This is a genomic window from Variovorax sp. 10L421 (assembly GCF_056395365.1).
Genome location: NZ_JBFTJJ010000009.1, coordinates 56,493 through 112,426, shown reverse-complemented (window position 1 = coordinate 112,426; position 55,934 = coordinate 56,493). Strand labels below are relative to the sequence as shown.

Annotated in this window: 53 protein-coding genes, 2 tRNA genes and 1 pseudogene (1 of these 56 only partly in view); 24 read left to right on the top strand and 32 right to left on the bottom strand. The window is 64.2% G+C overall.

From position 1 onward, the window contains the following. The 7 genes from tolB to AC1DFC_RS14360 all read left to right on the top strand — a co-directional run. On the top strand, positions 1-290 hold the 3' end of the coding sequence (gene tolB / locus AC1DFC_RS14390) for a Tol-Pal system beta propeller repeat protein TolB (protein WP_007829189.1). 937 nt of this gene lie to the left of the window's left edge; only the last 290 of its 1,227 coding nucleotides appear in the window; its start codon lies off the left edge, out of view; its stop codon occupies positions 288-290. A 28-nt stretch (positions 291-318) separates the two neighbouring features. Beyond that, on the top strand, positions 319-837 hold the full coding sequence (gene pal / locus AC1DFC_RS14385; protein WP_007829187.1) for a peptidoglycan-associated lipoprotein Pal: 519 nt from the start codon (positions 319-321) through the stop codon (positions 835-837). Further along, positions 837-1,586, top strand: coding sequence for a tol-pal system protein YbgF (gene ybgF / locus AC1DFC_RS14380; protein WP_042672779.1), 750 nt, complete (start codon positions 837-839; stop codon positions 1,584-1,586). The genes pal and ybgF overlap by 1 nt, the downstream gene beginning before the upstream one ends. A 19-nt stretch (positions 1,587-1,605) precedes the next feature. Continuing rightward, positions 1,606-2,460: a tRNA threonylcarbamoyladenosine dehydratase gene (locus AC1DFC_RS14375; protein ID WP_007829184.1), complete on the top strand. Its 855-nt coding sequence runs from the start codon at positions 1,606-1,608 to the stop codon at positions 2,458-2,460. Between the two features lie 48 nt (positions 2,461-2,508). Next, positions 2,509-2,584: transfer RNA gene (locus AC1DFC_RS14370), tRNA-Lys, on the top strand. A gap of 168 nt (positions 2,585-2,752) precedes the next feature. Continuing rightward, a complete protein-coding gene (locus AC1DFC_RS14365) occupies positions 2,753-3,754 on the top strand; it encodes a site-specific integrase (RefSeq protein WP_007829183.1) in 1,002 nt (333 codons plus the stop codon). A 161-nt stretch (positions 3,755-3,915) separates the two neighbouring features. After that, complete coding sequence (locus AC1DFC_RS14360) at positions 3,916-4,335, top strand: alanine-zipper protein (RefSeq protein ID WP_007829182.1); 420 nt, start codon at positions 3,916-3,918, stop codon at positions 4,333-4,335. Positions 4,336-4,445: 110 nt separating this feature from the next. Here the strand turns inward: AC1DFC_RS14360 and AC1DFC_RS14355 are convergent, their stop codons facing one another. Both AC1DFC_RS14355 and AC1DFC_RS14350 read right to left on the bottom strand, forming a co-directional pair. Then, positions 4,446-5,096, bottom strand: coding sequence for a hypothetical protein (locus AC1DFC_RS14355; protein WP_007829181.1), 651 nt, complete (start codon positions 5,094-5,096; stop codon positions 4,446-4,448). A 165-nt stretch (positions 5,097-5,261) separates the two neighbouring features. Further along, a pseudogene (locus AC1DFC_RS14350) lies at positions 5,262-5,796 on the bottom strand (IS66 family transposase); the annotation flags it as partial. Between the two features lie 367 nt (positions 5,797-6,163). On the opposite strand from AC1DFC_RS14350, the gene AC1DFC_RS14345 reads away from it, so the two are divergent. The 5 genes from AC1DFC_RS14345 to AC1DFC_RS14325 all read left to right on the top strand — a co-directional run bounded on the left by AC1DFC_RS14345 (position 6,164) and on the right by AC1DFC_RS14325 (position 15,671). Next, complete coding sequence (locus tag AC1DFC_RS14345) at positions 6,164-6,832, top strand: hypothetical protein (protein ID WP_007829177.1); 669 nt, start codon at positions 6,164-6,166, stop codon at positions 6,830-6,832. Positions 6,833-6,875: 43 nt separating this feature from the next. After that, complete coding sequence (locus tag AC1DFC_RS14340; protein WP_478179459.1) at positions 6,876-10,526, top strand: beta strand repeat-containing protein; 3,651 nt, start codon at positions 6,876-6,878, stop codon at positions 10,524-10,526. A gap of 123 nt (positions 10,527-10,649) precedes the next feature. After that, positions 10,650-12,818 (top strand): type I secretion system permease/ATPase, encoded by a 2,169-nt coding sequence (locus AC1DFC_RS14335; protein WP_478179458.1) that lies wholly within the window; start codon positions 10,650-10,652, stop codon positions 12,816-12,818. After that, a complete protein-coding gene (locus tag AC1DFC_RS14330; protein ID WP_007832351.1) occupies positions 12,815-14,182 on the top strand; it encodes an HlyD family type I secretion periplasmic adaptor subunit in 1,368 nt (455 codons plus the stop codon). Before AC1DFC_RS14335 ends, AC1DFC_RS14330 begins: the two co-directional genes overlap by 4 nt. A gap of 37 nt (positions 14,183-14,219) precedes the next feature. Beyond that, on the top strand, positions 14,220-15,671 hold the full coding sequence (locus tag AC1DFC_RS14325) for a TolC family protein (RefSeq protein WP_162130817.1): 1,452 nt from the start codon (positions 14,220-14,222) through the stop codon (positions 15,669-15,671). Between the two features lie 126 nt (positions 15,672-15,797). Here the strand turns inward: AC1DFC_RS14325 and AC1DFC_RS14320 are convergent, their stop codons facing one another. The 7 genes from AC1DFC_RS14320 to AC1DFC_RS14290 form a co-directional block, all read right to left on the bottom strand. Beyond that, entirely contained in the window at positions 15,798-16,118 is a 321-nt protein-coding gene (locus tag AC1DFC_RS14320) for a hypothetical protein (protein WP_007832347.1), read from the bottom strand. After that, on the bottom strand, positions 16,115-16,771 hold the full coding sequence (locus AC1DFC_RS14315) for a ParB/RepB/Spo0J family partition protein (protein WP_478179457.1): 657 nt from the start codon (positions 16,769-16,771) through the stop codon (positions 16,115-16,117). Before AC1DFC_RS14315 ends, AC1DFC_RS14320 begins: the two co-directional genes overlap by 4 nt. Positions 16,772-16,795: 24 nt before the next feature. After that, on the bottom strand, positions 16,796-17,062 hold the full coding sequence (locus AC1DFC_RS14310) for a hypothetical protein (RefSeq protein ID WP_007832343.1): 267 nt from the start codon (positions 17,060-17,062) through the stop codon (positions 16,796-16,798). A gap of 25 nt (positions 17,063-17,087) precedes the next feature. Further along, positions 17,088-17,399, bottom strand: a complete 312-nt coding sequence (locus tag AC1DFC_RS14305; RefSeq protein ID WP_007832341.1) for a hypothetical protein — start codon at positions 17,397-17,399, stop codon at positions 17,088-17,090. Between the two features lie 820 nt (positions 17,400-18,219). After that, entirely contained in the window at positions 18,220-19,020 is an 801-nt protein-coding gene (locus AC1DFC_RS14300; RefSeq protein ID WP_007832338.1) for a hypothetical protein, read from the bottom strand. Then, positions 19,017-20,315, bottom strand: coding sequence for a hypothetical protein (locus AC1DFC_RS14295; protein WP_478179456.1), 1,299 nt, complete (start codon positions 20,313-20,315; stop codon positions 19,017-19,019). The genes AC1DFC_RS14300 and AC1DFC_RS14295 overlap by 4 nt, the downstream gene beginning before the upstream one ends. Beyond that, on the bottom strand, positions 20,312-20,716 hold the full coding sequence (locus AC1DFC_RS14290) for a hypothetical protein (RefSeq protein ID WP_042673204.1): 405 nt from the start codon (positions 20,714-20,716) through the stop codon (positions 20,312-20,314). Before AC1DFC_RS14290 ends, AC1DFC_RS14295 begins: the two co-directional genes overlap by 4 nt. Between AC1DFC_RS14290 and AC1DFC_RS14285 the strand changes: the two genes are divergently transcribed. Beyond that, positions 20,715-21,086 (top strand): hypothetical protein, encoded by a 372-nt coding sequence (locus tag AC1DFC_RS14285; protein ID WP_007832332.1) that lies wholly within the window; start codon positions 20,715-20,717, stop codon positions 21,084-21,086. The two genes, AC1DFC_RS14290 and AC1DFC_RS14285, sit on opposite strands and share 2 nt — an antisense overlap. 270 nt (positions 21,087-21,356) lie before the next feature. Beyond that, entirely contained in the window at positions 21,357-21,512 is a 156-nt protein-coding gene (locus AC1DFC_RS14280) for a hypothetical protein (RefSeq protein ID WP_478179455.1), read from the top strand. Between the two features lie 213 nt (positions 21,513-21,725). Here the strand turns inward: AC1DFC_RS14280 and AC1DFC_RS14275 are convergent, their stop codons facing one another. Together AC1DFC_RS14275 and AC1DFC_RS14270 are read right to left on the bottom strand one after the other, a co-directional pair. Continuing rightward, positions 21,726-22,127, bottom strand: a complete 402-nt coding sequence (locus tag AC1DFC_RS14275; RefSeq protein ID WP_042673203.1) for a plasmid mobilization protein — start codon at positions 22,125-22,127, stop codon at positions 21,726-21,728. Positions 22,128-22,402: 275 nt separating this feature from the next. After that, positions 22,403-24,124 (bottom strand): DNA-primase RepB domain-containing protein, encoded by a 1,722-nt coding sequence (locus AC1DFC_RS14270; protein WP_478179454.1) that lies wholly within the window; start codon positions 24,122-24,124, stop codon positions 22,403-22,405. Between the two features lie 653 nt (positions 24,125-24,777). Here AC1DFC_RS14270 and AC1DFC_RS14265 point away from each other — a divergent pair. The 3 genes from AC1DFC_RS14265 (at position 24,778) to AC1DFC_RS14255 (ending at position 27,239) form a co-directional block, all read left to right on the top strand. After that, positions 24,778-25,815 (top strand): hypothetical protein, encoded by a 1,038-nt coding sequence (locus tag AC1DFC_RS14265; protein ID WP_042673202.1) that lies wholly within the window; start codon positions 24,778-24,780, stop codon positions 25,813-25,815. 15 nt (positions 25,816-25,830) lie between these two features. Next, positions 25,831-26,577 (top strand): hypothetical protein, encoded by a 747-nt coding sequence (locus AC1DFC_RS14260; protein WP_007832325.1) that lies wholly within the window; start codon positions 25,831-25,833, stop codon positions 26,575-26,577. A 470-nt stretch (positions 26,578-27,047) separates the two neighbouring features. Then, a complete protein-coding gene (locus AC1DFC_RS14255; protein WP_162130816.1) occupies positions 27,048-27,239 on the top strand; it encodes a hypothetical protein in 192 nt (63 codons plus the stop codon). Between the two features lie 44 nt (positions 27,240-27,283). Here AC1DFC_RS14255 and AC1DFC_RS14250 read toward each other — a convergent pair whose 3' ends face one another. Beyond that, positions 27,284-28,000, bottom strand: coding sequence for a helix-turn-helix domain-containing protein (locus tag AC1DFC_RS14250; RefSeq protein ID WP_007832324.1), 717 nt, complete (start codon positions 27,998-28,000; stop codon positions 27,284-27,286). Between the two features lie 68 nt (positions 28,001-28,068). Here AC1DFC_RS14250 and AC1DFC_RS14245 point away from each other — a divergent pair, with 68 nt between their 5' ends. Both AC1DFC_RS14245 and AC1DFC_RS14240 read left to right on the top strand, forming a co-directional pair. Beyond that, positions 28,069-28,302: a helix-turn-helix domain-containing protein gene (locus tag AC1DFC_RS14245; protein WP_007832323.1), complete on the top strand. Its 234-nt coding sequence runs from the start codon at positions 28,069-28,071 to the stop codon at positions 28,300-28,302. A gap of 3 nt (positions 28,303-28,305) precedes the next feature. Continuing rightward, entirely contained in the window at positions 28,306-28,539 is a 234-nt protein-coding gene (locus AC1DFC_RS14240; protein ID WP_157632175.1) for a hypothetical protein, read from the top strand. Here AC1DFC_RS14240 and AC1DFC_RS14235 read toward each other — a convergent pair. The 10 genes from AC1DFC_RS14235 to AC1DFC_RS14190 all read right to left on the bottom strand — a co-directional run bounded on the left by AC1DFC_RS14235 (position 28,490) and on the right by AC1DFC_RS14190 (position 40,659). Further along, a complete protein-coding gene (locus AC1DFC_RS14235) occupies positions 28,490-28,993 on the bottom strand; it encodes a hypothetical protein (RefSeq protein ID WP_413331572.1) in 504 nt (167 codons plus the stop codon). The genes AC1DFC_RS14240 and AC1DFC_RS14235 overlap by 50 nt on opposite strands. Before the next feature lie 28 nt (positions 28,994-29,021). Then, positions 29,022-31,016: an ABC-F family ATP-binding cassette domain-containing protein gene (locus AC1DFC_RS14230; RefSeq protein WP_007832319.1), complete on the bottom strand. Its 1,995-nt coding sequence runs from the start codon at positions 31,014-31,016 to the stop codon at positions 29,022-29,024. 126 nt (positions 31,017-31,142) lie between these two features. Further along, the gene (gene prmB, locus AC1DFC_RS14225) at positions 31,143-32,030 is read right to left on the bottom strand and encodes a 50S ribosomal protein L3 N(5)-glutamine methyltransferase (protein WP_007832317.1); all 888 of its coding nucleotides are present in this window, start codon (positions 32,028-32,030) and stop codon (positions 31,143-31,145) included. After that, entirely contained in the window at positions 32,027-33,205 is a 1,179-nt protein-coding gene (dapE, locus tag AC1DFC_RS14220) for a succinyl-diaminopimelate desuccinylase (protein WP_007832315.1), read from the bottom strand. Before dapE ends, prmB begins: the two co-directional genes overlap by 4 nt. 16 nt (positions 33,206-33,221) lie before the next feature. Then, positions 33,222-34,370 (bottom strand): PilT/PilU family type 4a pilus ATPase, encoded by a 1,149-nt coding sequence (locus tag AC1DFC_RS14215; protein ID WP_007832312.1) that lies wholly within the window; start codon positions 34,368-34,370, stop codon positions 33,222-33,224. Between the two features lie 63 nt (positions 34,371-34,433). After that, positions 34,434-35,258, bottom strand: a complete 825-nt coding sequence (gene dapD, locus AC1DFC_RS14210) for a 2,3,4,5-tetrahydropyridine-2,6-dicarboxylate N-succinyltransferase (RefSeq protein WP_007832310.1) — start codon at positions 35,256-35,258, stop codon at positions 34,434-34,436. 40 nt (positions 35,259-35,298) lie between these two features. Beyond that, positions 35,299-36,528 (bottom strand): succinyldiaminopimelate transaminase, encoded by a 1,230-nt coding sequence (gene dapC, locus AC1DFC_RS14205; RefSeq protein WP_007832308.1) that lies wholly within the window; start codon positions 36,526-36,528, stop codon positions 35,299-35,301. 71 nt (positions 36,529-36,599) lie between these two features. Beyond that, on the bottom strand, positions 36,600-37,241 hold the full coding sequence (locus AC1DFC_RS14200) for a LysE family translocator (protein ID WP_007832306.1): 642 nt from the start codon (positions 37,239-37,241) through the stop codon (positions 36,600-36,602). 36 nt (positions 37,242-37,277) lie between these two features. Continuing rightward, entirely contained in the window at positions 37,278-38,624 is a 1,347-nt protein-coding gene (gene argA, locus AC1DFC_RS14195; RefSeq protein ID WP_007832305.1) for an amino-acid N-acetyltransferase, read from the bottom strand. A gap of 49 nt (positions 38,625-38,673) precedes the next feature. Beyond that, positions 38,674-40,659 (bottom strand): AAA family ATPase, encoded by a 1,986-nt coding sequence (locus tag AC1DFC_RS14190; protein ID WP_478179453.1) that lies wholly within the window; start codon positions 40,657-40,659, stop codon positions 38,674-38,676. A 444-nt stretch (positions 40,660-41,103) separates the two neighbouring features. Between AC1DFC_RS14190 and hrpA the strand changes: the two genes are divergently transcribed. Beyond that, positions 41,104-44,892, top strand: coding sequence for an ATP-dependent RNA helicase HrpA (hrpA, locus tag AC1DFC_RS14185; protein ID WP_478179489.1), 3,789 nt, complete (start codon positions 41,104-41,106; stop codon positions 44,890-44,892). Positions 44,893-44,961: 69 nt separating this feature from the next. Here the strand turns inward: hrpA and AC1DFC_RS14180 are convergent, their stop codons facing one another. The 6 genes from AC1DFC_RS14180 to lptF form a co-directional block, all read right to left on the bottom strand. Beyond that, positions 44,962-45,120 (bottom strand): DUF3309 family protein, encoded by a 159-nt coding sequence (locus AC1DFC_RS14180; RefSeq protein ID WP_413331578.1) that lies wholly within the window; start codon positions 45,118-45,120, stop codon positions 44,962-44,964. A gap of 132 nt (positions 45,121-45,252) precedes the next feature. Continuing rightward, a complete protein-coding gene (locus AC1DFC_RS14175) occupies positions 45,253-46,425 on the bottom strand; it encodes a pyridoxal phosphate-dependent aminotransferase (RefSeq protein ID WP_413331579.1) in 1,173 nt (390 codons plus the stop codon). Continuing rightward, complete coding sequence (locus tag AC1DFC_RS14170; protein WP_007832298.1) at positions 46,422-47,363, bottom strand: CysB family HTH-type transcriptional regulator; 942 nt, start codon at positions 47,361-47,363, stop codon at positions 46,422-46,424. The genes AC1DFC_RS14175 and AC1DFC_RS14170 overlap by 4 nt, the downstream gene beginning before the upstream one ends. Before the next feature lie 63 nt (positions 47,364-47,426). Further along, positions 47,427-47,789: a sirohydrochlorin chelatase gene (locus AC1DFC_RS14165; RefSeq protein ID WP_007832296.1), complete on the bottom strand. Its 363-nt coding sequence runs from the start codon at positions 47,787-47,789 to the stop codon at positions 47,427-47,429. Continuing rightward, entirely contained in the window at positions 47,786-48,895 is a 1,110-nt protein-coding gene (lptG, locus tag AC1DFC_RS14160; RefSeq protein ID WP_413331580.1) for an LPS export ABC transporter permease LptG, read from the bottom strand. The genes AC1DFC_RS14165 and lptG overlap by 4 nt, the downstream gene beginning before the upstream one ends. After that, entirely contained in the window at positions 48,892-50,013 is a 1,122-nt protein-coding gene (lptF, locus tag AC1DFC_RS14155) for an LPS export ABC transporter permease LptF (protein WP_007832293.1), read from the bottom strand. The genes lptG and lptF overlap by 4 nt, the downstream gene beginning before the upstream one ends. 21 nt (positions 50,014-50,034) lie before the next feature. On the opposite strand from lptF, the gene AC1DFC_RS14150 reads away from it, so the two are divergent. The 4 genes from AC1DFC_RS14150 (at position 50,035) to AC1DFC_RS14135 (ending at position 53,725) form a co-directional block, all read left to right on the top strand. Beyond that, on the top strand, positions 50,035-51,549 hold the full coding sequence (locus tag AC1DFC_RS14150; RefSeq protein ID WP_413331581.1) for a leucyl aminopeptidase: 1,515 nt from the start codon (positions 50,035-50,037) through the stop codon (positions 51,547-51,549). Further along, positions 51,546-51,986 carry a DNA polymerase III subunit chi gene (locus AC1DFC_RS14145; protein ID WP_007832289.1) on the top strand — a complete coding sequence of 147 codons (441 nt, stop codon included), beginning with the start codon at positions 51,546-51,548 and terminating at the stop codon, positions 51,984-51,986. Before AC1DFC_RS14150 ends, AC1DFC_RS14145 begins: the two co-directional genes overlap by 4 nt. Position 51,987: 1 nt before the next feature. Then, complete coding sequence (locus AC1DFC_RS14140; RefSeq protein ID WP_007832288.1) at positions 51,988-52,383, top strand: hypothetical protein; 396 nt, start codon at positions 51,988-51,990, stop codon at positions 52,381-52,383. Positions 52,384-52,519: 136 nt separating this feature from the next. Further along, positions 52,520-53,725 (top strand): branched-chain amino acid ABC transporter substrate-binding protein, encoded by a 1,206-nt coding sequence (locus tag AC1DFC_RS14135; RefSeq protein ID WP_007832287.1) that lies wholly within the window; start codon positions 52,520-52,522, stop codon positions 53,723-53,725. 89 nt (positions 53,726-53,814) lie between these two features. Here AC1DFC_RS14135 and AC1DFC_RS14130 read toward each other — a convergent pair whose 3' ends face one another. The 4 genes from AC1DFC_RS14130 to AC1DFC_RS14115 all read right to left on the bottom strand — a co-directional run bounded on the left by AC1DFC_RS14130 (position 53,815) and on the right by AC1DFC_RS14115 (position 55,903). Continuing rightward, positions 53,815-54,204 carry a response regulator gene (locus tag AC1DFC_RS14130; protein ID WP_007832286.1) on the bottom strand — a complete coding sequence of 130 codons (390 nt, stop codon included), beginning with the start codon at positions 54,202-54,204 and terminating at the stop codon, positions 53,815-53,817. Positions 54,205-54,303: 99 nt separating this feature from the next. Continuing rightward, complete coding sequence (locus tag AC1DFC_RS14125; protein ID WP_007832285.1) at positions 54,304-54,660, bottom strand: hypothetical protein; 357 nt, start codon at positions 54,658-54,660, stop codon at positions 54,304-54,306. Between the two features lie 197 nt (positions 54,661-54,857). After that, positions 54,858-54,948 (bottom strand) — tRNA-Ser (locus tag AC1DFC_RS14120). Between the two features lie 25 nt (positions 54,949-54,973). Next, positions 54,974-55,903: an SPFH domain-containing protein gene (locus tag AC1DFC_RS14115; protein WP_007832284.1), complete on the bottom strand. Its 930-nt coding sequence runs from the start codon at positions 55,901-55,903 to the stop codon at positions 54,974-54,976. Positions 55,904-55,934 lie beyond the last annotated feature (31 nt).

Genomic DNA, 55,934 nt, shown 5'->3' with positions numbered 1-55,934 from the left:
CGTCTGTCAGCGGCGATGGCCGGTGGTTGGCCTACATCTCTCGCGTGGGCGGTGCCTTCAAACTCCATGTGATGGAGTTGGCAACCGGCAACGTCAGCGCGATCACCGACACCTCCGCGGACGAAAGTCCAAGCTTTGCCCCGAACAGCAAGCTGATCGTCTACGCAACGCACCTGCAAGGCCGCGAAGCGCTCATGACGACCACGCTCGATGGAAAAATAAAGGCACGGCTTGCGGGACAGGCGGGAGACATCAGGGAACCGGACTGGGGTCCGTTTCAAAAGCAATGACCAAGGTTTATTTGAGGAGTTTGAAAAAATGTTGAAACGTACGATTTATTCGCTGGCCATCGTGGCTCTCATCGCCGGTTGCTCGTCGGGCACCAAGCTCACCGACACGCCCGTGACCGACGGGCGCGGCACCGCGGGCCAGCAGGGCGGCGGCGCCAGCACCGTGACGCCAGTCAATGCCGATCAGAACGCCGGCACCGCGCAGGGTCCGGTTGGCGTGGCGCGCATCGTCTATTTCGACTATGACAGCTACACCGTCAAGCCCGAATTCCAGTCGCTGATCGACGGCCACGCCAGGTTCCTCAAGGCCAATCCGCAGCGCCGCGTCTCGATCGAAGGCCACACCGACGAACGTGGCGGGCGTGAATACAACCTGGCGCTCGGCCAGAAGCGTGCCGAAGCCGTCCGCCGCGCGCTGACCCTGCTGGGCGTGAGCGATGGCCAGATCGAGGCCGTGAGCTTCGGCAAGGAAAAGCCTGCCGTCCCGGGCTCGGGTGAGGAAGTATGGGCACAGAACCGCCGCGCCGAACTCCGCTACACCCGGTGATGCCACGCGCTCTCATGCGAGGCGCGGCGCTGGCCGCCGCCCTGCTTTGCGTCTCGATGGGGTCGCAGGCCGCACTGTTCGAGGATGACGAGGCTCGCCGCGCCATCCTCGATCTGCGCCAGCGCGTCGAGGCCATGCGCCAGCAGACCGACCAGCGGCTGACCGACGAGAACGGCCAGTTGCGCCGCAGCCTGCTCGACCTGCAGAACCAGATCGAGCAGATGCGTGGCGACCTCGCCCGCATGACCGGCCAGAACGAGCAGCTCACGCGCACGCTGAGCGAGATGCAGTCGCGCCAGAGCACCATCGACGACAAGCTCAAGCAGAGCGAGCCCTCGAAGGTATCGGTGGACGGCCGCGAGTTCACCGCCGATCCCAAGGAAAAGGCCGACTTCGACGCCGCCCTCGGCGTGTTCCGCTCGGGCCAGTTCGCGCAGGCGCAGACCGCGTTCGCCGAATTCGTCAAGCGCTACCCGCAGAGCGGCTACAACGCTTCTGCGCTGTTCTGGCTCGGCAATGCGCAGTACGCCACGCGCAACTACAACGAGGCCATCGCGAACTTCCGCTCCATGCTCTCGCTCGCGCCCGACCATGCCAAGGCCCCCGAGGCCGTGCTGTCGATCGCGAACTGCCAGATCGAGCTGAAGGACACGCGCGCCGCGCGCCGCACGTTGGAAGACCTGACCAAGGCCTATCCGCAGTCCGAAGCCGCGCAGGCCGGCCGCGAGCGCCTCTCGCGCCTGCGTTGATGCCGGCGGAGCCTTGCGCTTGAGTGCCATCGTCATCGACGCTTTCACCACTCCTCCCACCGCCGCGGATGTCCTCACCGACACCGCGGTGCCCGATCTTGCGCGCCGCTTCGGCGGACTCGAGCGGCTGTACGGCGTTGCCGGTGCCGCGCGCATCCGCAACGCGCATGTGCTGGTCGTCGGCATCGGTGGCGTGGGTTCGTGGGCGGTCGAGGCACTGGCGCGCAGCGGGGTGGGGCGGCTGACGATGATCGACCTCGACCACGTGTCGGAGTCGAACATCAACCGCCAGATCCATGCGCTCGATGCCACCGTGGGACAGGCCAAGGTCGAAGCCATGCGCGACCGCATCGCGCAGATCAACCCCGGATGCAAGGTGCAGGCGATCGACGATTTCGTCGAGCCCGGCAACTGGACATCGCTGCTCGATGCGGCGCAGGCCGCGAACGGGCCGGCAACGGCCATCATCGATGCCTGCGACCAGGTGAAGGCCAAGGTGGCCATGGCGGCGTGGGCGCGTGCATCTTCTTCATCGCGCGCTGCGTTCGTCACGGTGGGCGCGGCGGGCGGCAAGCGGCAGGCGCACAAGGTCGACATCGACGACCTGTCGCTTGTCACGCACGACCCCTTGCTGGCGCAATTGCGCCAGCGCCTGCGCAAGGAACACGGCGCGCCGCGCGAAGGCCGCAAGATCGGCATTGCCTGCGTCTTCAGCCGCGAAAGCGTGGCGCCGCCCGACGCGTCATGCGCCATCGAAGGCGACGGCTCGCTCAACTGCCATGGCTACGGATCGGTGGTCAGCGTCACCGCGACCTTCGGTCAATGTGCAGCGGGCTGGGTTCTCGACCAAATCGCCTCGAACGTCACGCTATAATCTTAGGCTTTGCCGGATTCGATACCGGCTAGAAGAAAAAATGGTTCCGGGACGTTAGCTCAGTTGGTAGAGCAGCGGACTTTTAATCCGTTGGTCACTGGTTCGAATCCAGTACGTCCTACCACCAACACTGAATCGGTCGAAACCCAGCATCTATGCGGGTTCCGGCCGTTTTTTTTGTCTTTTCGGATGGCGCGGGCACAACAGGAATCGGCGCCGAATTTGTCATTTCAGTGCAATTTCAGTGCACTGGACATTGTGGGCTTCATCGATCGACCAGAGGACCCACCACTTGGCAAGCATCCAAAAGACCCGCGAGGGCAACTACAAGATCCAGATCCGGCGCAAAGGCTGGCCAGCCTGGTTCGGCACGGCCGACACGTCAGCGGAAGCGCACCGCATCGCACGGGCGATCGAGGCGGACATGGACCGCGGGACTTACCGCGACAACCGGGAGGCCGAGAGCACTACGCTGGCGGAGGCATTCGATCGCTATGGGCGTGACTTCAGCAGCCGTAAAGCGCATCCTGAACGGGACCTGCAGCGCATTGAACGCTGGAAGCAGCATCCGCTTGCGCAACGGTTCATGGCAACGCTGCGGGGGGCCGACTTTGCGGCGTATAGGGACGAGCGGCGCCGGGCGGGCCGTGCCGAGAATACGATCAGACTCGAGCTCCAATTGGTAAGCCATCTGTTCGAAATGGCACGAAAGGAGTGGGGCTGGGAAGGGCAGCCGAATCCGCTGAAGAACATCCGAAAGCCCAGCGGCACAAAGGCGCGCGATCGGCGCCTGCACCCTGGCGAGCGGGAGCGCCTAGCAATGGCGCTTGCCGAGACCGGTAACCCATGGGCTGCTCCCGCCTTCGAACTGGCCGTAGAGACCACGCTGCGGCAGGCCATGCTTTTCGAACTGCGGTGGGAGTGGATCAGCTTGGCCGACCGAGTGCTCATGATTCCGCGCGCCTACCATCAGCGCGTAAACAAAGGGGTTCCGCACGAAATCCCGCTGTCGTCGAAGGCGATGACGGTCCTGCAAGCCATGCCGCGCAGCATCGACGGCAGAGTGTTCGGGTGCACGGCCAACGCGGTCTTGATGATCTGGAAACGAACCCTGAAGCGTCTCAAGATCAGTGGCTTGCGTTGGCACGACCTACGCCATGAGGGGGTGTCCAGATTGTTTGAGAAGGGCATGAGCGCCATTGAGGCCTCGAGCATCAGTGGTCATAAGTCGTTTGTGATGCTCAAGCGGTATACGCATCTTCGGGCGACTGATTTGCTCGCGAAGATTGGTTAGCGAGCCAATCAGGGCCGCGTGAATTTGTCATTTCAGTGCACAGAGGTGCCACCCGCACACTGGCTTCGACCACCCGCAGGCTTTGGCCGATTCATCTCCTCGGCACATCCAACCCTCCTTTCGGGCCTGCGAGCGGTCACCAACTCGAAAGGAACTTCCAGATGAAGATGAATCCATGGGCCGGCGCCGCGCTGGTTCTTACTCTTGCCTTCAGCGCGCATGCGCAGACCTACCAGGTGGCGAATTCGACCGGCGGTCAGCAGGTCGCAGGGGCCCCTATCGCGCAATCGATCGCCTACGTGACTTCGTTGGCGAACAACGCTCAGGGCACCGCGAACAACGCCCAGAGCACCGCCAATTGGTCCGGCCAGGTGGCCCAGGACGCACGCCAGGCAGCCAACAATGCGCAGGCTGTGGCCAGCAACGCTCAAGGTGTGGCGAACCGGGCCTTGAACGGTGTGAACGTCGACTACGAATACATCGTTATCACGGCCGCGAACTCTTGCGCAGCCACAGCAGGTGGGGTCAGTGCTTTCCCGATGTGTTTGGCGCTCGCATACGCCAACATGCCTCGCCCCTGAGCTCGGAGCCTCAACAAAGAAAAGCGCCTTCGGGCGCTTTTTCTTTGAGTACGAAAGATCGGCGGTCGGTGGCTGGTCCAGGGGCAACGCACCCGCGAGTCGATCTACGATCAGCTTCCCATCTTGAACGTGAACGTTTTCATGAAGGCGCCCGTCGCGTTCGACGTGATCGCCGGATTGGTGCCGCTGCTCACTGGATGCCCGTTATTGAAGTCGGCGATCGCGGTGTTCGTGCCAGCAATCGACACCGTGTACTCGGTGTTGGGTTCCGGCGGGACATCCGGGAGGATGATCGCCCGACTCGGGTCGAGGTGGCTGTTCGGATCGTTCGCGCACGTCATCGTCGGGCGCAGTGCGATCGCTGTGAGGTCGGATTTCTTCACCATCGTTGCAGAAGTGATTTCCACGAGCTGGCCAGGACGCACGGCGATGATGATCGGCTGGCCGATCGGGTTCGCCGCAAGGTCACGGCCGGGGATCGGATTCGGCGACTCGTTCTTCAACTCGAACGCTGTGCCCGTCGTGCCGTTGCAGGGGTAAGTCCGGATTTCCTCTGCGCCTGGGTGCTGTGCAAACGCGGTTTGCTGCAGACCGAAGTTGTATTGCGCGATCGTTCGTGGACCGCCCGAACCCGTGGTTCCAGCGTCGTCGCTGCTCTTCACAGAGATGCCGACGTCGAGTGCAGCGGTCAGCAGGTCGAGTGCGTGGTAGGGCGCGCTCAGGAGGCTGCGGATCGACTCAGCGCCGCGGCCCGTGCTCACGTTGGCGTTGCCGCCGGTGTTGTCCGAGTTGTCATCGAGCGCGATTCGCCATGGATATCCAGCCGCCGTCGCGCGATCACCCGGGCCGATGCCAGTGAAGAACGTAAGGTGCTCAATAAACCACGCCCTTGCGCGCGGCGCCGGAATCGATGCGCGCGCAGAGGTCTACGGTTCGACGAGCTCGATGTTCCAGGGCAGCAGCGCCTCGTAGTCGTCGGCAGTCTGCGCCAGCGGCAGCTTCTTGAACAGCGCGACGAGGTAGCGGTAGGGCTCGACGTTGTTGGCCTTGGCGGTCTCGATGAGCGAGTAAAGATTGGCACTGGCGTTCGCGCCGCCTACGGTGTCAGCGAACAACCATGACCGTCTTCCGACCACGAAGGGGCGAATCGCGTTCTCCACCGGGTTGGAGTCCCAGCGGCCAAGCGCCGTTGTCCAGGAACCGCACGAGCTTGGGCCACTGCCCGTGCAGGTAGTGCAGTGCCTCGCCCAGCAAGCTCGACGGCGCAACACTATGCAAGTGCGTCAGCAGCAGTCGCTCGATCTCGCGCACGACCGCGGCGCTGTAGCGCGAGCGCATCCGCAACCGACGCGCGGGCGTCCAATCCCTGGCCAAGGCCTCCGCACGGTACAGCTTGCCAATCAGCCGCACGAACCGGGTCGCGAGCTGATCCGGTGAGCGAGCCGCCTTCGGGATGGCTGCGTCGAGCGACATCCTCGATGTGCGTGAGAACGGGGTCGTGGGCACCGTCACCGGCAACGGCGACTACGTGGGCACGGCCAACGGCGCGACGGGCGATAGCATCCTCGATGCGGGTGTCAGCAAGAGTTCGTCCAAGCAAGTCAGGGTGCGGTCAGTTGAAATAGTAATAAGCGCAAAACCAAAATTCCAACGCTTTGGCTAATTTTCGGCTAACTTTTTCGCGGCGCTCATCAAATAGCATTCATTCCATATAGTTCGCTGAAGCGATGACTTCAATATGCCTAAAGTGATTTTTCCAAAAATCCAGCCAAGCCGCCCCGCATTTTGAAGTGCAATCGATAAAAGCACTAAACACGCTTGGAAAACCATGAATTACCTCCATGCCGACTGCAAATCAAGAGCGCGCAGGATTTTCTTCTTCCTTTTTCTTGTTGCGGCCTCGCAGTGGGCACTCGCAAAAGCACCTTCAGAAAATCTTGACGAGATTCTTCGGCAAGCGCGTCACGCCACTGAGGTCAGAATGTTTTTTTTGCCACTCAAACTCCGCGCTAATGCGGTGCAGGAAGCCGAATTGCTATCGTCTGGCTGTGAGCTCATTCTGATCGACAAGAGAGGTATCGCGAGATTAACTCAATTGATTGAGCTATCAAAGCCACATTCCCTGCCAAGCCCTATGGGCTGGGAGCCTTTGAACGGGATTTATTTTCTACTACCTACGGGGGAAAAAATAAAAATCCTCCTCGGTCAAAATTACGCTCCACCTCACGATTTTCGCTTTGGCACTATCGCGATCGAAGCCGTAAATGGCAAATCTTTACTGCCGGGGGTGATATCCCACCTCGATGGATCGTTCGAAATAGTTGAGTCTCAAGACAATTCAAAATCTTCTGCAATTCCTATCAGGGTGAATAAGGAACTTGTTGGATCAGTATACTCCCTCGCCGTTAAGCAACGCTCGAATCAAGGCAAATCGGGCGTGATGGAGAGGGGCAATTGTTCGAATTTCCCCAAAAAATCGGATTTCCCTCCAAATTAATCGGCTTCTTGAGTTTTCAGCCTTTATAGACCAAGGGATTTAAATGACCACATTCACCGCGGCTAATTTTGGTGTTTCCATTTCCTCGGGGGCAGCGCAAAGCGATGTCGATAGCCTGAACTCAGCCCTCTCCTACCTGCAGGGAAGTTCTGATGCCCAGACAATATTGCAAGGCATGGTAGATCGAGGCGTCTCCATTAGCATAAATCACAGCGGAGACGACGAGTATGTTCCAACGCTTGCGCAGCAGGCGCAAATTCCTGGTTTTAACAATTCGGGCGCACCAAATACCGTCTACTGGGATCCGGGAAAAGGATTTGTCGTTGTTGACTCCACGGGAGTTCCCTCTGGAGTAGATTCATCGGCGATGGCATTGATCCATGAGGGAGCACACACAACAGATCCCAATCTTGCTGCTGACTTTCAAACCCCTTCGTCGGGAAAATTTCCGAACCTGGCGGAGCAAGTAGCCGTTGCCGCAGAAAACAATGTTGAATCCCAACTGGGCGAATCTGTTCGCATCGACTACAACAATTCTCCGTTCTTACTCACCACAAACACCACGCTGCACACCGCAACCAACAATGATGGAAGCGTCAGTTGGCAAGAGCAAATCTCGAATGGACAGATCACGCTGACCGATCAAACACATACCCACATCGGTGCGGGCGGCAACGCCGCCCCGAATTTGGGCACGGTAAATAGTGACGGATCTATTACTGCAGATCATGTAAATATTGAAATTGGATCCGGGAGTATTTCTATAACGGGTGGTGGAAACAACATCGCACTGAGCAACGGCAGCAGCGCCAATCTGACATCTAGCGGAGAAAATACCGTAACTTGTGGAAATACAGTCGCCATTATTTCCGGCAACTCTATCGCAACATGCATCAATGGAAATTTGAATGAGTCAGGGCAAAATAACTCCGTCAACGCAACTGGAAGCAATATTTCAATCAACGAAACCAATGGAAATGTGACATTTTCCAATGGTGCCACCGGCGATGTGGAGGGCACCGGTAACACGATCGTCGCGGGCGAGAATGACGCACTGAATATTTCCGGTGACAACAACACCGTCTCAGGCGCAACTGGCAGCACGGTCAATCTGACAGGCCAGGGCGAAAGCGTCAGTATCACTAACGGCACCGTCAACCTCGGCGCCAATACCCGGGCCACCATCAGCGGCACGGGCGTCACGGTGGACGCCGTCGACGGCGACCTCGTGACCGAGAGCAACGCCACAATTTACGTCGCGGCCGGCAGCACGGTCACCATCACCGGTTCAGGCGACACCATCGTGGCCGCCGCCAATGCACAGGTCACAGTCGCGGGAGGCAGCGAATCCATCAGTGGGCAGGCCGGCGACACCTTCATCCTGAGTGGCACCGGGGCCAACGCGGACACCGTGACGGACTCCAACGCCACTGTTGTGTTGGGCAGCAACGCAGATGTCAATGTGATCGGCGGCGCCAACACCATCAACGAGAGTGCTGGCGACCAACTCAACGTTTCCGGAACCAACAACGATTTCGACGCCGTCAATGTCAACGGCGGTGCGATTTCAATGGCGACCAATACTCAGGTAAACCTCTTCGGCAATAACAACACAGTGCGAGAGGCGACGGGTGACAGCCTCGGTGCCTATGGCGGAGGCAACACCATCGACACCGTCGCTGGTGCGTTGACCGTCGTTGGCGGCACCAACGGGAACCTCGACCTCGTCAATGCCAATGGCGACGGCTTTGGCGGCACCACGGCGAATGGGCAAGGCACTGGCATCTACCTGAACGGCAACAGCCAAGCCAACGTTTCGGGCGGCAACGACGGAGTGAACCTGGGGGGCAGCGGCGACTACCTCGGTCTGCTCGGCGGCTCGGGCTACTCCGTCAACGGAACCGGCGACAGTATTGGCACCTGGGCCAACACCAGCTTCAACCTCTCGGGCAGCAACGACGGAGTGAACCTGTGGGGTGGCGGCGACTACCTCAGTGTTAACGGCAACGGCAACAACGTCTGGGCAAACAACAGCACGATCGACCTGCTCAATAGCAATGCGGAAATCCAGGTCAGCGGGGATTCCAATGTCTATGAATCCTCTTCAGGTGCTACCGGAGACACTTTCGTCGACTACGGCACCTACAACACCCTGACCGCGTCGAGTGACATCCTCGATGTGCGTGAGAACGGGGTCGTGGGCACCGTCACCGGCAACGGCGACTACGTGGGCACGGCCAACGGCGCGACGGGCGATAGCATCCTCGATGCGGGCAACTACATGACGTTGTGGTCCAGCGGCGACACGATCGACATGCGTGCCAACGGCACGGTCGCCACGGTCACCGGCAACAACGACAACATCGGCACGGCCGTCGGAGCCACAGGCAACGACATTCTGGACTCCGGCAATTACATGACGATGTGGACCAGCGGCGACACGATCGACATGCGTGCCAACGGCACGGTCGCCACGGTCACCGGCAACAACGACAACATCGGCACGGCCGTCGGAGCCACGGGCAACGACATCCTCGATTCCGGCAACTACATGACGATGTGGACCAGCGGCGACACGATCGACATGCGTGCCAACGGCACGGTCGCTACGGTCACCGGCAACAACGACAACATCGGCACGGCCGTCGGAGCCACAGGCAACGACATTCTCGATGCGGGCAACTACATGACGATGTGGACCAGCGGCGACACGATCGACATGCGCAACAACGGCACGGTCGCGTTGGTCACGGGCTCCAACGATACGGTCGGCACTGCCATAGGCGCAACCAACGACACGATCCACGATACCGGTGCCAATATGTACCTCACGGCTTCGGGCGACATCCTGGACGTGGATGCCAGGGGCCTCACGGCTTACGTAACCGGCAACAACGATCTGACCTTCGGGAACTACGACACCATGCTCGCGTACGGGGCCGGCGACTATTCGTTTGGCCAAGGCGACTCTCTCGGGGGAGACATGGTGTCGAATGACTCGACGTACTACGACGACGTTTGGTACGACGAGTTCGACCCATTGCTGCTGAACTTGACGGGTGGAGCCGTCCAAACCCAGTCACGTGCGACATCCACGGCAACCTTCGACGTGCTGAACAATGGTCAACCGGTTCGGACAGGCTGGGCGACAACAGGCGAAGGCATGCTGGTCTACAACCCCGCCACACCCGACGCACCGGTGACACAGGACAGTCAGTTGGTCGCGGGTTTCAGCGCGCTGAAGAAGCTCGACAGCAATAACGACGGCGTCATCGACAGTCGCGATCAAGCCTGGAAGGATCTGCGCGTCTGGGTTTCCGACGGAACCGCGAGTTTCACTAGCGGTCAGTTGCAATCGCTGGATCAACTTGGGATCTCCTCAATCAACCTCAATGCCACTTTGCTCAATCAGAACAGCAACGGCAACACACTGATTGACGCGAGCACGTTTACATGGACCGATGGCACTTCGGGCAATATTGATGGAGTGGATTTTGACTTCAGAAGTTTGATGCTACCGCCCGGAATTCCGATCGTCCCGGCGGACTCGGCCGCCCAGGTCGCGGCAATGACCTCGATCGATCAACTTGTCAACGCGATGGGAAGTTTCGCGCCGCCTCTGTCAGCGCAGACGAGTTCGATCGCGGCAAACAATCCGCAAGTCACCGCACCACTGCTGGCTGCCGCGCACTGATAGAGATCCCGCACGAGGTATCGAGGGCATCGCTCCCACGCCCCTGGCTGCAACGCAGTCGGGCGCACTTCTCAATTAAGAACACCTGCGCACCGCGCGACAGGCGATGAATTCAGGGATGGCATGGATACCGGACTCCTCTCGCTCATGATGATGGCGGGCTACCACGGCGTGGCCGTCGACGAGGCCCTGCTGCGCCACGAGTTCGGGCACGAACCGTTCACTGCGCAGACGATCCTCCTCGCGGCCCAGCGGCTCGGCCTGACCGCCAAGCTCGTTCATCAACCTCCTGAGCGGCTGGGCCGCGCGCCCCTGCCGGCAGTGGCATTGGACCGTGAGGGCCGATTCCTGATCGTCGGTCGATACGACGCGGGCGCCGCAGTGGAGGGACAGCAACCAGGAGGCATGGCGCGCATCCTGATCCAGCGTGCGGGAGAAGCACCGCAAGTGCTCCCCCTCGACACCTTCCTCGCCCAGTGGTCGGGCGATCTGATCTTCTTCACCTCGAAGGCCACCTACGCCGGCGACATCGCCAAGTTCGACTTCAGTTGGTTCATTCCCGCCCTCATCAAGTACCGAAAGCTTCTGGGCGAGGTCGTGCTGATCTCCCTGGTGCTGCAGATCATCGGGCTGGTCACCCCAATGTTCTTCCAGGTCGTCATGGACAAGGTGCTGGTCAACCACGCCATGAAAACCCTCAACGTCATCGCCATCGGCCTACTGTGCGCCACGTTGTTCGAAGCCCTGCTTACCGGCATCCGCACGTACGTCTTCGCCCACACGAGCAGCAAGATCGACGTCGAACTGGGTGCGCGACTCTTCCGGCACCTGCTGTCTCTGCCCATCAGTTATTTCCAAGCCCGGCGAGTCGGCGACTCGGTCGCGCGCATCCGCGAGCTGGAGAACATCCGCTCCTTCCTGACCGGCAACGCCATCACGTTGGTGATGGACTTGCTGTTCTCCTTCGTCTTTCTGGCCGTCATGCTCTGGTACAGCGTCTGGCTGACCTTGGTTGTGCTGGCCTCCATCCCGTTGTACGGGCTTCTGTCCATCGTCTTCACGCCCATCCTGCGCGCGCGCCTCAACGAGAAATTCAATCGCAGCGCAGAAAACCAGTCCTTCCTGGTCGAAACCATCAGTGGCATCGACACCGTCAAGGCCATGGCCGTTGAGCCGCGCTGGACCCAGAAATGGGACAAGCAGCTCGCCGCGTACGTATCCGCGGGCCTGTCCGCCACCAACGTGGGCATGGTCGCTGGTGGTGGTGTGACGCTGGTCAGCAAGCTGGTCACTGCCGCGATCATGTGGATCGGCGCCACGCTCGTGGTCGACAACAAGCTCACTGTGGGCCAGCTCGTCGCCTTCAACATGCTGGCTGGCCAAGTGGCCTCGCCCATCATCCGGCTCGCCCAACTCTGGAACGACTTCCAGCAGGTGGGCATCTCCATGCAGCGCCTGGGCGACATCCTCAATGCGCGCACCGAGGTCGCGGGCCAGAAGACCCGCATTCCCAGAATCTCCGGCGAGATCGAGTTCGACCAGGTGTCGTTTCGCTACCGGCCTGATGCTCCCGACGTACTGCGCGCGGTGAACCTCAAGGTGCACCCCGGCGAGGTGATCGGCATCGTCGGCCGCTCAGGCTCGGGCAAGAGCACCCTGACGAAGCTGGTGCAGCGCCTCTATGTCCCCGACCGAGGCCGGGTGATGGTCGACGGGCAGGATCTGGCGTTGATCGACACCACGTCGCTGCGACAGCAGATCGGCGTCGTGCTGCAAGAGAACACCCTGTTCAACCGCAGCATCCGCGACAACATCGCGCTGTCCAACCCCGCACTCCCGATCGAAGCCATCATGGCCGCGGCCAAGCTGGCCGGCGCGCACGAGTTCATCAGCGAGCTGCCCGAGGGCTATGACACGATGGTCGGTGAACATGGCACCGGCTTGTCGGGTGGGCAGCGTCAGCGGGTCGCCATCGCGCGTGCCCTGATCACCAATCCACGGGTTCTGATCTTCGACGAGGCCACCAGCGCGCTGGACTACGAATCGGAAAAGATCATTCAGGACAACATGCGCCTCATCTGTAAGGGCCGCACAGTGCTGATCATCGCGCACCGCCTGTCGGCCGTGCGCGAAGCGAACCGGATCATCGTGATGGAGCGTGGACAGATCGCGGAAGAGGGTTCACATGCCGAACTGCTGGGCAACCAGGCCGGCATCTACCGGCATCTCTACAACCTGCAGTCGGGCACGGTGGCCATGGCGGCGCCGCCAGCGTTGGCGGTCATGCAATGAGCCTTCCACACCTCAAACATCGCGCGCAGGCCTATGGCGGCTTACTGGCGCACTATCGCGCTGTCTTCGCTGCCCACTGGGCTCGCCGCAACGACCGCAGCCTGGGGCTATTCAATGAAGACGAGGCCGAATTCCTGCCGGCGGCGCTGGCGCTGCAGGAACGTCCCGTGTCCTCGACGGCGCGCTGGACCGCGCGGGTGCTGATGACCTTGGTTGCCGCCGTGCTCGCATGGTCCATCCTGGGGAAGATTGACATCGTGGTGAATGCGACAGGCAAGGTGATTGCGAGTGGACGCACCAAGAGCATTGCCTCGGTCGACGTCGCCAGCGTGCATGCGTTGCACGTGGTCGAAGGCCAATTCGTCAAGGCTGGCGAGCCTTTGCTCGAGCTGGACACCAGCGCAACGGACGCGGAGCGAGACAAGGCGTCCGGCGATGCCGTGGTGGCGACCCTGCAGGCCGCGCGCTCCAGGGCGCTGATTCGGGGTGTCGATACATTGAGCGTGCCGCAGTTGCCCGCGCTCGACCACGTGCCGCCCGAGCAGCGGCGCGCCGAACAAAGCCACCTCGAGGGCCAGTACAAAGACTTCCGCACCAAGTTGGACCGTATCGACGGCGACATCCATCGCTTCGGCCAGGCTTTGGCGCTGGCCGCCCAGCAAGCGAGTGACTACAAGGAACTGTCGCGCAACCACGATGTTTCGGAGCACGCCTACCTCGACAAGGAACGTGCCCGCGTCGAATTGCAAGGCCAGCTCGCGGATGCCCGCAACCAGCGCTCGGCGCTGATCGCGCAGACCAAGAAGGACGCGCTTGATGCATTGACCGAGGGCGGCCGCATCGAGAGCGGCGCGCGACAGGATGCGGTGCGCGCCGATTCGCACAGCAAATTGCTCAAGCTCACGGCGCCGGTCGACGGGACCGTGCAGCAGCTCACGGTGCACACCGTCGGTGGTGTCGTGCCGGCGGCGCAGCCGCTGATGCTGATCGTGCCGCAGCAGGATTCGGTGGAGGTCGAGGCCTTCCTCGAGAACAAGGACATCGGCTTCGTGCGCGAAGGCCAGGACGCTCAGGTCAAGGTGGATGCGTTCGACTACACCAAGTACGGCACCTTGTCGGGCAAGGTGACGCACGTCTCGCACGATGCCATCGAAGACGAGAAGCAGCAGGACGAGAAAAAGAGGCTGATCTATTCGGCCAAGGTGCTGCTCGGCGCATCGACGTTGGAGGTCGATGGCAAGCCGGCGACTCTGAGCCCGGGCATGTCGGTGAACGTCGAGGTCAAGACCGGCACGCGCCGCGTGATCGAGTATGTGCTCAGCCCGCTGCTGCAGGAAGTCCATGAAAGCCTGCGTGAGCGATAAGCGGTTGCGAGGGCTGCGACTCCAAGGGCCACCTCGGATGATGGCGGCGATGTTTGCAGCGGCAGCGTGCCTGGCCCATGCGGGCGCGGCCTGTGCGTTCGACCTGGACGACATCCTGCGCGCGGAGGCCCTGCGCGATCCGCTTCAGACGACACCTGCTGCGGTGCGGGACGGCGTTGTGCTTCCTGGCGACGAGGCTTCTGTCTCCTGCGGGGGGGCAGGTACAGGGGAGGCTGCCGCCGAGCTGTCTCTCGAGGCGGCCGTGGAACTGGCGCTGTGCAGCAATCCGCAGGTGCGCGCGGCCTGGGCGGCGATCAAGGTGCAAGCGGGGGCGGTCGGCGAAGCGAAGGCGGCCTACCTTCCGACGCTGACCGGCTCCCTGAGTCGACTGAACGACACGACCTGGTTTCCTGGCAGCACCACCGCCGCCGCGCACACGACGGGCAACACCGTCTATGCGGCGCTCACGTGGCGCCTGCTGGACTTTGGAGGGCGCGAGGCCAATCTGAGCGCGGCGAAGAGCCTGCTGGCGGCGGCGCTGGCCTCCCATGACGCCACGTTGCAGAAGACCCTGACAGCGGTGATCCAGGCGTACTTTGACGTGCAGACGACGCAGGCGGCCCTGGTCGCCAAGCAGGAGGCGGCCTCGATTGCATCGAGCACTCTGCAGACCGCCCGCCGTAAGGAGGCGCGTGGCGCCGGCTCGGCCGGAGAGACCCTGCAGGCGCAGACTACCGTGGCCCGCGCGACCCTGGAGGCGAGCCGGGCGGCCGGCGACCTGGGCAAAGCCAAGGCCGTCATGGTCTACGCCATCGGTGCTCCGTTCGGGAAGGCGTTCGCGTTGGCCCCTCTCGGGCCGCCGAAAGCCGGCGAACTGGCCCAGTCCCTCGCGGATTGGCTGGCGCAGGCGGAGAAAGGCCACCCTGCCATTGAGGCCGCACGCGCGCAGGTCACTGCGGCCCGAGCCCGTGCCGAAGCCACTCGTTCCGAGGGCCTGCCGTCGTTCGATCTCTCGGCGTCGTTCTATCAGAACGGGCGCCCTGGCCAGGGGCTGAGCACGACGCAGACGCGGGAACGATTGGTGGGGGTGACGCTGAATCTGCCGATCTTCGAGGGCTTCGCGCGCACCTACAAGATTCGAGGCGCGGATGCGCTGGTTGAACAGCGCGATGCGGAGTTGCATGACGTGGAGCATCGGGTGGCCATGGAGGTCGTACAGGCGTACTCGGACGCTGCTGCCGCGCTCAAGAACCTCGATGCCTCGGATGCCTTGCTGAAGGCTGCACAGTCTTCGCTGGCGAGTTCGCAACACAAATACGAGAAAGGTGCGGCGGATGTGCTGGAAATACTCAGCACGCAAAAAGCCTTGGCTGATGCGCAGGAAGAGCGTATCCGGTGCCTGTCGGAGTGGCGCTCGGCGAGCCTGCGCGTTGTTGCGGCGGCGGGGCGGCTTGGCACGATGCACTTGAAAAACACCAATGCAAATTGAGATTGCGGCCATGGTCCCTGCGAACCTCGCATCCTCAATCCCGATAGACGCCATGCGAAGAGTGCCAGCCGAAAAGAAAAAATCGGGAACTGAAGATCTGTTGTTGAAAGGTGTTGGGGCGCGAGTTCAGTCGAGATCTCGCAATCCCATCGAGTGCTGCCGAGGCGCAGCAGCAAACAAAGCCGCTGCACCGCCGAACAGAGCTATGCCGAGGCCTTGCGCCAGACGCGCTTGGCGCATCGCGCGGTCGTGCTCGGCTGCGGCTGTTTGTCCTGCCGACTGGGCGGCCCGCCGGCGCTGGCGCTGCATCGCATCGAACTGCTCCAGGCGCGACTCGATGCTGGCCAGGCGAATTGCGGCGAGCTCGACCTCGAGCTGCAGATCGATCGCCGCCAGCTCGCGTCTGAGACGGGCTGCAGCCTCCGCGTTGAGTGGTTTGACGTTCATGGCATCTTCCTTTTCGAGACGAGCATGGAGAACACAGCCGATGCAGCCGGCCGCTTGTGCATTGCACGAATGGTGCGAGCGCGCTCGATCACGCCGGCAGGATCCAGAGCCATGGCGTCGGCAAGGGCGGTCGACCATCGAAGCTGCAGATCGACCGGCGAGGAAAATGCATCGACTACCTCCAACGGCAGCTTTGCCAGGCCCACCGCCTTCGAGACTGCGGAACAGTCGATGCCTAGTTGCGCCGCCATTTGACGCATTGAGGGATACAGGCCTGCATCCAGCGCAGTCAGATAGCGCCTCCCCAACTCCCATGGAGAGAGGTCTTCGCGATAGCGGTTTTCCCGCTCCATTTCGGCGTGCAGTTGGGCGTCGGTCATGAATGGCTCGACCACCGCGTTCACTGGCAGACCCAGTTCCAGGCACGCGCGATGGCGCCGATGGCCGAACACGATCTCGTAGCGAACGCCCTCTTTCTCGAGGTTGAGCAGCGCCCGCACCTTAATGGCCTGATCATTGCCGCCGGCATGGGCGATGTCCGCCTTCAGGCTCTGAAACCCGGCCGTCTCGTACGCCCGTGGGTGACGCGTGGCAAAGCGCGACGCAGTAACGTCGGCTGGGTCGAGCCGTTGCGCTGTGAAAGTGCTTGTCATGGTGTTGGTCCCTGTTGGTTGAGATCAAAACGGCATACCGGCGTGGACCGAGATTTCGAGGCGAAGCCCGAACTTCCCGTAGATCAGTGCGGCCGCCCACGGTGTCGGCGCCGTGGCCCAGAGCTCGGCCATCTCGGAGCGGTTCGCAGTCGTGTCTGGCATCAGGTCGTCGTAGCGGGCATACCAAGCTGGGTGCTCCCTGCGGATCTCATCCCATTTCTGCTCAACCAGCGCCATACCGGCGGCCTCGTTGGCGGTGTCGATTTCTTGTTGGGTTTGCTGTTGACTCATTGCTCACTCCTCGTCGTCGTTGCGTTCAGATCTCGCCCGCGTCCCTCAACGCGCGGACCACGGCAGGCATGAGCGCAAGCCAGGCCGAGCCGGTGCGCTCGATGGCCTCCACCATCGAGTAGTCCATCGCCTTGAGCCAAGCCGGCTTGTTCAACACCAAAGCCACGGCCACCTTCTCTCCGGTCGACTGAACGTCCCAGGCATCGCGGCCGCGGCGAGCTGCGTCCCGCGCCTTGCCGAGCAGGTGACGAAACTCAGCGCCCTCTGGAGCCCGGTCGCCTGCGAACGCGCGGAGTGCGCCCTGCGTTTGATCCACTGAAACTGTTTGCTCTGTCATCTGGTTTCCTTTCTTGCCGCAATGCGGCGTTGGTCTTCAAAAAACACCGGAACCTTGAGCTGAGCCCCTTGGGAATCCGGTCCCGGCTGGGAAAACGATCCAGGCGGTCTCAATCACCGTCTACCTCTCGCCTTCGCCCGGAGTCCGTGGGGCCGGCGCGATTGATGCACGCAAGGGCCCGCCCGGAGGCCGCATGCGCAAGCGAGCGCAGCGAGTGCGAACGGGAGAGGACGGGAGCGAAGCGAACCCTTGCGGGTGGCAATCGAGCGCGCGCAGCGCGTGGCGCCGGCCACACTGACGAAGGAATAGCGAAGGCGCGACGTAGACGGTGAAGGCCGCGGAGAACATTTCCCAGACGGGACGCCGCGCGGCGAGCGCCTCCTGCCGCGCAGCGGCACAGGCCGGCCGGAGGCCGTCGAGCACAGCGAGCTGCTGCCGCAGGCAGCGTGCGTCAGCGATCGGAACCGAAGGCCAAGACGCGGAGCGGCTTGGGGGCGTAGCCCTGAGAGCGCGTTCGCCCGAAGGGCGAGACGCCAAGAGGAAACATCAGCAACAGCCGAGCCTTCTTCCAACCTTCGTCCATCGTTGGCCGAAACTTGTCCGAACCCTAGGCCAAGTCGCGACTTGTACGAAGCTTCTGCCAACCTTCGTACAACACTGCCGCGAAAGCCGCGCGCCGAGCGCGCGGCAACACTGCAGAGAAAAAAGATGACCGAACCTTCGTACAAGGTTCGGCCAAGTGAGGACTTGCACGAAGCTTGGCCGAAGGTTCGGCCGAGTCCGTCCGAATGCTCGGCGAACTTGACGGCTTGCGTCACGATCAAGCTCCGCCAAACGCGAGCTTCAGCAGCATGAACGCTTCGGCCAGAACAGCCGTGCCAGCGACACCCAGCCAAATCGAAACAGAGCGCAGCAAGCCGATCGTTCGCTGCAGTTCATCGCGAGTCGCCTTGGCAGAAGCGGCGGCGTCAGCGACGGTCTGAGCACGAGCAGCAGCTGCGGCCGGGGCTGCTTCAAGCTGGGCGATCCAGGCCGTGTAGCGGGCGCGGATCTCTACGGCCGCGTCTTCGGCAGCCATCGGCGTCGGCGCGAGCTCATGTGCCACGCGGATGGCCCACGAAACGGCTCGGCCAACGCCCGCATCCGGCTCGCGCTGCAGCTCAACGGGCGGGGCCTGAAGGTCATAAAGGCCCATCTCGGCCAGTGCGCCGCCGGCGGGTACGACATCGGCGTCGACCGACTCGCTGACCCGCAGCAGCAGCATCAAGTTCGTAGCAAAGAACGCCGCGTTGTGGTCGTGATCGGCGCCAACGAGTTGGTGCGTGACTTCATGCAAAAAAATAGCTACCAGCGCGCGCGGCGAACGATGGAGCATGCGATTACTGATACTGACGCGCTTGTCGGGCGCGTATTCCGGGGGGAGTGCCCAGCCGCCCCAGCACCCGGTCGGCCTGAGCTCGACCGGAAACGTGCCGCGGAAGCGGCACGCCGCGACCACGGGTGCGAGCAGCCTGGTCACCCAGCCGGCCAAGGCTGGGGGTGCGGGCTGCACCTGGAAGACTGGCACCGGCAGTGCCAGTGCCCCAACCTTCTCGAGATCCGTGGCCACGCGGTGGTTCACGATCGACCCGGACGGTCATGATCGGTGTCGTCGTCCAGGTCGTCGGCCGGCCAGAGCTGACGGGCCAGCGCGCGCTGCTGCTCGCCGAGCTCGGCCAGCTCTTCGTAGCGCTGGGCCTGCACGAGTTGCAAAGTCTTCTCGTGAGCCCGCAGCGCGGCGAGCCGCGCTGCGGGGGTCGGCAGCGCCTGCAACTCTTCTTCGCTGGGGCTGCGCAGATTCACGACGTGGGCGTGAAGACGACGGGTCCGCCTGTTGGTCTCGATCCATTGAGCACGTAGCGCCGCGGCCCGCGCCGGATCCAATTTATCGAGTGGCGATGGCGCCCGATCAGGTCCCGCTGCGGCCTCTTCGTCCGCTGCCTCTACGTCGGCCGCAGCTTGCCCAGCTAGTGCAGCCGCAGCATCGGCTGCGGCATCGGCCATCGTGCTCGCCTCCGCGATCGCCTGGACCTGGAGCTTCAATGGGTGGTCATCTGGAGCACGGCGCGCGGCCGCAGCCACGCTGCGGGACCAGGTGGTCGCGTCTTCGCGCGCGGCGTTCATGACCTCGAGCGCTCGTGGCCGGTCTTCCGGCACGACGGCGGCCACGGCAAAACTGTTGCTGCGGAGTTGCCGCAGATGGTCTTCTCCAGGCAGCTCCATACCCTCGCGCTTTGCGCGGGCGGCATCGCGTGCCCTGTCGAGGGCAAGGGCACGGTCCGCCGCGTCGAAACTCTTCGCTACAGCGTCTTCGGCGCGATTGACGTGATCCAGATCCAAACCTGCGGCACTGGCCGCAGCACGAAGCCTTGCAAGCTCAGCACGCGTCTCAGCGAGCTCTTCCTTGAGCAATTGAATGAGGGCATCCCTGCCGTCTTGGGGCGGCTCTCCTGGCTCGCCCGTCACCACGGTGCCGGAAGGGATAGAGGACGGTCCCCACAGGCCGCCGAGCAGGCGCATCAGGAGCGACCTGAACGCCTCCAAGATTCGGCTCAGCCAGCCGGGGCCGAATCCGATCGGAGCGAGTTCGCCAGCCTCACTTTTGACTGCTGTCGGCCGGGGGCGATCGAGATCGACGCCGGCGGCCGCGGCCGCCACGGCGGTCTTCTTCGGCACTGCATCGAACCGCAACGAGTCCTTCAGCGATGGACGCGTGGGTGCAGCAACCGCTGGAGAAGGTGTCGAGGTGGTGGCTGTAGATGGATCGGGGATGCTCATGGATTGCTCCTGGTGGTGGTTGAAAGAGATGGGGATCGCGGCGGCAACACGCGCTTCGGCGCGGGCGAGGAACTGATCGACGACAGACGGCGCGCTCATGGCCGCCGCCTTGCGCTTGCGGCCGGGCTCTGGCTTTGCCGGGCTTCGGGCTGCTGGAGCTGCGCTTGCGCGGCCTGCACGTTGGATATCTGCAGCTGTGCCCAAGCCCACGTCGCTGCGCCAATCAAGGCGCACGTCACTGCCGTCACCACGGTCGGCGTGAAGACGGCCCAAAGCAACGCCATGCGCAGACGCTGGCGGGCGTTCCGAAGCTCTGTCGTCGTTTGCCCCTGGCTCAACTCGATCTGCGCGCGCAGCGCCTGTTCGTGTAGCTGGAGATCCGTCGACATCCGCGCCGTCGCCTGATCGAGCAGCGTTCCGAGCGTCCGGCCCTTGGCGGCGAGTTGGCCGAGTTGCCGATCGAGTTGGACCAGCGCCTTCGCTCCGCGCTCGATCTCCATGTCCGTCGGCGTCGGACTCGATGTAGATGCGATCGAGCTCGGTGTCTGGGCCATAGCGTTTTCGATTCCGCGCGGCAGCGGCTTCGAGCTGTGTGACGAGCCGGCGACGCTCGGCTCGAGCCCGTTCGAGGTCGATGTCACCGCCTCTGCCGCTGGAGCCGATGACCAGGTCATGTCCAGGAACGCGAACGGATCGGGCTCGGTCAGCTTCGAGCCATTGAGCGGCATCGAACTGTTCATCGAGCAGGGCTCCCCGAAGGCGCAGCGGCCTGGCGCCAGGCTGCAACCGGAGACTGATGTAGTCGGCACCGGTTCTCGTAATGGAGCCGCCGCCGTGCTGCGCGGCCTTGGTCAGGGCAGCGAGAACTGATGCTCGGTCGGTCAGGGCACCGGCACGCACCCCGGCCTCCAACCAGGCTCCGACGCGCGCCCGCGTGGTCGGTGCATCGGTAGGCTGAGCAGCCAGGGACGCGCGTAATTCCGACGCCGCAATGAAGGCTTCGTGCCTGGCAGGTTGTACATCCTGCATCCGCCTTTCGTCGTCCGGTCTGCCCAAGCCGAGCTTCCAATTCCATGAATTGCGGAATGGATCCCAGGTTTTTTGCCAACCAGGAGGCGCAATATTCACAGATTTGCCGCTTTGCAAATCGACCATGGCATGGACGATGTGAATATCGACACCACCGTTTGGTCGCCGATGCTCGACGGCAGTCCAGCAATTTCGATGGGGACTGAGCCCGGCAAAGGCCACTCGCTCGAAGTCGTTCAGCAAGTCCTGCGTTTCCGCTTCGGTTAATTTTTCTTCCGGGCTGAATCCGAGAGAACCGGATTTGTAGCGCCATTTGAAATCGAGCGTGCCAGCCACCTTTGCGACGAGCTGAGGATCTCCTCGAAGAATGCGAATTCCCGCCCGTTGTACGCCCTTGGCGTCTTTCGGCGCCAAGATGTAGTCGATGGCATCTCGAGGATTTCCCTGGCCGTGCGCAGTAAAACTGACGTACATTCATAATTATCTCAGATGCGCATGCAGAATTTCCTGCATCGAGAGTTCGATTTGCTTAAGGGATTTGGCTGAGGTCAATACATCTACAGGAGTACCGGTGATGTATTGCGCGTTCAACCGATGCGCGATCTGATTGACCGAATTGCCAAGTTGACTCAACTGAAACAGAAGCGCGGGATCAACCTGCGTGTATCTGCGTTTTGACAAATCGGGCTGGCGGCGGCGCGGGGCGGGCCGGCCGGTGGCGCGAACGTCGGGACCTCCGCTGGTCAGGCACGCCCTGAGGAAGTCACTAAGAGATCCGCCGCTAGCCGCCGCAGCGCGGCGCACCGACGCGCCCTCAGTCACGGTCAGCCTGACCTTGACCTGGTCGTCGAGAGGCTCGTCGAAGGTGAGCGGCCGGCTCACGAATCAAGCTCCGAGGGAGCAGCGGGCGCGGCGCGGCAGCAGGGTTTCAGGGACGCAGTCCATGACCAGCCGCCGGACCCAAAACTGAAAGTTTTGGGGTCCGGCGTAGGCTGGTTTCGGTTCGAGCAGGGCATGACCGCGATGGTCTTCCTAAGCGCGAGGTGCACCGAAATGACAAATTCGGCTGGGGCAGTTGAGACAGCACTGGGGCCTACCCTGAGGCACACCGTCGCAGCGTGGCGCTGGTGTGCCCCGCAGCTTGGGGGCTCCTGATCTCAGTCTGACAAGAAGCCCTGCTGACGGAGCTTGTTTAGGGTTGTGCTTACATAGTGCGTACAGCGCACCTCGTCGCGCGGTTGCCGACCTGGCTGCCGCACCGAATGCTGAAGGAAGGCTTCGACCTCCGCAGCACCACGCCCGGACTTCAGCATGCCGATCGCGCGGCCCCAGTCGCGCCCTGAGGCTGTGCTGTCGGTGCCGGAGCTAGGGGTTAGCGCTCGCGGCTGTTGTGCCACCGGCACTTTCTTCTCCAATGCGGACGGGCGACTAAATTGGGGCTTTGCAAGTAAATTTCCGATTTCATGCTTCTTTCCATCGGACAAATAAACAAGCCGAGTCCAAAATCTTCCTCGGCCAGGCTTGAGATTTACAGAGCCAGGCCACCGATGAGCCTGATGCCCCGAAAGTGCACCAGAATCTGATTTACATCCGGTGATTTCATATAAGGCGCGGTGAGCCTGATGACGATCTTCATTCGTCATATCTCTATCGCCCGCATAAAGGTGCTGAAAATTTCCAAATGACGTTTCGAGAATTGCGCAAGCAAACCCGTCGAAAAGTGGCGTCGCTGAATTGATGTCATCAAGTAGAAGGATCCGTGAACCTTCGCGTGGTCCAGCAAAGAGTGATTCGCCGATAAACTCGTCCGCGCCTTTGGATGTTTTATTTTCTCGGGCGTACACCATTTTGAAAAAATCTTCCCAGCTCGTAAGTGAGAGGCCGCTGTATTGACCGATCGACTCGGCATTCTTGGAATACTTTCCAATGGGTAATTCGCCGCCGGAATAGCGGCCATCGTTCGAACACCGAATCGTCACCAATCGGGTCAGGTGGTCTCGATTGCCTCCGTTCTGTTTCATGATCCAAATGGCCAGGCGAGTCGAATTGGAGCACCGTTCGCGCATCGCTGTTTCTGATCGACTCATTCCCTGGGACTCGTTCAACTGGCGGCCGGCCATGGAAGAGTCGATCAGCGGGGATCTCATGGCCTCGGGAGCTGGTTTCTCGATGAACTGGGCACCACCCCCCCAGCCCGCTGTCGCGGGCGGGAGTGGAGGGGAGCGGCGCTCGCGCGCCGCAGAAACCGCGGAGGAGTGCACCCCTTGGCCGCCCAAGTCTCTCGCGTCGAGTCCGGCGGCCAGGGGGGTGTGAATACCGGTCTCCGCAAAATTTGCGTACTGGAGAGCGCAGTATTTGCGTGCTGGGACACTGGCAACCCGCATGGGCATTGGGTTTCCAGAGGGGGCGTCTTTTTTGGGCGTGATTGCCATACGCAAGTCTCTTGGCCTCGGAGGCCCTGGGATGAAAGTCATTGGGAGCTCGATTTCTGCCGGTAGCGGGTAGGCCAAGTGCCCCCGCTTGCCCGCCGCGCGCAGCGCTGCACGCCGCCTGTGCCAAGCCAGCGCGATTTCGATGAATGCAGGATTCAGGTGAGTCACGGCGACTTCCTCCTTGAGCCTGGCGCCGCGCGGCCGGCGCCGCTCACGCGCGATCAGGCCGACTTGCAGCAAGAGGGCCACCGCATCGTCCACGGCGCGGCGCGAGGCTTGCCTCGGCCCGTGGCTGCCTAGAAACTCAAGCTTCACCTTGATCCCTGCAGCTGGGTCGCTGGCCTTGGCCTTGCGGCATAGCTCGGCAAGCACCTGACCGGCTGTAGGCGTCAGCCGCTGGCCAACCCAGAGGATCTCGCTGCCGAGAAATTGAGTGAGCGCGTCCATGGGTCGAATAACCCGATGCTCGAGGGAGGCGAGCAAGCGCGAGATGCTTGCCGCATTTACGAGGCCCGAAGATAATTTAGGCAGCGTCCAAGCTACCTCTCCGAGCCCGGTTGCCTTCCCCAAGGCGTCCGGGCTTTTCCCTTTTCAGGCCTCGGACCCCTGCAACAGAGCGAGCGCGCGTTCAGGCAAAGGGCGCCGCTTTCTCCCGCGCCGCGGCGCCTGCTGCGGCTGAACGTGTGCGGTGGCAGTGGGTTCCGCGGCAGGAGCAACTGAGGCTGGCGATGCAGGGGCCGCTGTGGTGGACAACCCGGCTATCCACGCTTTGATGTCCTTGGCGAGCCACACAGACGGTCGACCGCCGACACCTGCAACCGCCGCCGCGGGAATCAGTCCTTGCCTCGCGGCATAGCGCACCCCGCCTCTTACTTGAGCCGGGGTGCGGCCGCGGAGCCAAGGCAGCAGCGCACCGACAGCCTCAGCGGTCAGAAACGTGTCGTCTGGCATGGCCGGATGCTGTGCGCGCTCGTTGTGGTCCGTCGCGTAAGAATTTGGCATATGTTGTTCGATGGCTGGTAATCTGTGATGAGCGAATTACCTGCCATCAACGCGGGTGCACCAAAATGACAAATTCAGCCCGTCACCGAAATGAACGATTGGCCTCGGACACGATCGAGGCCATGGAGTCGTTGCGCGCTCGGCTGGCTCTGGATCTCCCGCTCGGCACGAGTTACGCAATCGATCTGAGCGACGCCCACAAGAAAGCATGCCGGAGGGTCCTCGAGCTGGTCATGCTCGGTGCGCTTGATGCCGACGCCGCCGCGTCGGACCAAGGGCAGGGGCGCCGAGGCCGTGGCAAGCCGCCGACGGTCCCACACGATGCGAATCGGATGCTGGTGAGGATGATCGTCATGGCTGCCCGCGTGGACGAGCCCACTTTGAGCCCTTTGCAGATCGCGCAAGAGCTTGAGAAAGCAGCCGGCGGGCTACCCGATGGGATCGACGATGCCGCGCAACTCGGGGCCGTCCTTCAGGCGCATTGCACAGATCCAGGTCCCAAGCGCAAGCGCAAGCACCTCAGTGGTCTGAGTCGAGAGCGCGCCGGGTGGCTGGCTCAGGCAGCAGAGAGCATCGGCTGGCTCCCCGAGGGGCATTGGCGCGCGCCGTACCTACTTCGCCTGCTGCTGACCCTCGCCTCCCCAGAGCCCGAAGAAGATCGGGTGTGGTCCCACGAACTGCGAGAGCTAGAGGCCGCGCTGCTGGCACCCCCGCCGCCAGCGCTGACATCTTCCGAGCTGGCGCGCGCTTGGCGAGCAATGGTCAAGGGAGGTTCTGAATTTCGCAAATCCGCAGCGGCGCACGCCGCGCAGGTGGATGCGCTGCAAGGCCCAGTGAGTCTCGATGCATTGAATGAGCCGCCGGTGCCGGCAGCGGTGGAGGTCGCGCTCAGCGACCGCAAGGTCGGAGACGTGATCGAGGCGTCCCCATTGGTGGTGGTCTACACGATGCGCGAAGGTGAGGAAGGCCATGCCTGGGCGATTCAGCCCGCCGCAGACAGCATGTCCGCCGCGTTCGATCTGGCCGAGTACGCGGTCGCGGCCCACCGGCCACGCGCTGGCCGCCGCGGCCAGGCGCAGGGCAATGACGCCGGCGCCAGCGTCGATCTCGCCCAGGGGCTCGCTCGCTGGCGCTGACGAAAGGCTCTCCACATGACCGTGATCACCCAGCGCATCGACTCCATAACCCGCGCGATTACCCCCGCACCTGTTGCCGACAGGGAAGCCGGGCGGCGAGCCCTGGCGTCGGGCAAATCGCCTGAGCTGTGGCTAGCCCTCGTCCTCGTCTTGGCGGCAGCGACAGCCCCTACGCAGGCCCGAGCCGACGCGCTCGACGACTATAAATCGCTCAGCGAGATGTGCCGGCGCAGCGGCTCGACATCGGACGCGACATGCACGCAGCGGGATAAACTTGAGCTCAAACTACGCACCCAGGGCTATTATCAAAACGGCTACGACGGGTACATGTCGCCCGAGCGCATCGATGAGTTCGAGCGCATCGTGCGCTCGAACCGCGTGCAGGCCCGACCGACGCAGCTGGTCCCGCCGCCGATCAAACCCGCGCCGATGCCCGAGCACCCGCACACGTCGGCCTTGAGTGAGCGGTTGCTGGTGCACCTCGAATCCGCCCCGCCGGGCATGCGTGAGGACTTCCTATTCGAGAACCGCCCCGCGACGATGTGGCGTCTCACGTGCAAGCAGATTGCGCAGTTTCAATCAGGCATGGCGAACACCGACAAGGACCGCGCGTTCGTCGCTTGGCAAGCTACGGCGCCGGGGAATCTGCTCACCGTCTTGCGCGTTGACGGCTCGACTTCGCAGAGCTGCTACGAGCCGACTACGCGTGGGATTCGCATATTCGGCAAAGGCCAGCAGCCGTTTGACTCCAACTTGCGGTGAGCGCGGCCGGCGACTTCGCGGCCGGGCCAGTTACCGTCCGTTGCAGGGGGAATTTGCTGGGGAAACTCCCGGCGCCTAAAAAAATGAACCAGATAGGCACTGTTTTGGCGGAGAGTGTGACTGCTGTCGACCGGCGCCGTCCAAGCAGTAGGAGCGTCCGAGCGCGGGAGCGAAGCGAGACCGAGGTGGGCCGTGCTGAATTCGCGCGGGCATGGCGTTGAGGGGGCGGGGTGCAGATCTCCAGTGCAATTTCAGTGCACTCAAAAGTGAAGTCGGTTCAACTGCCGTGCGCAGCGGTCAACAGCAATCAACGGAGATTTGCCTTTTAGATCAAGGCCTTACATAATCAACAGCGATCGATGAAGGTTGCTCATTCGAGCGCTGATTTTGCTTGCCAACGCCTTTTAATCCGTTGGTCACTGGTTCGAATCCAGTACGTCCTACCAGAACCCTTCTCCTCTGAAAACACGTTGAAAAAGGCCGCCTTCCAGCGGCCTTTTTCATTTGCGGCGTTCAAAGTTGCCCGGCGAGGTAACGCGAAGCGCGCGCACCTGGAACAACAAAAAAACAGCCCGCACGAAGGCGGGCTGGAAGGTGACCTGCTGGAGGAGGGAGGATCAGAGAATGCAGGCCACAGGGAGAGCCATGACTATCGCCTGTGAACCTGCATGGAAGCTGACCTTGATGGAATCTCGTTTCAACGGCCTCAGTCTTCGTCTTCCCATTTGCCGATGACGGTGCCGAGCACTGTGAAGGCTTGGCGCACCGGCTCGTGCGTCGGGTTCAACGGCAGCAGCCAGCGGCGCCCGTCGTCTTCCTTGAACACCTTGAAGGTGATCTCGCCGCTGTCGTCGAGTTTCGCGATGATGCGTTCGCCGTCATCGGGTGTCTTCAGTTGTGTGTCGACAAACACGATCGACTCCGCCGGATAGCTCTTCAGATGGCCGCTGGGCGCGGTCATGCTGTCGCCGCGCACGCGCAGCGCATAGGTATGAAGGCTGTGATGGGCGATGCAGGGGATCCAGCGCTCGGCGCTGGGCTGCTGCGAAACTTCGAGGCTGTCCCAGTTGGCGGCATCCGCCCACGCGATGAGCGGCACGGTACCGGGAGTGCGGGGATTGAACGAGGGGATCGACGGCGGAGTGCGCGTCACGCGATAGGGGCCAGGCGGTTCGTTGGCCTTGTCGCGGGCCTGGCGGATCTGGTCTTCGTCCCATGGAGCCGGCCCGTCGCCGGTGTCCAGCCAGTTGGGGTCGACACGGTAGGCGCGCGCCAGCGCGAGCACGCTCATCGATCGGCTGGTGTCTCCCCGCTCGATCTTGGAAATGCTGGACTGCTTGACGCCGGAAGCTGCCTCTGCCTGCTTCTGCGTCATCTTGGCGAATTTGCGCGCGGCCAAGGCGCGTGTGGCAATGGTCTCCATCGAGCGGGATTTAAGCTCAGATGAATATTCTTCCTGGACTTTAGAATATGAGAAAAAGGGAGAAAACCATGAAGCCACGCGAATTGGTCCTGGCGCTGAGGGCCATGGGGCTCACGCAGAAGCAGATCGAGCAGAGAACAGGCATTCCGCAGCCGACGATCAGCAAGATCGGCCTGGGACGGGTGAGCGACGTGATGTCGCGCCACTACATTGCGCTGCTGGCTGCCTACGAGCAGCAGGTACGGGAAGAGGCGCTCAAATCCGCTGCGCGGGCCTTGCGCCAACCGTCGGCCGATGAGTAAACCGTGCTCAGACGCTTCCTGTCGGGCCTTTGGCTTGATCGCGTGCTGTGCGCGCTGCTGGCGCTGCTGTCCCTTGCGGGGCTGATCGTCGGGCTGATGGCGGCGCGCCCCGCCGTCGCGGGAGCCGGTTGCTTCGGGCTGGTGTGTGCAGGCTGGGCGGCGCAGGTGCTGTTCGACCGCGAGTCGCTCAGGCGTTCGCGTGCGGTTCGGGCGGCGCGAGAGCGAGGGTCGTGCTGACGCGCACACAGTCCTTGATGTGCTGCTCGCCGAGCGCGCGCAGTGCCGCATAGCCGAGCGCGGCCGACACGATCTGCCCGGCGATGGGCACGTACTTGGTTGCCTGCTTGGCGGTAAGGCGCACGCCCGCGTGCTTGGCCAGCCGGATCAGCAGGTCGCGCGTGACGAGCCGGCCGACCAGCAGGGCGCCGACGGTGGTCGCCGCCTTCTGGATGCGCTCGCGCTGGTGGGGCGCGAGCTTTTCGACCTGGGTGACCGAGAGGCCGAACTCGGCACTGATCTGCGGCACCAGCCGCGAGAGCAGGGCGGCGTCGGCCATCCAGTCGATGCCGGGCAGGGGCACGGCGCTGGCGGCGGCGGCCATCAGGGCCTTGCGGGTGATGAGCCGGCGGCTGCGGTGCACGGCGGCGACGAGTTTCTCGTCACCCCGGGCCAGGTCGATGGCGGACGGCATCCGGTGATTCCCCTTGCCTGGTTCCAGGTCAGGCCGCCAGGGCTTCGAGCTGGTCCGACAGGGCCAGCCAGCGCTCTTCGAGGCGACCGATTTCATGGTTGAGCGCCTTCAGCCGCTTGCCCGCTTCGGCAATCTCCGCAGGAGGCAGCGGCTGCGCCAGGCGCGCTTCGAGCGCGGTGCGTTCGGTGCCGGCGGCGGCCATGCGCTCGTCAATCTGCGCGATCTCGCGCTTGATCGGCTTGGCTTGGTCGCTGCGCTGCTGGCGCTCCTGGGCGTCCTGCTTGCGTTGCTGCGCAGCGGCGGGCGCCGCCACCGGTGCGGCTGCTGCGGCAGCAGCGGCGATGCTGACGGCCTCGCGCGTCGCCATCTTCGCTTCTTCGCGCAGGCGCTTGGCCTCGTCGAGCAGGTAGCGCTGGTAGTCGTCGAGGTCGCCGTCGAAGTCGCCGACCACGCCGCGGCCCACCAGCCAGAACTCGTCGCACACCGAACGCAGCAACGCACGGTCGTGGCTCACGAGCATCAGCGTGCCTTCGAACTCGTTGAGCGCCACGGCGAGGGCCTCGCGGGTGGCCAGGTCCAGGTGGTTGGTGGGCTCGTCGAGCAGCAGCAGGTTGGGGCGCTGCCACACCATCATCGCGAGCACGAGGCGGGCCTTTTCGCCGCCGCTCATGGTGCCCACGGGCTGCTTGACCATGTCGCCGCTGAAGTTGAAGCTGCCGAGGAAGCCGCGCAGGGCCTGTTCGCCGGTGGCTTCCTTGACGCTGCTGCCGAGCTCGCGCGCCATGCGCACCATGTGCTCGAGCGGGGTGTCCTGCGGGCGCAGCACGTCGAGTTCCTGCTGCGCGAAGTAGCCGATGTTCAAGCCCTTGCCTTCGGTGACCTGGCCGGCCAGCGCACCCATTTCGCGCGCAATGGTCTTCACCAGCGTCGACTTGCCCTGGCCGTTGGCGCCCAGGATGCCGATGCGCTGGCCCGCCAGCACCGAACGGCTCACGCCGCGAAGGATGGTCTTGGGCGCTTCGTTCTCGATCTCGTACCCGAAGCTCGCGTTGCTGATCGACAGCATCGGATTGGGGATGTTGCCCGGCTCCTTGAACTCGAAGGTGAAGTCGGCCTCGGCCAGGAGCGGCGCCACCTTTTCCATGCGCTCCAGCGCCTTGACGCGGCTTTGCGCCTGCTTGGCCTTGCTGGCCTTGGCCTTGAAGCGGTCGATGAACTTCTGCAGGTGGGCGATCTTGTCCTGCTGCTTGCTGAAGGCCACCTGCTGCTGCTCCATCTGCAGCGCGCGCATGTCCTCGAACTTGCTGTAGTTGCCGCCGTAGCGCGTGAGCTGGGCGTTGGCGATGTGCAGGGTGACGTCGGTCACGGCGTCGAGAAACTCGCGGTCGTGGCTGATGACGATCATGGTGCCCGGGTACTTCTGCAGCCAGGCTTCGAGCCAGACGAGGGCGTCCAGGTCCAGGTGGTTGGTCGGTTCGTCGAGCAGCAGCAGGTCGCTCGGGCACATCAGGGCGCGGGCCAGCTGCAGGCGCATGCGCCAGCCGCCCGAGAAGCTGTTGACGGGCTCGTCGAGCTCGTGCGACTTGAAGCCCAGGCCCAGGATGAGCGCCTGCGCGCGCGGCACGGCGTCGTGCTCGCCTGCGTCGGCCAGGTCGGTGTAGGCGTGGGCCAGCTCCATGCCGATGTCGGCGTCGTCGGGGTTCGCGGTGTAGGCGGCCTCGATGGCGGCCAGCGACTCGCGCAGCTCGGTCAGGCGGGTGTCGCCGCCCACCACGAAGTCGGTGGCCGACTCCTCGGTCTCGGGCATGTTCTGCGCCACCTGGGCCATGCGCCAGTGCTTGGGCACCGAGAAGTCGCCGCCGTCTTCGTGCAGCGTGCCGTTGAGCAGGGCGAACAGGGTCGACTTGCCGGCGCCGTTGCGCCCCACCAGGCCGACCTTTTCGCCGGGGTTGAGGGTGACGGTGGCGCCGTCGAGCAGAACCTTGGCGCTGCGGCGAAGAATGACGTTTTTGAGAGTGATCATGAAAATGGGCCTAGGCCGGGATTATCCCGGGTGGGCTGAAGGGGGCCGCGAATGCGGGTTACCGGACGCAGAGGACGCGAAGATTTCGCAGAGGGCGCAAAAGGAAAACCAAAAAATGGTTTTGTATTACTTCTGCGTCCGGAAGTCCGATTTCAGCAGCGCCTCCCGTGTGACCAGCAAGACCTGGTCCTCGCCCGCCGAGGCTTCGAGCCAGACGACCTCGAGCTGCGGAAAGGCGGCCTCGAAGTAGTCGCGCTCGTTGCCGATTTCCAGCACCAGCACGGCGCGCTCGCTCATGCAGGAAGGCGCGGCGGCGAACAGCTGGCGCACGAAATCCATGCCGTCGGTGCCGCCGGCCAGTGCGAGCTCGGGCTCGGCACGGTATTCGGCGGGCAGGGCGGCCATGCTGGCGCTGTTCACGTAGGGCGGGTTGCACAGCACGAGGTCGTACGGGCCGGGCGTGTTCGCCAGGCCGTCCGATTCGATGAGCGTGACGCGCGCGTCCAACTCGTGGCGGGTGACGTTGATGGCCGCCACTTCGAGGGCCTCGGCCGACAGGTCGGCCGCATCCACGGTCACGTCCGGATAGGTCAGCGCCGCGAGCACCGCGAGGCTGCCATTGCCAGTGCACAGGTCGAGCACGCGCCGCGTGTGCTCGCCGAGCCAGTAGTCGATGGAACCGTCGGCGATCAGCTCGGCGATGAAGCTGCGCGGCACGATGGCGCGCTCGTCCACGTAGAAGGGCACGCCCTGCAGCCACGCCTCTTTCGTGAGGTAGGCGGCGGGCTTGCGCGTGGCGATGCGCTCTTCGATCAGCGCGGCGACCTTGCCGGCTTCTGCGGGTGACACGGGCGTGTCGGCGACGCTGTCGAGGTCGTCCAGCGGCAGCTTCAGGCGCCACAGCACGAGCCAGGCGGCTTCGTCGAAGGCGTTGGCGGTACCGTGGCCAAAAGCCACGCCGGCTTCCTCGAGCCGCTTGGCGCCCGACTCGATCAGCTCGATGACGGTGCTCATGTCGCGAGTGCAGCATCGAGCTGCTTCAGCGTGCGCAGGTAGATGTTCTTCAGCGTCTCGATCTCGGCCACGTCGATGTGCTCGTCGATCTTGTGGATGCTGGCGTTCACCGGGCCGAGTTCGACTACCTGCCTGCAGATCTTGGCGATGAAGCGCGCGTCGCTGGTGCCGCCGCTCGTCGACAGCTCGGTTTCGATGCCGGTCTCTGCGCGGATCGCGCCCTGCACGGCCGCGACCAGTTCGCCGGGCGTCGTCAGGAAGGGCAGTCCGCCGACGGTCCAGGCCAGCGTGTAGTCGATGCCGTGCGCGTCGAGCACGGCGTGCACGCGCTGCTGCAGCGATTCGGGCGTCGATTCGGTCGAGAAGCGGAAGTTGAAGTCGATCACTGCGCTGCCCGGAATCACGTTGCTTGCGCCGGTGCCCGAATGGAAATTGCTGATCTGCCAGCTGGTGGGCTGGAAGTAGGGGTTGCTCGCGGTGTCCCAGCCGCCCGCGGTGTTGATGGCCACCAGTTCGGCCAGCGCGGGCGCGACCGAATGCACGGGGTTCTTCGCCAGGTGCGGGTAGGCGATGTGGCCCTGCACGCCCTTGACGGTGAGCTTGCCGCTCATGGTGCCGCGGCGGCCGTTCTTGATCATGTCGCCGCAGCGCTCCACCGCCGTGGGCTCGCCGACGATGCAGTAGTCGATGACTTCGCCGCGCGCGGCCAGCGCGTTGCAGACGATGACGGTGCCGTCGACGCCGGGGCCTTCCTCATCGCTGGTGAGCAGCAACGCGAGCGTGAGCTGCGGGTCGGGCACGGCCTGCAGGAATTCCTCGATCGAGGTCACGAAGGCGGCCACCGAGGTCTTCATGTCGCAGGCGCCACGGCCATAGAGCTTGCCGTCGCGATGCGTGGGGGTGAAAGGGTGGCTGGTCCATTGCTCGACAGGGCCGGTGGGCACCACATCGGTGTGGCCGGCGAACACCAGCGTTTTGGTCGCAGCCGCGTTGGTGGGACGGCGCACCGCCCAGAGGTTGGTCACCCGAAAGTCGGCCGGGCCGCTCTCGATGGTTTCCAGCGTGAAGCCCAGTGGCGCCAGCCGCTCGCCGAGGATCTGTTGGCAGCCCGCATCGTCGGGGGTGACGGAGGGGCGCGAGATGAGTTGTTCGGCGAGCTGGAGCGTACGGGACATCGGGAAAAGGCTTGGTTCAAAACTTCACGTCGAGCGTGATGTCGGTGAAGGTGGGTTCGTCGACCTGGTCGGTCAGGTGGCGGTCATCCACCTGCTGCTTGGGCGCGGCGCGGTTCTGCAGGCGCCACATCAGGTTGGTGGGCGAATCGGCGTGCGACAGGCCTTCCTCGCGGGTCACGCGCTCTTCGGTGATGAGGCGGGCGATGTCTTCCTCGAAGGTCTGCGAGCCTTCGGCCATCGACTTTTCCATGGCTTCCTTGACGCCCGAGAAGTCGCCCTTTTCGATCAGCTCGGCCACCAGCGCGGTGTTGAGCATGACTTCGAGCGCCGGCACGCGGCCGCCGGTCGGCGTGCGCAGCAGGCGCTGCGACACGATGGCGCGCAGCGCGCCGCCCAGGTCACCCAGGAGCGTGGGCCGAACCTCGACCGGGAAGAAGCTCAGGATGCGGTTCAGCGCGCGGTAGCTGTTGTTGGCGTGCAGTGTGGCCACGCACAGGTGGCCCGACTGCGCGTAGGCGATGGCGGCGGTCATGGTGTCGCGGTCGCGGATTTCGCCGATCTGGATCACGTCGGGCGCCTGGCGCAGCGCGTTCTTCAGCGCCATCTGCAGTGAGGTGGTGTCGCTGCCCACGTCGCGCTGGTTCACCACCGATTTCTTGTTGGTGTAGGTGAACTCGATGGGTTCCTCCACCGTCAGGATGTGGCCGCTGGCGTGCTCGTTGCGGTAGTCGAGCATCGAGGCCAGCGTGGTGGTCTTGCCGGCGCCGGTGGCGCCCACCATCAGGATCAGCCCGCGCTTGTCCATGATGAGCGTCTTGAGGATGTCGGGCAGGTTCAGGTCGGCAAAGCTTGGAATCGTCGAGGCGATGTGCCGCACCACCACCGCGTAGGTGCCACGCTGGCGCATGGCGCTGATGCGGTAGTTGCCGGCGCCTTCGAGAGCGACGGCCATGTTGAGTTCGCCCGTGCTTTCCAGCTCCTGGATGCGGGCGGGAGGCACCACCTCGGACAGCAGCGCGAGCGGCGCGGTGGCCGGCAGCACTTGCGCGTTGATCGGCACGCAGATGCCGTTGATGCGGATCAGCACCGGGGAGTGGGCCGAGAGGTAGATGTCGGAGGCCTTGCGCTCGGCCATCAAACGAAGAATCCGCTCCATCATGTTCATCGGTCTCTCTCCTCGGGTGCTGTTGTTTTCTCTAAGGGGAAAAGGGATTGGTCCTGGGACCGTTCAGTCGCGCAGCAGGTCGTTCAGCGAGGTCGTGGAACGCGTCTTGGCGTCGACCTTCTTCACGATGATGGCGGCGTACATGCTGTAGCGGCCGTTGTCCTTGGGCAGGCTGCCGGCCACGACGACCGAGCCCGCGGGCACGCGGCCGAAGTGGGTTTCGCCGGTGGCGCGGTCGTAGATCGGGGTGCTCTGGCCGATGAACACGCCCATCGACAGCACCGAGTTTTCTTCGACCACCACGCCTTCGACCACTTCGGAGCGCGCGCCGATGAAGCAGTTGTCTTCGATGATGGTGGGGCCGGCCTGCAGCGGCTCGAGCACGCCGCCGATGCCGACGCCGCCCGACAGGTGCACGTTGGCGCCGATCTGCGCGCACGAACCCACGGTGGCCCAGGTGTCGACCATGGTGCCTTCGCCCACGTAGGCGCCGATGTTCACGTACGAGGGCATCAGGATCGCGCCCTTGGCGATGTAGCTGCCGCGGCGGGCCACGGCCGGCGGCACGATGCGAACGCCCGACTCCTTCAGCTCGTTGGCCGACAGGTGCGAGAACTTGGTCGGCACCTTGTCGTAGAAGCCGAGCGAACCGGCCTGCATCTGCTCGTTGTCCTTCAGGCGGAACGACAGCAGCACGGCCTTCTTGATCCACTGGTGCACGGTCCACTTGCCGACGCTTTCACGGGTGGCCACGCGCAGCTTGCCGTTGTTGAGTTCGGTGATGACGTGCTCGACGGCATCGCGCACTTCGGCCGACGAGGCGGAGGGCGAGATGTTGGCGCGGTCTTCCCACGCGGCGTCGATGATTTGTTGCAGTTGCTGGGTCATGGAGAAGGTCTCGGGTGAAAAATGGGAGCGGGAAAGCGGATCAGCGGCGGGCGTCCGTGCCCTCGTTGCAGAAGCGGACGATGCGTCCGGCGGCCTCGACGCACTCGGCCGTTCCGGCCACCAGCGCCATGCGGATGCGGCCCCGGCCGGGGTTGGCGCTGTGCGCCCCGTATGTCGTATGGCGCGCCAGATAGCTGCCTGGCAAAACCGTCACATTGTATTGAGCGTAGAGCGCGCGGGCGAAGGCTTCGTCGTCGCCAGCCCACACTTCGGGCACGCCGGCCCAGAGGTAGAAACTGGCGTCGGGCAGGCGCACGTCGAGCACGGGTTCGAGCAGCGGCGTGACGGCAGCGAACTTGGCGCGGTACTGCGCGCGGTTATCGACCACATGAGACTCGTCACCCCAGGCCGCGATGCTGGCGGCGGCCACGGTGCCGCTCATGGCGCTGCCGTGGTAGGTGCGGTAGAGCAAGAACTTCTTGATGATGGACGCGTCGCCCGCCACGAAGCCGCTGCGCAGGCCGGGCACGTTGCTGCGCTTGGACAGCGAGGTCAGTGCGATCAGGTTTCTGAAGTCGGGCCGGCCGAGCTTCACCGAGGCTTCGAGGCCGCTGAGCGGGGGCTCGTCGCGGAAGTAGATTTCGCTGTAGCACTCGTCGGCGGCGATCACGAAGCCGTGGCGGTCGGACAGTGCGAAGAGTTTCTTCCACTCGTCCAGCGACATCACGGCGCCCGTCGGGTTGCCCGGCGAGCAGACGAACACCAGTTGCGTACGGGCCCAGACGTCGTCGGGCACGCTGTCCCAGTCGACCGCGAAATTGCGCGCGGGCACGCTGGCCACGTAGTACGGCTCGGCGCCCGAGAGCAGGGCCGCGCCCTCGTAGATCTGATAGAACGGGTTGGGCGACATCACCACCGGCTGCGGCGAGGCGGTTGGGTCGACCACGGTCTGGGCCAGCGAGAACAGCGCCTCGCGCGAGCCGTTGACGGGCAGCACCTGCGTGGCCGGGTCGAGGGCGAGGCTGTAGCGGGTTTTCAGCCAGTCGGTGAAGGCGGTGCGCAGCGCAACGTCGCCGGCGGTCGCGGGATAGGCGGCCAGCGCGCCGAGGCTGGCGCTCAAGGCGTCCTTGATGAAGCCCGGCGTGGCGTGCTTGGGTTCGCCGATGCCCAGGCTGATGGCGGAAAACTCGGGATTGGGCGTGACGCCCGCGAACAGTTGCTTCAGCCGCTCGAAGGGATAGGGTTGCAACCGGGAAAGCAGGGGATTCATGCCCGGGATTATCGGTGACGGCTGTTACCGCTCCTGGCGAAGCGGCTACTGGCCGGCGACAGGTGTCGTCGTCAGGCCGCGCCGCGCCGGTAGAAGGCGAGCGAGCCGGCCAGCGCCAGCAGCATGCCGCCGCAGGCGCGGTCGATCCAGCGCGTGGCCGATACGGTCAGCAGCCGGATCGCGCGGGCGCCGACGAAGGCGTAGGCCAGCATCACCGCCATGTCCAGGCCCGCGAAGATCAGGGCGATGACGAAGTATTGCGGCGCCTGCGCGGCCGAGGGATCGATGAACTGCGGCAACAGCGCCGAGCAGAAGATGTAGCCCTTGGGGTTGGTCGCCGCCACGAGGAAGGACTTGAAGAAGATGCGCTTGCTCTCGCCCGCCGTGGTCGACGGCGCGCCGTCGGCGGCAGGCAGATGGAAGCCGCCGCCCCTGGAGCGCAGCATGCGCAGGCCGAGATACGCCAGGTACACCGCGCCGACCCACTTCAGCATCGAGAACCAGAACTCGGACGCGGCCAGCAGCGCGCCAAGGCCGAGGGCCACGGCGCCGACCAGCACGAAGTCCGACAGCACTGCGCCGAGCATGCCCGGCAAGGCTCGCCGTACGCCGTGGCGCGAGCCGTTGCTGAGCGCCAGCAGGACGGTAGGACCGGGCGTGGCGATGGCGGCGAAGGCCACGATGGCGAAGAGCAGGGCTGTGGCGAGCGTCATCGGGGCAGTCTCCTTCTCGGGGATTTCAGCAGTCGGTCAGATCTTCTTGACCAGCACCTGGCTCTTGCGGTCCCAGTTGTACTTGCGCTTGCGCGCCTCGGGCAGCCAGTCGGGGTTGACCTGCTGGAAGCCGCGCTTGAGGAACCAGTGCATGGTGCGCGTGGTGAGCACGAAGATGCTGTCCAGGCCCATCGCCTTGGCGCGGTGTTCGACACGCTTGAGGATGCGTTCGCCGTCGCCCTGCGACTGCGATTGAGGCGACACCGTGAGCGCGGCCATCTCGGCGGTGCGCGCCTCGGGGTATGGGTAGAGTGCTGCGCAGCCGAAGATCACGCCGTCGTGCTCGATCACCGTATAGTGGCCCACGTCGCGCTCGATCTCGGTGCGGTCGCGCTTCACGAGCGTGCCGTCGCGCTCGAAGGGCTCGATCAGCTGGAGGATGCCGCCGATGTCGTCCACCGAGGCTTCGCGCAGGCTCTCGAGCTTTTCGTCGATCACCATCGTGCCGACGCCATCGTGCACGTACACCTCGAGCAGCAGCGAGCCGTCGAGCGCGAAGGGCAGGATGTGGTTGCGCTCAACGCCGGCCTTGCAGGCCTTCACGCAGTGCTGCAGGTAGAAAGCCGTGTCCGTCGGCTTCTGCGGCGGCGGCAGCGAGGCGAGCAGTTTTTCCGCGGCATCCAGCGGCAGCTCGGTGTCGATCGGGTTGTCCTCGCTCTCGGGCAACTCACTGTCGATGCGGATGCCCGGGATCTCGGTCAGGAAGATCAGCTTGTCGGCCTGGATCGAGATGGCGACGCTGGTGGCCACCTCTTCCATCGTCAGGTTGAAGGCCTCGCCGGTGGGCGAGAAGCCGAAGGGCGACATCAGCACCATCGCACCGAAATCGAGCGTGCGGCGGATGCCGGCCGAGTCGACCTTGCGCACCAGGCCCGAATGCTTGAAGTCCACCCCGTCGACAACGCCAACGGGCCGCGCGGTGATGAAGTTGCCCGAGATCACCCGCACCGTCGAGCCCGCCATCGGCGTGTTCGGCAGGCCCTGGCTGAAGGCAGCCTCGATCTCGTAGCGCAGCTGTCCCGCGGCTTCCTGCGCGGAGTCGAGCGCCACTTCGTCGGTGATGCGGATGCCGTGCGAGTACTTTGCTTCGTGGCCCTTGGCCGCGAGCTGCTCGTTGACCTGCGGACGGAAGCCGTGCACCAGCACGATCTTCACGCCCATGCTCTGGATCAGGGCCAGGTCCTGCGCGATGTTCTGCAGCTTGCCCGCCGCGATCGCCTCGCCCGCCAGGGCGACCACGAAAGTCTTGCCGCGGTGCGTGTGGATATAGGGCGCGACCGAGCGGAACCAGGGCACGAAGGTGAAGTTGAAAACGGTGGACATGGGGCGTGATTGTGCATTCATGGAGCGTCGTTTGCCTGACTCGGGCGATTCAGGCGATCGCCCGCAGCACGCGGGCCGCGCTGGCGGGAACGGCTGCTGCGGCGGCCTCTGGTTGCGCCGGGGGCAGCAGGTCGGCATGGCGGGCGCGGAAGCTCGCCAGCAGCGCCGCATAGGCGTCGGTCGGCTCTCCGGTGGGAGCGGTTGGCAGGCCGAGCATTGCCGCCAGTTCGGCCGGCGCGATGGAACCCTCGCGCATCAGCGCGTCGACCACCACCACCAGCGCCGGCGTGTGCGCGTCGAGCAGCGCGAGGGCGCGCGCATGCTCCTGCGCGAGCAGGGCCTCGATCTCGGGGTTGGTGGCATCGACGTCGGTATTGCGGTTGTCCTCCGGGTCGTTCGCCACGTCGGTGCGGCTCAGGCGCGTGCCGAAGGCGAAGTGGCGCACGTACTGTGCCGCGCAGGCGGTAGCCTGCATGAAGTCCTGCACGGCGCCGGAGGTGCAGGCCTGCTCGCCGAACACCAGTTGCTCGGCGGCACGGCCCGCGAGGCTCACGCAGATGCGGTCGCGCAGGTTCTCCTTCGACCAGGCCTTGCGCTGCTCGTAGCTGTTGTAGCCGCCCTCGAACGAGGCGACGTTGATCTTGATCTCCTGCGGTGCGCGGCCGAACAGCAGGCCGTAGGCCACGCCGTGGCCGGCCTCGTGCACGGCGAGCAGGGCGCGGAAGTCCTCGCTCGAACGCTGCTTGAGGCGGTTCAGCTCCAGCGACACCGGGAACTGGCGGCGCACCTTGCGGTACTTGGCCTGGATGCAGGAGGCGCCCGCATCCAGCGTGAGCCACACCGGCTCGCCGCCGTCGGCGCCTTGCTCCAGCGCCCACAGCGCGGCATTGACCAGCGTGGCGCTCAGGATCGCGTGGATCGAAGAGAACAGCGGGCGCGTGCCCTGCGCCGGGAACACGGCGTTGGCGTAGATCTGCTCGTACACGCTCGCGTCGAGCACGAAGCGCACGCCGGAGCTCTCCTGGATCTCGCCCACGTAGCGGTCGCAGATCGACAGGATCAGGCGCACGTAGGTCGCACGGTTGAACGACGGGTAGATCACGTGGTTGTTGCCCAGGCGCGCGATCTGCTCGGGGCGGAAACGCTCGGCCAGCGCCTTCTTCACGTCGATGACGGAGAGCTTCTTCGTCAGTGTGTGGAAGATGTCGGCGTCGGTGTCGCAGTCCTCGACGCGGCGGGCCGTCTCGGCGTACATCTCGTCGAGATTGCCCGAGACGAACACCAGCAGCTTGCTGTAGTCGGTCTCCCAGTCTTGCTGCGCGTCGCGGAAGGCGCGCAGGCGCGCATGCACCTCGGCGGGCTTCCAGGCCATGATCTGCAGCAGGGTCTCGGAAAGCTTCAGGCAGCGCTTCACTTCGTGCGCCTCCCAGGGCGAGAGGTGCAGCTTGCGCTTCTTGTCGTCCTTCTTCCTGTCGGCCGGGCCGTCGCGGTCCTGCACGTACTCGGCCTGCGCGAGCGACGATTCGATCTCGCCCAGCATCGACAGCGCGGGCGGCAGGCGGCCGTCGGACAGCAGCGCCCACACATCCTGGTAGCGCTCGACCTTGGCCTCGTTGCCGTTGCCATCGACGGTGCGGAAGCGCTGGAACTCGTCGAGCACCAGGATGCCGGGCGTGCTTTCGGCAATACCCGATTCGGCCAGCATGGCCGAGATGGAGCCGCGGCTGTGATAGCCCGAGCCATGGCTGAAGCCGTCCATCTGTACTTCGATGAAGCGGTCGTAGAAGCCCAGGTGCTGGGCCAGGCGGCGCACGAGCTGTGTCTTGCCCGTGCCGGTCAGGCCCCAGAGGCAGATGACCACAGGGCGGCTGATGAGCTGCGGCAGCACATACCAGGCGCGCAGCGAATCGATCACGCGGTCGATGATGTCATCGATGCCGAAGAGTTCGGCCTTCAGCGCCTCGGCGACGGTCTGCAGATGGCGCGTGCGTTCGGACAGCTCGGCGTGCAGGCGGGAATGGATGTCTTTGGACATGGTGTTTTTCTTTTTTATCGAACAGGGACGGAAAAGCGCCCGCTCCTTCGCACGAAGGAGTCGGCAGTCAGACGCTGTGGGAGCGGTTGCGGCGCTTCTGTGCTCGAAGCGCGCGGGGGCGCGGCTTCAGGCCGGGCGAGGCAACTTGGCCCGTCCATGCGCGGTGGGCGCACGGCTTGCGCAGCGACGGCGCAAGGTGGTGGGGGCAAGGCAGGACATGGACGCGATCGTAGCGAGAGGGTGCAGTGGAGTAAAGACTATTTACACGACGTGTTGCCATGGGGCGGCGCACTGTGGGCGCCCTGCAACAACTGCCGTGCGCACCGATAATCGACGGTTTGCCCGCCGCGCCAGCCCGACGACTGCCTTCCCTTGACGACCACGACACCTCTTCGCATCGAATTTCCCGAATCGCTCCCTGTCTCGGGCAGGCGCGACGAAATCATGGCCGCCATCTCGGCGCACCAGGTCGTTATCGTCTGTGGCGAAACGGGCTCGGGCAAGACCACGCAGCTGCCCAAGATCGCGCTGGCGCTGGGTCGAGGCAAGCTCAACGCCGAGCCAGGCAAGGGCCGGCTCATCGGCCACACGCAGCCGCGCCGCATTGCTGCGAGCTCGGTCGCCAAGCGCATCGCTGAAGAGTTGAAGACGCCGCTGGGCGACGTGGTCGGCTTCAAGGTGCGCTTTCAGGACCGGTTGAGCCGCGACGCCTCGGTCAAGCTGATGACCGACGGCATCCTGCTGGCCGAGACGCAGACCGACCCGCTGCTGAAGGCCTACGACACGCTGATCATCGACGAGGCCCACGAGCGCTCGCTGAACATCGACTTCCTGCTGGGCTACCTGCGCGAGATTCTTCCGCGCCGGCCCGACCTGAAGGTGATTGTCACCTCGGCCACCATCGATGCCGACCGCTTCGCGCAGCACTTCGCGTCCAGGAACGGGCCGGCGCCGATCATTTATGTCTCCGGCCGTACTTTCCCGGTGGAGCAGCGCTACCGCCCGTTCGAGGAGTCGCGCGAGCACGACCTGAACGATGCGATCGCCGATGGTGTCGACGAACTCTGGCGCGACCCGCACAACGCGGGCGACATCCTTGTTTTCCTGCCCGGCGAGCGCGAGATCCGTGAAGCGGCCGACCACCTGCGCCGCCACCTGAGTCACCAGCCGCTGCTGCGCAACGCCGAGGTGTTGCCGCTGTTCGCGCGCCTCTCGGGTCCCGAGCAGGACCGCATCTTCGACGGCCACACGGGCCGGCGCATCGTGCTGGCCACCAACGTGGCCGAGACCTCGCTCACCGTGCCGGGCATCCGCTACGTGATCGACACCGGCACGGCGCGCGTCAAGCGCTACAGCTTCCGCAGCAAGGTCGAGCAGTTGCTGGTCGAGCCGATCAGCCAGGCCGCGGCCAACCAGCGCGCGGGCCGGTGCGGGCGGGTGGCGAACGGCATCTGCATCCGGCTCTACGACGAAAAGGATTTCGAAGGCAGGGCGCGCTTCACCGATCCGGAAATCCTGCGTTCCTCGCTCGCGGGTGTGATCCTGCGAATGAAGTCGCTGCGGCTGGGCGACGTGGCGCGCTTTCCGTTCCTCGAGGCACCATCGCCGCGCGCGATTGCCGATGGCTACCAACTGCTCAACGAACTCGGCGCGGTCGACGACGCCAACGAACTGACGCAAACCGGTGCCGAGCTGTCGCGGCTGCCGCTCGACCCGCGCGTCGGCCGGATGATCCTGGAAGCCCGATCGCGCGGCGCGCTCGAAGAAGTCCTGGTCATCGCCTCGGCCCTCAGCGTGCAGGACGTGCGCGACCGCCCGATGGACGCACAGCAGCAGGCCGACCAGGCGCATTCGAAATTCGACGACGAGAAGAGCGAGTTCAGCGGCTACCTGCGGCTGTGGAAGTGGATCGCCGACGCGCGCGGCGGCCACGGAGACACGCACAAGCTCAGCAACCGCCAGTACGAGCAGCTGCTGCGCCAGAACTTCATCAACATCCGCCGTGTGCGCGAGTGGCGCGACATCCACTCGCAGCTGCTCACAGTCGTGACCGAGCACAAATGGCGCCTCAACGCCGAGCCCGCTGGCTATGAGCCGCTGCACCTGTCGATGCTCGCGGGCCTGCTCGGCAACATTGGCTGGAAGCTCGAAGATGACGAGGCGTATCTCGGTGCGCGCGGCATCAAGTTCTACAAGCACCCGGGTGCGCATCTGAAGAAGAAGCCCGGCCGCTGGATCGTTGCGGCCGAACTGGTCGAGACCACGCGGCTCTTCGGGCGCGGCATCGCCAACATCGAGCCACAGTGGCTCGAACAGGTGGCGGGGCATCTGCTGAAGAAGCAATTGCTCGACCCGCACTGGGAGAAGAAGGGCGCGCAGGTGTCGGCGCTGGAGCGCGCGACGTTGTACGGGCTTGTCGTATACAGCGGGCGCCGCGTCGACTTCACCAAGGTCGATCCGGTCGCGGCGCGCGAAATCTTCATCCGCGAGGCGTTGGTCGGTGGGCAATGGGAGAGCAAGTTCCCGTTCCTCACGGCCAACCGCAAGCTGGTGCGCGAGGTCGAAGGGCTGGAGCACAAGTCGCGCCGGCAGGACGTGCTGGTCGACGACGAACTGATCTTCGCCTTCTACGACGCGCAGTTGCCCGCCGACGTGGCCAGCGGCATCACCTTCGAGAACTGGTACCGCCATGCCTCGAAGGAGCAGCCACGTCTCTTGTTCCTGACGCGCGATGAACTGATGCGCCACCAGGCGGCTGGCATCACGACGCAGTCTTTTCCGGCCACGCTGCGGCTGGGCGGCGTCGATTGTGCTGCGACCTACCTGCACGAGCCCGGCGACGCGAAGGACGGCCTCACCGTCAGCGTGCCGCTGTTCGTGCTCAACCAGGTGAGCGAGGAACGCTGCGAGTGGCTGGTGACGGGCATGCTCAAGGACAAGATCCAGGCGCTGCTCAAGAGCCTGCCGCAGCGCCCGCGCTCGCGGCTGGTGCCGCTGCCCGAGTCGGCTTCGAAGCTGGCGGAAGAACTATCGGCGCCCGAGCTGTTCGGTACGGGCTCGCTGACCGACGTGCTGCTCAAGCGCGTGCGCGACATGACCAGCATCGACGTGAAGCGCGCCGACTTCAAGCTCGACATGCTGCCGCCGCACCTGTTCATGAACCTGCGCATCGTGGACGAACACGGGCGCCAGCTGGGCATGGGACGCAACCTGGGCGCACTCAAGGCGGAACTGGGCGCGCAGGCACGAGGCGCTTTCCAGGCGCTGGCGGGCCTCAACGTGAAGGCTTCCGCCGAGCGAAAGCCCGCCGACACCATCGACGCAGGCGGCCAGGCCAAAGGCAACAGCGCGGCGCCGGCACCCGCCGCGCCCAGCCTGCCCGCGGGCCAGCGCTACACGGGCTGGAGCTTCGGTGAGCTGCCCGAGCTGATGGAAGTGCGCCGCGGATCGCAATCGCTGATCGGATTTCCGGCGCTGCGTGACGAGGGCGATGCCGTCACCATCGAGGTGTTCGACGAACCGGCCGTGGCCGCCGCGAAGCATCGCGCGGGCCTGCGCCGGTTGTTTGCGCTGCAACTGAAGGACGCGCTCAAGTACCTCGAGAAGAACATCCCCGATCTGCAGAAGATGGCCGTGGCCTACATGCCGCTGGGTACCTCCGAGGAGCTGCGCACGCAGATCATCGATGTGGCGATCGACAGGGCCTTTCTGCAAGAGCCGCTGCCCACCGACGAGTTCGCCTTCAAGCGCCGCCTGGAAGAGGGGCGGGGCCGGCTCACGCTGATCGCCAACGAGGTGGCGCGGCTGGCCTCGACCATCCTGGCCGAGTACGCGGCCGCCGCGCGCAAGATCAAGGACACCAGGATCCAGCCCGAAGCCGTGCAGGACGCTGCGCAGCAGCTGCAGCGCCTGGTCGGCAAGCGCTTCATTGCCGACGCGCCGTGGACACAGCTGCAACATTTCGCGCGCTATCTCAAGGCCATCGTGCTGCGGCTCGACAAGCTGCGCAGCGACCCGGCGCGCGACACCGCCAAGCTGGCCGAACTGCGGCCGCAGGAGCAACGCTATTGGCGGCTGGTGGCCGAGCGCAAGGGCGTGGTGGACGAGCGCATGCTCGAATTCCGCTGGCTGCTCGAGGAGCTTCGCGTGAGCTTCTTCGCGCAGGAGCTGCGCACGCCGCAGCCGGTCAGCGTCAAGCGGCTGGACAAGGCCTGGGCCCAGCTGCAGGCCTGACGGCAGCATGGCGAAAAAAAAGCCCGCTTGCCGCGGGCTTCTTTCAGATGCGCGAAATGTCTGGAAGCGTCATATGCGTCCCATGAGCACCAGGATGACGAGGATCAGCACGATCAGGCCCACGCCGCCGCTGGGCCAGTAACCCCAGCTCCGGCTGTAGCCCCAGCTCGGCAGCGCACCTACCAGCAGCAGGATCAGAACGATCAGCAGAATGAACGAGAGGGACATGTGTTTCTCCTGGGCCTTGTTGTCGAGCATTCATGCTCGATGTCCGGAGACCGGAGACACGCCGGATAGCCGCTTCTTCGACGGTCAGGGCTTTCCTACCGGTGTCGTCGGCATTCAAGCCGTGCGAGCCGATCAGAGTCGTGCAAGCCGATCTAGCGCCGCGACCAGCGTTTCGTCCTTCTTGGCGAAGCAGAATCGGACCACGCGCTGGTCGAAGCCATTGCCGTAGAACGCCGACAGCGGAATCGCCGCAACACCGATCTCGCGGGTCAGCCACAGGCAGAACTCGGCTTCGGACAGGTCGCTCACCGCCGAGACGTCGACGCACTGGAAATAGCTGCCCTCGCTGCGCAGCAGCTTGAAGCGGGTCTTCTCGGCCAGGCCGGCCGCGAACAGGTCACGCTTGCGCTGGTAGAAGGCGGGCAGCTCGAGGTAGGGCTTCGGCTCGGCCATGTACTGCGCGAGCGCATGCTGCATTGGCGTGTTGACGGTGAACACGTTGAACTGGTGCACCTTGCGGAACTCGGCCATCAGCGGCGCCGGTGCCGCCACGTAGCCGACCTTCCAGCCGGTGACGTGGTAGGTCTTGCCGAAACTGCTCACGATGAAGCTGCGTGCCGCCAGGCCCGGAAAGCGCGCCACGCTTTCGTGCCGCGCACCGTCGTAGACCATGTGCTCGTAGACCTCGTCGGCAATCACGAGGACGTCGGTCGGGGCCAGCAGTTCCTCGAGCTTGCGCATCTCGGCCGCGGTCCAGACCGTGGCGCTCGGGTTGTGCGGCGTGTTCACGATGATTGCGCGCGTGCGCGGAGTGAGCGCCGCGGCGATCTTGTCGAAATCGGGGCGGAAGGTGCCGGGCACGAGCGGCACGCGCACCACGCTGCCCCCGGCCAGTTCGATGTTGGGCACGTAGCTGTCGTAGCAGGGCTCGAGAACGATCACCTCGTCGCCCGCGCGCACCACGGCGAGGATGGCGGTGATGATGGCCTGCGTCGCACCCGCGGTGACCGTGATTTCGTCGGCGGCGCTGTAGCCGTGGCCGTAGAGCGCAGCGATCTTGCCGGCAATCGCTGCGCGCAGCGCCGGGATGCCGGGCATCGGCGGGTACTGGTTGTGGCCCGCGGCCATGGCGGCCGTCACGTCTTCGAGCAGCTTCGGATCGCAGTTGAAATCCGGAAAGCCCTGGCCGAGGTTGACCGCATTCTTCTCGGCGGCCAGCGCCGACATCACGGTGAAGATGGTGGTGCCTACAGCCGGCAGCTTGGTGGCGATGTCGGGCGTGCGTGGGGATTGAGCTGTGCTCATAGTTCGTAGTCTTGTTGATGGCCGCTCAGGGCCTTGGCGATCAGGTTGCGGTCGAGGCGGTCGGACAGCAGCTCGGCGAACTTGAAGACGAAGTTGCGCAGGTAGGCGCTGCGCTTGAACGCGACCCGCGCGATATTCTGGCCGAACACGTGGCCCATCGGGCGCACCACGAGGTCGGCGTTCGATTCGTCGCGCACGGCCATCTCGGCCACGATGCCCACGCCCAGCCCGAGGCGCACGTAGGTCTTGATCACGTCGGAGTCGATGGCTTCGAGCGCGATGCGCGGCGTGAGCTTCTTCTGCGCGAACGCATGGTCGATGCGCGTGCGTCCGGTGAACGACGGGTGATACGTGATGATCGGCTCGCTCGCCAGGTCTTCGAGCGAGATGCGCTCCTTGGCGGCCAGTGGATGGTCCTTGGGCAGCACCAGCACGTGCTGCCATTCGTAGCAGGGCAGGGTCACGAGCTCGGCGTAGCCGTCGAGCGATTCGGTGGCAATGCCGATCTCGGCGATCTCGTCGATCACCATGCGAGCCACCTGGTCGGGCGAGCCCTGGTGCAGGCTGACGTTGACCTTGGGGTACGCCTCGCGCAGGTTGGCCACGGGCACGGGCAGCACGTAGCGCGCCTGGGTGTGGGTGGTGGCGATGGAGAGGGTGCCGCTGTCCTGCGCGCTGAACTGCTCGCCGATGCGCTTGAGGTTGCCCACCTCGCGCATGATGAGTTCGATGCTGGCGATGACGTGCTGGCCCGGCTCGGTCACGCGCTTCAGGCGTTTGCCATGGCGCGCGAAGATTTCAACGCCCAGTTCTTCCTCGAGCTCGATGATGGCCTTGGAAACGCCGGGCTGCGAGGTGTGGAGCGCCTTGGCCGCCTCCGTGAGATTCAGGTTGCGCCGCACGGCTTCCTGAACAAACTTGAACTGGTGCAGATTCATATCAAATTCCGTCTTATTACGGAATTTATTATGCCTTCGGAATCTATCGAAATTGCCGGATGTTCAGGATTTGACCGCAATTCTGGCCAGGAGATCGACCAGTTCGGGCTCCTCGCCAACGATGCGGGCGAGCGAGAAGCCAACGTCGGGCCAGCGCTGGCGCAGCGCCTCGAGCTGGTGCGGCAGGTCTTCGCGCGCGTGCTTGCCCATGCCGAGGAACAGCGGGACCACGCGGATGGCGGTGGCGCCGCCGGCAATCAGCGCCGCTGTCGCCGTGGGCAGGTCGGGCGTTGCCAGTTCCATGTAGGCGCAGGCTACGCGGGCGCGGGGCTCGTTCCTGCACACGCGCTCGGCCACGGCCTCGATGGGCTGGCGCCAGCGCTCGTCGCGCGAACCATGCGCCAGCAGGACGATGCCCTGGGTCATCGTCGCAGCACCAGCCAGCTGAAGGCCGTCAACGACATCACCGAATAGATCATTCCCGGTGCCGCCGCCGTGAGCCATGGCGACCAGTTGCTCAGGTTGCCGAGATAGCCGAACACGTTGTTCAGCAGGAAGAAGCTGATGCCGATCATCACGCCGCCGAACACGTAGGTGGTGATGCCGGCCTGGCGGAAGTGCAGATAGGCGAAGGGCAGGGCGAGCACCACCATCACCAGGCACGAGAGCGGATAGAACACCTTGCGCCAGAACTCGATCTCGTAGCGCTGCGCGGTCTGGCCGTTGGCGTCGAGGTGGCGGATGTAGTCGAACAGGTCGATCGTGCCCATGCGGTCGGGGCGCAGGAGCGCGACCGACACCATTTCGGCGGTCAGCGTGGTGGGCCAGTTCAGCTGCGGAATCCTGGTCGTGGCAATGCGGGCCTGGTCGGCCGAGCTGCGCGTGTCGTACTTCTGCTCTTCGACGTCGGTGAGCATCCAGTGCCCGTTGTCGATGCGGGCCGAGCCCGCGACGATCTGGGTGCTTATGTAGCCGTTGTCATCGAACTCGAAGATGCGCGGGCTCTTCAGCGCGCCCTTGCGGTCGATCGACAGCACGTTCACTGCGAACGACACATTGCCCCGTTTTTCCTTGAGCCAGGCGCCCGTGTTGCCGGCCAGGGAATAGACGCCCTGGTATTTGGCCTTGAGCAGCTGGCCCGTGCGCTCCGACGCCGGTGCGACATAGTCGCCGATGGCAAAGGTCAGCATGACGAAACCGATGCCCAGCAGCAGCAGGGTGCGCAGCGCACGCCAGGGCCCCAGGCCGCTGGTGCGCAGGATCGTGTATTCGGAGCTCTGCGCCAGCCGGGCCATCACGAAGATGGAGCCGATCAGCACCGTGATCGGCAGCAGTTCGTAGAGGTGGCTCGGAATCAGCAGCGTCACGTAGACCAGCGCCTGCGCCGGCCCGTAGTTGAGGCTGTCCGGCTTGCCGATGGATTGCAGTTCGTCGACGAAGTCGAAGAAGAAAAAGAGGCTCAGAAAGCCGAGCGTCACGAACGCCACGGCCTTCAGCACCTCCACGTAGATCAGGCGTCTTATCGTTTTCACGTGGGTTCGATCTTGGGTGTAGGCAGCGCGGCGGCGGACGGACGTGGCTTGCCCGGCCGTCCCCAGTTGTTCTGGCGTATGCCGAGCCATGCCAGGTTGATCAGCAGCACGCCGCCATGCAGCAGCACCATGAAGCCACCCAGGCTGTATTTGCCTGAACTGATCCAGCTCTGCCCCAGGTTGAGCATGTTGTAGTAGACGACGAAAGCGAACAGCGCCAGTAGCAGGTTGCCGCTGCGGCCGACGCGCGGGTTGGCGCTCGACACATTCAGCGCCAGCAGCACGAAGTTGACGGCCGTCAGCAGCATCCCGATGCGCCAGGCCAGCTCGCCGCGGCTCGGGTCGCTCGGATCGGTCAGCAGGGACAGCGTGTTGCGCGCGCGCGGCGGCGTTGCGTCGTTGGTCAGGCCGTTGTTGCCGCCAGCCCGGGTGCCGTAGGTCTTGAATTCGCTGATCTTCAGGCCGGTCTGGGCAATGGGCTGCTCGAGCCGCTGTCCGTTGTTGAGCAAGAGGTAGCGCGAATTGCCGATGTTCTCGATGCTGCCGCTGCGCGCCGAGGTCGTGATCTGCATGTTGCGCTCGATCGACCAGATGAAGACGTTGGTGGCCTTGGAGTTGTCCGCCGTCTCCTTGTCGATGAAGAACACGCGCACCCGGCCGGCGGATTCGCGGAACTCACCCGGCGCCACGCGCTCGATGTCGCTGCGCTGCTCGTACTGCTTGCGCATGCCGATGGTCTGCGAGTTGGCCCACGGCCAGCCCACCAGCGCCATCACCGCGATCAGGATCAGCACTGGCCAGGCGAAGCGGAACAGCGGCTTGACGAAGTCGATCAGGCCGCGCCCGCTGGAAAACCAGATCACCATCTCGCTGTCGCGGTACATGCGCGAGAGGGTGCCGACGATGGCGATGAACAGGCTCAGGCTCAGGATGGTCGGCATGTAGCCGAGCACCGTGTAAGTCATCACCAGGAACACCTCCTGCGGGTTCACACTGCCCTTGGACGCGAGCCCCAGGGTGCGGATGAGCATCATGGTCATCACGATGGTGACCAGGACCACGAGGGTTGCTCCGAAGCTGCGGGACAGCTCCTTGCGTAGGGAAGAATGGAATAACATCGTTCGAGGAAAAAAAGGATTATGGACTTTCAACTCAAGACCCTCACCGTCGCCCAGGCTGCAGCCGAGAAATCCGATGTCCTGATCGTGCTCGTGGGCAGCGCTCCGCTCACCTCCAAAGACCCGTTGTCGGTGCTCGCCGCCAGTGCCCGCAAGGCCGGCGACCTGCCCGACAAGGCTGGCAAGCAGCTGGGGCTCTACCGTCCGGAAGACGTGGTCGCGTCCCGCGTGGTGCTCGCCGCCATCGGCGACGGCAAGCCCGCCTCGGTGCGCAGCGGGGTGATCGCGGCGGTCAACGCGGTCAAGGCCCAGGGGCCCAAGCGCGTGGCCATCGTCTTTGCGCAGCCCGCTGACGGCGCGGCGGTAGCGAGCGCCGTCACGGCGGCGGCCGACGCCAGCTATGTCTACACGACCACCAAGTCGAAGGCCGAGCCCCGCAGCATCCGCCAGCTGATCGTCGGCGTGGCCGATGCCGCCGTCGTCACCGGCGCCTTCGACACCGCCCGCGCCGCTGTCCAGGGCATCGAACTGGCCAAGGAATGGGGCAACCGGCCGGCCAACCATGCCACGCCCACGCTGCTGGCCGAGGTCGCCAAGGGGCTGGCCAAGCTGCCGAACATCAAGTGCGAAGTGCTGGGCCCGAAAGAAGTCGAGAAGCTCGGCATGGGTGCCTTCGCGGCCGTGGCTCAAGGTTCGGCGGAGCCGCTGCGCTTCATCGTGCTGCGCTACCACGGTGCGCCCAAGGACGAGGCGCCCGTGGTGCTTGTCGGCAAGGGCATCACCTTCGATACCGGCGGTGTCTCGCTCAAGCCCGCGGCCGAAATGGACGAAATGAAGTTCGACATGTGCGGCGCGGCAAGTGTGCTCGGCACCTTCCGCGCGCTCGGCGACCTCCAGCCCGCCATCAACGTCGTCGGCCTCATTCCCTCGTGCGAGAACATGAACGACGGTCGCGCCGTGAAGCCGGGCGACGTGGTGACGAGCATGAGCGGCCAGACCATCGAGGTGCTCAACACCGATGCCGAGGGCCGGCTCATCCTTTGCGACGCATTGACCTACGCCAAGCGCTTCGATCCGGCGGCCGTGATCGACATAGCGACCCTGACGGGCGCCTGCGTGGTGGCCCTCGGCGGCGTGCGCAGCGGTCTGTTCACCAGCGACGAAACGCTGGCCGCAGCGATCGAAGCTGCCGGCGAGGCCTCGCAGGACCGCTGCTGGCGCCTGCCACTGGACGACGACTATGCCGAAGGCCTCAAGAGCAACTTTGCCGACGTGGCCAACATTGCCGGCCGCGCCGGCGGCGCCATCACCGCCGCCAAGTTCCTGCAGCGCTTTGCCGGCGACTTCGCCTGGGCGCACCTGGACATCGCGGGCACCGCCTGGAAGAGCGGTGCGGCCAAGGGCTCGACCGGCCGGCCGGTGGGCCTGCTGGTGTCGTACCTGACAACCCGCGCAAACGGCGGCGACGGATCGGGCAAGGCCAGCAAAACCAAAACCCCCGCAGCTCCGGCCAAAAAGGCCAGGTCGGCGAAGTGACGGAAATCGGCTTTCACTACAACGCGCCCGACAAGCTGAACTACGCCTGCCGGCTGGTTCGCAAGGCCGTGAATGCACGCGGCCTGCGCGTGGTGGTCGTCGGCGATGCGCTTGCGCTCGATGCCATGGACGCCGCGCTCTGGCAGCTGTCGCCGGTGGACTTCGTCGCGCACTGCCGCGGCGATGCGCCGGCCCATGTGGTCGCGCGTTCGCCCGTCGTTCTTTCGGCGGAGGGGGCCGACGCGGCCTCGCTGCCGCACCGCGAAATGCTGGTGAATCTCGGACTCGAAGTGCCTGCAGGCTTCGAGCGCTATGAACGCATGATCGACATCGTGAGCGACGAGGCCAACGATCGCCAGGTCGGCCGTTCGCGCTGGCGCCACTATGCCGATCGTGGCTACACCATCCAGCCACACGATTTCGCAAAGAGTTCCTGACATGGCCAGCACGCTGCGCACACCGCCTCGGTTCGTTCCCACGCTGACCACGGTGCTCGAGGTTCCGGCGGAGCCCGCGAGTCCCGAGCCGCAGGCCGCGGCCGCGCTCCAACCCGACCCGGCGAGCGTCATGGCATTGCCGCCGGCCGTGCAGCTTTCGCAGGCGGAAATCGTCAGCCTCGAAGAGCAGTTGCTGCACCGCGTGTTGCAGCGCGTCGACCTGTCTCTGGAAGAGCGTTTGAGCGACACCGTGTCAGCTGCCGTTCAGCATCAGCTCGACGCGATGGTGCCGCGTTTGCGCAATGAAATCGAAGCCGTTCTGCGTGCGTTGGTGATCGAGGCAATGGCCGCGGAACTCAGCGAAAACACAGGGTCTACGCCAGCTTCCGGCGCCTGAATCCTCGGCTAAACTGCGCCGCAGGTCGGAAGGGCGTGAGGGTGCCGCTGGTCCGCGGCGCGAAACTTGCGAGGTCTGTGCGCCCGGATCACACGACCGGTTTATTATTCTTTTCATCCAAGTTCTGGAGGTTCTCATGCAATTGAAATGGACTGCGGTCGCACTGGCTGCACTCACGCTGGTGGCTTGCGGCAAGAAGGAAGAAGCTGCTGCTCCCGCTGCGGCGCCCGCGCCAACGGCTGCGGCCCCGGCTGCTGCACCTGCCGGAGAAACCCTGCTCGTCAAGATCGGCCACGTTGCGCCCACGAGCGGTCCCATTGCCCACCTCGGCAAGGACAACGAGTTCGGCGCCAAGATGGCCATCGAAGACCTGAATGCAAAGGGCCTCAAGATCGGCGACAAGGTCGCCAAGTTCGAACTGGTCGCCGAAGACGACGCTGGCGATCCGAAGCAGGGCACCGCTGTCGCCCAGAAGCTGGTCGACGAGAAGGTCAACGGCGTGGTGGGTCACCTGAACTCGGGCACCACCATTCCCGCTTCGAAGCTCTACAGCGACGCCGGCATTCCGCAGATCTCGCCTTCGGCCACCAATCCGAAGTACACGCGCCAAGGCTTCAAGACCACGTTCCGCGTGGTGGCCGACGACACGCAGCTCGGTGGCACGCTGGGCAAGTACGCGGTCGAAACGCTCAAGGGCAAGAACATCGCCGTGATCGACGACCGCACGGCCTATGGCCAAGGCGTTGCCGAAGAGTTCGAGAAGTCGGCAAAGGCCGCTGGCGCCACCATCGTGGGCCACGAGTTCACCACCGACAAGTCGACCGACTTCAACGCCATCCTGACCAAGCTCAAGGCTGCCAAGCCCGACGTGCTGTTCTTTGGCGGCATGGACGCCGTCGGCGGCCCGATGCTCAAGCAAGTCAAGCAGCTCGGCCTGAACGTCAAGTTCATGGGCGGCGACGGCCTGTGCACCGGCGAACTGCCGAAGCTGGCTGGCGATGCGATCGGCGAAGAAATGGTGGTGTGCGCTGAAGCCGGTGGCGTGGACGGCGACTTCAAGCAGCCGCTGGAAGACTTCAAGGCCAAGTTCAAGACCAAGAACGGCGTCGAAGTGCAGATCTACGCACCGTACGTGTACGACGCGGTCAACGTGCTGGCCGAAGCCATGGTCAAGGCCGGCTCGTCCGACCCGGCCAAGTACCTGCCTGAAGTCGGCAAGACACAATACAAGGGCGTGACCGGCCCGATCGCCTTCGACGAAAAGGGCGACATCAAGAACGGCGCCCTGACGCTGTACACCTACAAGGGTGGTGCGCGCACGCAGATCGCCGTGGTGCGCTGATTCGCTTCGGCAGCGGCAACCTTCGCGGTTGTCCGCAAAAAGAGAAAAGGGCCCTCGGGCCCTTTTTTCATGGCTGCTTCAGGCGCGGTTCAGAGCGGCGCAAGACCCGAAGGGCGATTGGCGTTGCAGTACTCGATGAAAGCGTCGAGATCGCGCGACTTGTCGAACACCGCGTCTGCACCCAGAGCCATGCAACGCGCGCGTATGTCGGCCGTCACGTAGTTGCTGAGCACCACCACCCGTTGGCTGGGCTTGCGGTTCCTGCAGCCGCCCAGAACGCCGAGGCCGGAACCTTCCTTCAGGAAGAGGTCGACGATCAGGAGCTGCCAGTCGTCGGGATGCACCTCGAGCCATGCAAGGGCCTCTGTCTCGGTTTCGGCGAAGCCGACCACACGGCCATTGACCAAATCCTCGAGTGCCGGGACCAGGTTATCCCTGATGGTCTTGTTGTCCTCGACGAGGAACGTGATGAGGGCCATGCCGTGGTTTCGCTTTGAGAACGAATAGCGTAGCGTGCCTGGCGTTGCCGCGGCGTAGGAGAAAGGATACGGACGGAGTGCCGGTGGCCGAATCCGGGGTCAGTCGTCGCCGTCGGCGCGGATCTCTGCCTTGAGCTTCTTGGCCAGCGCCTGGCTTTCGTCGCGCTCCGCCGCCGCTTCGAGGCGCTTCTCGATCTCCTCGCTCAGTGCGGCGTTGACCTCAGCCAGCTTCTCGGCGGACTTGGCCAGCTTTTCTTCCAGCTGGCTCGTGTGCTCGATGGCCTGTGCCACTTCGCCGACCTGCACTTCTTCGGGCAACTCCTGTTCGAGTACCGTGTTCACCACGGCGAGGTTGTCCGATGCCCGCTGCACGTCGGCGGCCACCTGCTCGCTTTTTTCCAGGGTGCGGTCCAGTGGGGTCCTGCCGCGCGGCGCGTTTTTTCGTTGTCCAGCCATCGAGGCTCCTTTGCAGGCTTTGAAACTAAAACATTCGGATCGTAGCGCCAGATGAAAGGATCCGGCAGGTGATATCCAGTTGTTGCAAAGCAACGCACTGCTTGGTGAGCCGGACGACAAAAAAGCCCAAGTGCTTGTGGCAACTTGGGCTTCTTGCGTTGTCTGATGTTCGTGAACGGTTACGAACAATCGATCTCTGGCGGAGCAGGCGGGATTCGAACCCGCGGAGGGCTATTAACCCTCACACGCTTTCCAGGCGTGCGACTTAAACCGCTCATCCACCGCTCCTGAGCCCACGATTGTAGCAGTCAGTTCAGGCCGGATTCGACGGCTTGCCTGCCTGGACCATGCGCATCGCCGAAGCGATGAGCGCGGCGGTCTCGGTCATGTTGCTCGGCACGATCAGCGTGGTCTTGGAATCGGCCGCCACCTTGCCGTAGGCATCGACGGCGCGCTCGGCCACCTTGAGCTGCACGGCCTGCTCGCCGCCGGGCTGGCGGATGGCCGCTGCCACGCGTTCGATGGCGTCTGCCGTTGCGGTGGCCACCGCGGTGATCGCGGCGGCTTCACCCTGTGCGTTATTGATCTGCGCCTGCTTTTCGCCCTCGGAGCGGGCGATGAAGGCCTCGCGTTCGCCGGTGGCGATGTTGATCTGCTCCTGGCGGCGGCCTTCGGAGGCCGCAATCAGCGCGCGCTTGCCGCGCTCGGCCGTGATCTGCGCCTGCATGGCCAGCAAGATTTCCTTCGGCGGCGTCAGGTCCTTGATTTCATAGCGCAGCACCTTCACACCCCAGTTGAGCGCGGCCTCGTCGATCGCGGCCACCACCTGGGCGTTGATGACGTCGCGTTCCTCGAAGGTCTTGTCGAGCTCCAGCTTGCCGATCACGCTGCGCAGCGAGGTCTGTGCAAGCTGCGTCACGGCCACGATGTAGTTCGACGAACCGTAGCTCGCGCGCATCGGATCGGTCACCTGGAAGTACAGGATGCCGTCGACCTGCAGCTGCGTGTTGTCGCGCGTGATGCAGATCTGGCTCGGCACGTCGAGCGGGATTTCCTTCAGGCTGTGCTTGTAGGCCACCCGGTCGATGAACGGAATCAGGAAGTTGGGGCCGGGCGTCATGGTGCCGTGGTACTTGCCCAGGCGCTCGCGCACCCAGGCGTTCTGCTGCGGCACGAACTTGACCGACTGGCTGATGAAGATGATCGCGATGACCAGGATGATGAGAGGGACCGAAAATTCCATGGTGCGCTTCCTTTTTCTGAGTTCTATGGAC

Excerpts from the sequence above, each read along its gene's own strand:
- pal (WP_007829187.1), top strand. The coding sequence starts at position 319 with ATGTTGAAACGTACGATTTATTCGCTGGCCATCGTGGCTCTCATCGCC.
- ybgF (WP_042672779.1), top strand. The coding sequence starts at position 837 with ATGCCACGCGCTCTCATGCGAGGCGCGGCGCTGGCCGCCGCCCTGCTT.
- AC1DFC_RS14360 (WP_007829182.1), top strand. The coding sequence starts at position 3,916 with ATGAAGATGAATCCATGGGCCGGCGCCGCGCTGGTTCTTACTCTTGCC.
- AC1DFC_RS14345 (WP_007829177.1), top strand. The coding sequence starts at position 6,164 with ATGAATTACCTCCATGCCGACTGCAAATCAAGAGCGCGCAGGATTTTC.
- AC1DFC_RS14340 (WP_478179459.1), top strand. The coding sequence starts at position 6,876 with ATGACCACATTCACCGCGGCTAATTTTGGTGTTTCCATTTCCTCGGGG.
- AC1DFC_RS14335 (WP_478179458.1), top strand. The coding sequence starts at position 10,650 with ATGGATACCGGACTCCTCTCGCTCATGATGATGGCGGGCTACCACGGC.
- AC1DFC_RS14330 (WP_007832351.1), top strand. The coding sequence starts at position 12,815 with ATGAGCCTTCCACACCTCAAACATCGCGCGCAGGCCTATGGCGGCTTA.
- AC1DFC_RS14325 (WP_162130817.1), top strand. The coding sequence starts at position 14,220 with ATGATGGCGGCGATGTTTGCAGCGGCAGCGTGCCTGGCCCATGCGGGC.
- AC1DFC_RS14320 (WP_007832347.1), bottom strand. The coding sequence starts at position 16,118 with ATGAACGTCAAACCACTCAACGCGGAGGCTGCAGCCCGTCTCAGACGC.
- AC1DFC_RS14315 (WP_478179457.1), bottom strand. The coding sequence starts at position 16,771 with ATGACAAGCACTTTCACAGCGCAACGGCTCGACCCAGCCGACGTTACT.
- AC1DFC_RS14310 (WP_007832343.1), bottom strand. The coding sequence starts at position 17,062 with ATGAGTCAACAGCAAACCCAACAAGAAATCGACACCGCCAACGAGGCC.
- AC1DFC_RS14305 (WP_007832341.1), bottom strand. The coding sequence starts at position 17,399 with ATGACAGAGCAAACAGTTTCAGTGGATCAAACGCAGGGCGCACTCCGC.
- AC1DFC_RS14295 (WP_478179456.1), bottom strand. The coding sequence starts at position 20,315 with ATGAGCGCGCCGTCTGTCGTCGATCAGTTCCTCGCCCGCGCCGAAGCG.
- AC1DFC_RS14285 (WP_007832332.1), top strand. The coding sequence starts at position 20,715 with ATGTCCGTCGGCGTCGGACTCGATGTAGATGCGATCGAGCTCGGTGTC.
- AC1DFC_RS14290 (WP_042673204.1), bottom strand. The coding sequence starts at position 20,716 with ATGGAGATCGAGCGCGGAGCGAAGGCGCTGGTCCAACTCGATCGGCAA.
- AC1DFC_RS14270 (WP_478179454.1), bottom strand. The coding sequence starts at position 24,124 with ATGGACGCGCTCACTCAATTTCTCGGCAGCGAGATCCTCTGGGTTGGC.
- AC1DFC_RS14260 (WP_007832325.1), top strand. The coding sequence starts at position 25,831 with ATGACCGTGATCACCCAGCGCATCGACTCCATAACCCGCGCGATTACC.
- AC1DFC_RS14250 (WP_007832324.1), bottom strand. The coding sequence starts at position 28,000 with ATGGAGACCATTGCCACACGCGCCTTGGCCGCGCGCAAATTCGCCAAG.
- AC1DFC_RS14245 (WP_007832323.1), top strand. The coding sequence starts at position 28,069 with ATGAAGCCACGCGAATTGGTCCTGGCGCTGAGGGCCATGGGGCTCACG.
- AC1DFC_RS14235 (WP_413331572.1), bottom strand. The coding sequence starts at position 28,993 with ATGCCGTCCGCCATCGACCTGGCCCGGGGTGACGAGAAACTCGTCGCC.
- AC1DFC_RS14230 (WP_007832319.1), bottom strand. The coding sequence starts at position 31,016 with ATGATCACTCTCAAAAACGTCATTCTTCGCCGCAGCGCCAAGGTTCTG.
- prmB (WP_007832317.1), bottom strand. The coding sequence starts at position 32,030 with ATGAGCACCGTCATCGAGCTGATCGAGTCGGGCGCCAAGCGGCTCGAG.
- dapE (WP_007832315.1), bottom strand. The coding sequence starts at position 33,205 with ATGTCCCGTACGCTCCAGCTCGCCGAACAACTCATCTCGCGCCCCTCC.
- AC1DFC_RS14215 (WP_007832312.1), bottom strand. The coding sequence starts at position 34,370 with ATGAACATGATGGAGCGGATTCTTCGTTTGATGGCCGAGCGCAAGGCC.
- dapD (WP_007832310.1), bottom strand. The coding sequence starts at position 35,258 with ATGACCCAGCAACTGCAACAAATCATCGACGCCGCGTGGGAAGACCGC.
- dapC (WP_007832308.1), bottom strand. The coding sequence starts at position 36,528 with ATGAATCCCCTGCTTTCCCGGTTGCAACCCTATCCCTTCGAGCGGCTG.
- AC1DFC_RS14200 (WP_007832306.1), bottom strand. The coding sequence starts at position 37,241 with ATGACGCTCGCCACAGCCCTGCTCTTCGCCATCGTGGCCTTCGCCGCC.
- argA (WP_007832305.1), bottom strand. The coding sequence starts at position 38,624 with ATGTCCACCGTTTTCAACTTCACCTTCGTGCCCTGGTTCCGCTCGGTC.
- AC1DFC_RS14190 (WP_478179453.1), bottom strand. The coding sequence starts at position 40,659 with ATGTCCAAAGACATCCATTCCCGCCTGCACGCCGAGCTGTCCGAACGC.
- hrpA (WP_478179489.1), top strand. The coding sequence starts at position 41,104 with ATGGCCGCCATCTCGGCGCACCAGGTCGTTATCGTCTGTGGCGAAACG.
- AC1DFC_RS14180 (WP_413331578.1), bottom strand. The coding sequence starts at position 45,120 with ATGTCCCTCTCGTTCATTCTGCTGATCGTTCTGATCCTGCTGCTGGTA.
- AC1DFC_RS14175 (WP_413331579.1), bottom strand. The coding sequence starts at position 46,425 with ATGAGCACAGCTCAATCCCCACGCACGCCCGACATCGCCACCAAGCTG.
- AC1DFC_RS14170 (WP_007832298.1), bottom strand. The coding sequence starts at position 47,363 with ATGAATCTGCACCAGTTCAAGTTTGTTCAGGAAGCCGTGCGGCGCAAC.
- AC1DFC_RS14165 (WP_007832296.1), bottom strand. The coding sequence starts at position 47,789 with ATGACCCAGGGCATCGTCCTGCTGGCGCATGGTTCGCGCGACGAGCGC.
- lptF (WP_007832293.1), bottom strand. The coding sequence starts at position 50,013 with ATGTTATTCCATTCTTCCCTACGCAAGGAGCTGTCCCGCAGCTTCGGA.
- AC1DFC_RS14150 (WP_413331581.1), top strand. The coding sequence starts at position 50,035 with ATGGACTTTCAACTCAAGACCCTCACCGTCGCCCAGGCTGCAGCCGAG.
- AC1DFC_RS14140 (WP_007832288.1), top strand. The coding sequence starts at position 51,988 with ATGGCCAGCACGCTGCGCACACCGCCTCGGTTCGTTCCCACGCTGACC.
- AC1DFC_RS14135 (WP_007832287.1), top strand. The coding sequence starts at position 52,520 with ATGCAATTGAAATGGACTGCGGTCGCACTGGCTGCACTCACGCTGGTG.
- AC1DFC_RS14130 (WP_007832286.1), bottom strand. The coding sequence starts at position 54,204 with ATGGCCCTCATCACGTTCCTCGTCGAGGACAACAAGACCATCAGGGAT.
- AC1DFC_RS14125 (WP_007832285.1), bottom strand. The coding sequence starts at position 54,660 with ATGGCTGGACAACGAAAAAACGCGCCGCGCGGCAGGACCCCACTGGAC.
- AC1DFC_RS14115 (WP_007832284.1), bottom strand. The coding sequence starts at position 55,903 with ATGGAATTTTCGGTCCCTCTCATCATCCTGGTCATCGCGATCATCTTC.